The organism is Ensifer sp. Root1252, from assembly GCF_001425885.1.
Classification (GTDB): Bacteria; Pseudomonadota; Alphaproteobacteria; order Rhizobiales; family Rhizobiaceae; genus Ensifer; species Ensifer canadensis.
The window spans coordinates 56,341-113,157 of record NZ_LMDT01000003.1; the positions used below are offsets into that span (position 1 = coordinate 56,341).

At 60.9% G+C, this 56,817-nt stretch carries 52 protein-coding genes and 1 pseudogene (1 of these 53 only partly in view); 31 read left to right on the top strand and 22 right to left on the bottom strand.

Annotated elements, in window-relative coordinates; all coding sequences use genetic code 11:
• Both ASD02_RS05895 and ASD02_RS05900 read right to left on the bottom strand, forming a co-directional pair.
• Window positions 1-792 carry the 5' portion of a tripartite tricarboxylate transporter substrate binding protein gene (locus ASD02_RS05895; protein ID WP_057218902.1) on the bottom strand. Its footprint begins 195 nt before the window's first position, so 792 of the gene's 987 nt are visible here — the first part of the coding sequence; it begins with the start codon at window positions 790-792; its stop codon lies beyond the left edge, outside the window.
• A 74-nt stretch (window positions 793-866) separates the two neighbouring features.
• Window positions 867-1,910: a 4-hydroxythreonine-4-phosphate dehydrogenase PdxA gene (locus ASD02_RS05900; protein ID WP_057218905.1), complete on the bottom strand. Its 1,044-nt coding sequence runs from the start codon at window positions 1,908-1,910 to the stop codon at window positions 867-869.
• Window positions 1,911-2,114: 204 nt separating this feature from the next.
• On the opposite strand from ASD02_RS05900, the gene ASD02_RS05905 reads away from it, so the two are divergent.
• From ASD02_RS05905 to ASD02_RS05925, 6 genes are all read left to right on the top strand, one after another.
• Entirely contained in the window at window positions 2,115-2,801 is a 687-nt protein-coding gene (locus ASD02_RS05905) for a GntR family transcriptional regulator (RefSeq protein ID WP_057219261.1), read from the top strand.
• A gap of 212 nt (window positions 2,802-3,013) precedes the next feature.
• Window positions 3,014-3,337, top strand: a complete 324-nt coding sequence (locus tag ASD02_RS05910; RefSeq protein WP_225906417.1) for a hypothetical protein — start codon at window positions 3,014-3,016, stop codon at window positions 3,335-3,337.
• Window positions 3,337-4,146, top strand: coding sequence for a hypothetical protein (locus ASD02_RS05915; RefSeq protein WP_057218911.1), 810 nt, complete (start codon window positions 3,337-3,339; stop codon window positions 4,144-4,146). Before ASD02_RS05910 ends, ASD02_RS05915 begins: the two co-directional genes overlap by 1 nt.
• On the top strand, window positions 4,130-4,396 hold the full coding sequence (locus ASD02_RS37975; RefSeq protein WP_156408143.1) for a hypothetical protein: 267 nt from the start codon (window positions 4,130-4,132) through the stop codon (window positions 4,394-4,396). Before ASD02_RS05915 ends, ASD02_RS37975 begins: the two co-directional genes overlap by 17 nt.
• 167 nt (window positions 4,397-4,563) lie before the next feature.
• Window positions 4,564-8,190, top strand: a complete 3,627-nt coding sequence (locus ASD02_RS05920; RefSeq protein ID WP_234907810.1) for a FecR domain-containing protein — start codon at window positions 4,564-4,566, stop codon at window positions 8,188-8,190.
• 53 nt (window positions 8,191-8,243) lie between these two features.
• Window positions 8,244-10,196, top strand: coding sequence for a CHASE2 domain-containing protein (locus ASD02_RS05925; protein ID WP_057218916.1), 1,953 nt, complete (start codon window positions 8,244-8,246; stop codon window positions 10,194-10,196).
• A gap of 22 nt (window positions 10,197-10,218) precedes the next feature.
• Here the strand turns inward: ASD02_RS05925 and ASD02_RS05930 are convergent, their stop codons facing one another.
• The 5 genes from ASD02_RS05930 to ASD02_RS05950 form a co-directional block, all read right to left on the bottom strand.
• Window positions 10,219-10,935 (bottom strand): ABC transporter ATP-binding protein, encoded by a 717-nt coding sequence (locus tag ASD02_RS05930; protein ID WP_057220321.1) that lies wholly within the window; start codon window positions 10,933-10,935, stop codon window positions 10,219-10,221.
• Window positions 10,916-11,680 carry an ABC transporter ATP-binding protein gene (locus tag ASD02_RS05935; RefSeq protein ID WP_057219263.1) on the bottom strand — a complete coding sequence of 255 codons (765 nt, stop codon included), beginning with the start codon at window positions 11,678-11,680 and terminating at the stop codon, window positions 10,916-10,918. Before ASD02_RS05935 ends, ASD02_RS05930 begins: the two co-directional genes overlap by 20 nt.
• Entirely contained in the window at window positions 11,680-12,684 is a 1,005-nt protein-coding gene (locus ASD02_RS05940) for a branched-chain amino acid ABC transporter permease (protein ID WP_113568333.1), read from the bottom strand. Before ASD02_RS05940 ends, ASD02_RS05935 begins: the two co-directional genes overlap by 1 nt.
• Window positions 12,681-13,547: a branched-chain amino acid ABC transporter permease gene (locus tag ASD02_RS05945; protein WP_057218920.1), complete on the bottom strand. Its 867-nt coding sequence runs from the start codon at window positions 13,545-13,547 to the stop codon at window positions 12,681-12,683. The genes ASD02_RS05940 and ASD02_RS05945 overlap by 4 nt, the downstream gene beginning before the upstream one ends.
• A gap of 334 nt (window positions 13,548-13,881) precedes the next feature.
• Window positions 13,882-15,054: an ABC transporter substrate-binding protein gene (locus tag ASD02_RS05950; RefSeq protein WP_057220322.1), complete on the bottom strand. Its 1,173-nt coding sequence runs from the start codon at window positions 15,052-15,054 to the stop codon at window positions 13,882-13,884.
• A gap of 803 nt (window positions 15,055-15,857) precedes the next feature.
• Between ASD02_RS05950 and ASD02_RS05955 the strand changes: the two genes are divergently transcribed.
• The 5 genes from ASD02_RS05955 to ASD02_RS05975 all read left to right on the top strand — a co-directional run bounded on the left by ASD02_RS05955 (window position 15,858) and on the right by ASD02_RS05975 (window position 21,126).
• The gene (locus tag ASD02_RS05955) at window positions 15,858-17,162 is read left to right on the top strand and encodes an extracellular solute-binding protein (protein WP_244494181.1); all 1,305 of its coding nucleotides are present in this window, start codon (window positions 15,858-15,860) and stop codon (window positions 17,160-17,162) included.
• 74 nt (window positions 17,163-17,236) lie between these two features.
• Window positions 17,237-18,127: a sugar ABC transporter permease gene (locus ASD02_RS05960; protein ID WP_057218926.1), complete on the top strand. Its 891-nt coding sequence runs from the start codon at window positions 17,237-17,239 to the stop codon at window positions 18,125-18,127.
• Between the two features lie 7 nt (window positions 18,128-18,134).
• Window positions 18,135-19,022 (top strand): ABC transporter permease subunit, encoded by an 888-nt coding sequence (locus tag ASD02_RS05965; RefSeq protein ID WP_057218928.1) that lies wholly within the window; start codon window positions 18,135-18,137, stop codon window positions 19,020-19,022.
• Window positions 19,023-19,063: 41 nt separating this feature from the next.
• Window positions 19,064-20,185: a sn-glycerol-3-phosphate import ATP-binding protein UgpC gene (locus tag ASD02_RS05970; RefSeq protein WP_057218930.1), complete on the top strand. Its 1,122-nt coding sequence runs from the start codon at window positions 19,064-19,066 to the stop codon at window positions 20,183-20,185.
• A 26-nt stretch (window positions 20,186-20,211) separates the two neighbouring features.
• Window positions 20,212-21,126, top strand: a complete 915-nt coding sequence (locus tag ASD02_RS05975) for a TIM barrel protein (protein WP_057204686.1) — start codon at window positions 20,212-20,214, stop codon at window positions 21,124-21,126.
• Window positions 21,127-21,351: 225 nt separating this feature from the next.
• On the opposite strand, the gene ASD02_RS05980 is transcribed toward ASD02_RS05975, so the two are convergent.
• On the bottom strand, window positions 21,352-22,182 hold the full coding sequence (locus tag ASD02_RS05980; protein WP_057218932.1) for an alpha/beta hydrolase: 831 nt from the start codon (window positions 22,180-22,182) through the stop codon (window positions 21,352-21,354).
• Between the two features lie 325 nt (window positions 22,183-22,507).
• On the opposite strand from ASD02_RS05980, the gene ASD02_RS05985 reads away from it, so the two are divergent.
• The 7 genes from ASD02_RS05985 (at window position 22,508) to ASD02_RS06015 (ending at window position 29,565) form a co-directional block, all read left to right on the top strand.
• Window positions 22,508-24,127, top strand: coding sequence for a benzoate-CoA ligase family protein (locus ASD02_RS05985; RefSeq protein WP_057220324.1), 1,620 nt, complete (start codon window positions 22,508-22,510; stop codon window positions 24,125-24,127).
• Window position 24,128: 1 nt separating this feature from the next.
• Window positions 24,129-24,965: a tryptophan 2,3-dioxygenase gene (kynA, locus tag ASD02_RS05990; protein WP_057204692.1), complete on the top strand. Its 837-nt coding sequence runs from the start codon at window positions 24,129-24,131 to the stop codon at window positions 24,963-24,965.
• A 42-nt stretch (window positions 24,966-25,007) separates the two neighbouring features.
• Complete coding sequence (locus ASD02_RS05995) at window positions 25,008-26,147, top strand: ABC transporter substrate-binding protein (protein ID WP_057220325.1); 1,140 nt, start codon at window positions 25,008-25,010, stop codon at window positions 26,145-26,147.
• A gap of 93 nt (window positions 26,148-26,240) precedes the next feature.
• Window positions 26,241-27,161 (top strand): branched-chain amino acid ABC transporter permease, encoded by a 921-nt coding sequence (locus tag ASD02_RS06000; RefSeq protein ID WP_156408144.1) that lies wholly within the window; start codon window positions 26,241-26,243, stop codon window positions 27,159-27,161.
• 7 nt (window positions 27,162-27,168) lie between these two features.
• Complete coding sequence (locus ASD02_RS06005; RefSeq protein WP_057218938.1) at window positions 27,169-28,140, top strand: branched-chain amino acid ABC transporter permease; 972 nt, start codon at window positions 27,169-27,171, stop codon at window positions 28,138-28,140.
• Window positions 28,133-28,882, top strand: a complete 750-nt coding sequence (locus tag ASD02_RS06010) for an ABC transporter ATP-binding protein (protein WP_025429106.1) — start codon at window positions 28,133-28,135, stop codon at window positions 28,880-28,882. The genes ASD02_RS06005 and ASD02_RS06010 overlap by 8 nt, the downstream gene beginning before the upstream one ends.
• A complete protein-coding gene (locus tag ASD02_RS06015) occupies window positions 28,879-29,565 on the top strand; it encodes an ABC transporter ATP-binding protein (RefSeq protein WP_057220326.1) in 687 nt (228 codons plus the stop codon). The genes ASD02_RS06010 and ASD02_RS06015 overlap by 4 nt, the downstream gene beginning before the upstream one ends.
• A gap of 8 nt (window positions 29,566-29,573) precedes the next feature.
• On the opposite strand, the gene ASD02_RS06020 is transcribed toward ASD02_RS06015, so the two are convergent.
• The 5 genes from ASD02_RS06020 to ASD02_RS06040 form a co-directional block, all read right to left on the bottom strand.
• On the bottom strand, window positions 29,574-30,545 hold the full coding sequence (locus tag ASD02_RS06020; RefSeq protein WP_057220327.1) for a pyridoxal-phosphate dependent enzyme: 972 nt from the start codon (window positions 30,543-30,545) through the stop codon (window positions 29,574-29,576).
• A gap of 92 nt (window positions 30,546-30,637) precedes the next feature.
• Window positions 30,638-31,885 (bottom strand): kynureninase, encoded by a 1,248-nt coding sequence (gene kynU / locus ASD02_RS06025; protein WP_057220328.1) that lies wholly within the window; start codon window positions 31,883-31,885, stop codon window positions 30,638-30,640.
• A 15-nt stretch (window positions 31,886-31,900) separates the two neighbouring features.
• Window positions 31,901-32,824 (bottom strand): ABC transporter permease, encoded by a 924-nt coding sequence (locus tag ASD02_RS06030; RefSeq protein ID WP_025429110.1) that lies wholly within the window; start codon window positions 32,822-32,824, stop codon window positions 31,901-31,903.
• Window positions 32,825-32,829: 5 nt separating this feature from the next.
• A complete protein-coding gene (locus ASD02_RS06035; RefSeq protein WP_025429111.1) occupies window positions 32,830-33,609 on the bottom strand; it encodes an ABC transporter ATP-binding protein in 780 nt (259 codons plus the stop codon).
• A 64-nt stretch (window positions 33,610-33,673) separates the two neighbouring features.
• Window positions 33,674-34,654: an ABC transporter substrate-binding protein gene (locus ASD02_RS06040; protein ID WP_057220329.1), complete on the bottom strand. Its 981-nt coding sequence runs from the start codon at window positions 34,652-34,654 to the stop codon at window positions 33,674-33,676.
• Window positions 34,655-34,815: 161 nt separating this feature from the next.
• Between ASD02_RS06040 and ASD02_RS06045 the strand changes: the two genes are divergently transcribed.
• The 9 genes from ASD02_RS06045 (at window position 34,816) to pcaF (ending at window position 45,245) form a co-directional block, all read left to right on the top strand.
• Window positions 34,816-35,589 (top strand): GntR family transcriptional regulator, encoded by a 774-nt coding sequence (locus ASD02_RS06045; protein ID WP_057220330.1) that lies wholly within the window; start codon window positions 34,816-34,818, stop codon window positions 35,587-35,589.
• A gap of 94 nt (window positions 35,590-35,683) precedes the next feature.
• Complete coding sequence (locus tag ASD02_RS06050) at window positions 35,684-36,208, top strand: MarR family transcriptional regulator (RefSeq protein ID WP_225906420.1); 525 nt, start codon at window positions 35,684-35,686, stop codon at window positions 36,206-36,208.
• Window positions 36,209-36,428: 220 nt separating this feature from the next.
• Window positions 36,429-38,750, top strand: coding sequence for a bifunctional salicylyl-CoA 5-hydroxylase/oxidoreductase (locus ASD02_RS06055; RefSeq protein ID WP_057220378.1), 2,322 nt, complete (start codon window positions 36,429-36,431; stop codon window positions 38,748-38,750).
• The gene (locus ASD02_RS06060) at window positions 38,747-39,523 is read left to right on the top strand and encodes an SDR family NAD(P)-dependent oxidoreductase (RefSeq protein WP_057220331.1); all 777 of its coding nucleotides are present in this window, start codon (window positions 38,747-38,749) and stop codon (window positions 39,521-39,523) included. The genes ASD02_RS06055 and ASD02_RS06060 overlap by 4 nt, the downstream gene beginning before the upstream one ends.
• A gap of 2 nt (window positions 39,524-39,525) precedes the next feature.
• Window positions 39,526-40,368: an enoyl-CoA hydratase family protein gene (locus tag ASD02_RS06065; protein ID WP_057220332.1), complete on the top strand. Its 843-nt coding sequence runs from the start codon at window positions 39,526-39,528 to the stop codon at window positions 40,366-40,368.
• Between the two features lie 2 nt (window positions 40,369-40,370).
• Window positions 40,371-41,567, top strand: coding sequence for an acyl-CoA dehydrogenase family protein (locus tag ASD02_RS06070; protein ID WP_057220333.1), 1,197 nt, complete (start codon window positions 40,371-40,373; stop codon window positions 41,565-41,567).
• Window positions 41,568-41,659: 92 nt separating this feature from the next.
• On the top strand, window positions 41,660-42,055 hold the full coding sequence (locus ASD02_RS06075; RefSeq protein ID WP_025429118.1) for a RidA family protein: 396 nt from the start codon (window positions 41,660-41,662) through the stop codon (window positions 42,053-42,055).
• 11 nt (window positions 42,056-42,066) lie between these two features.
• Window positions 42,067-44,046: a 3-hydroxyacyl-CoA dehydrogenase NAD-binding domain-containing protein gene (locus ASD02_RS06080; RefSeq protein WP_057220334.1), complete on the top strand. Its 1,980-nt coding sequence runs from the start codon at window positions 42,067-42,069 to the stop codon at window positions 44,044-44,046.
• Entirely contained in the window at window positions 44,043-45,245 is a 1,203-nt protein-coding gene (gene pcaF / locus ASD02_RS06085; protein WP_057220335.1) for a 3-oxoadipyl-CoA thiolase, read from the top strand. The genes ASD02_RS06080 and pcaF overlap by 4 nt, the downstream gene beginning before the upstream one ends.
• 344 nt (window positions 45,246-45,589) lie before the next feature.
• On the opposite strand, the gene ASD02_RS06090 is transcribed toward pcaF, so the two are convergent.
• The 6 genes from ASD02_RS06090 to queC all read right to left on the bottom strand — a co-directional run bounded on the left by ASD02_RS06090 (window position 45,590) and on the right by queC (window position 51,453).
• Window positions 45,590-46,903, bottom strand: coding sequence for an alkyl/aryl-sulfatase (locus ASD02_RS06090; protein WP_057220336.1), 1,314 nt, complete (start codon window positions 46,901-46,903; stop codon window positions 45,590-45,592).
• A gap of 578 nt (window positions 46,904-47,481) precedes the next feature.
• Window positions 47,482-48,330, bottom strand: coding sequence for a glycosyltransferase family 2 protein (locus ASD02_RS06095; RefSeq protein WP_057220337.1), 849 nt, complete (start codon window positions 48,328-48,330; stop codon window positions 47,482-47,484).
• Between the two features lie 32 nt (window positions 48,331-48,362).
• Entirely contained in the window at window positions 48,363-49,427 is a 1,065-nt protein-coding gene (locus ASD02_RS06100) for a glycosyltransferase family 2 protein (RefSeq protein WP_156408362.1), read from the bottom strand.
• A gap of 234 nt (window positions 49,428-49,661) precedes the next feature.
• The gene (gene queE, locus ASD02_RS06105) at window positions 49,662-50,390 is read right to left on the bottom strand and encodes a 7-carboxy-7-deazaguanine synthase QueE (RefSeq protein ID WP_057220338.1); all 729 of its coding nucleotides are present in this window, start codon (window positions 50,388-50,390) and stop codon (window positions 49,662-49,664) included.
• Window positions 50,387-50,743, bottom strand: a complete 357-nt coding sequence (gene queD / locus ASD02_RS06110; protein ID WP_057220339.1) for a 6-carboxytetrahydropterin synthase QueD — start codon at window positions 50,741-50,743, stop codon at window positions 50,387-50,389. The genes queE and queD overlap by 4 nt, the downstream gene beginning before the upstream one ends.
• On the bottom strand, window positions 50,743-51,453 hold the full coding sequence (gene queC / locus ASD02_RS06115) for a 7-cyano-7-deazaguanine synthase QueC (RefSeq protein ID WP_057220340.1): 711 nt from the start codon (window positions 51,451-51,453) through the stop codon (window positions 50,743-50,745). Before queC ends, queD begins: the two co-directional genes overlap by 1 nt.
• Before the next feature lie 320 nt (window positions 51,454-51,773).
• On the opposite strand from queC, the gene ASD02_RS06120 reads away from it, so the two are divergent.
• Complete coding sequence (locus ASD02_RS06120) at window positions 51,774-52,541, top strand: SDR family NAD(P)-dependent oxidoreductase (RefSeq protein ID WP_057220341.1); 768 nt, start codon at window positions 51,774-51,776, stop codon at window positions 52,539-52,541.
• Window positions 52,542-52,672: 131 nt separating this feature from the next.
• On the opposite strand, the gene ASD02_RS06125 is transcribed toward ASD02_RS06120, so the two are convergent.
• Window positions 52,673-53,371: a metalloregulator ArsR/SmtB family transcription factor gene (locus ASD02_RS06125; RefSeq protein WP_057220342.1), complete on the bottom strand. Its 699-nt coding sequence runs from the start codon at window positions 53,369-53,371 to the stop codon at window positions 52,673-52,675.
• Window positions 53,372-53,476: 105 nt separating this feature from the next.
• Between ASD02_RS06125 and ASD02_RS06130 the strand changes: the two genes are divergently transcribed.
• From ASD02_RS06130 to ASD02_RS06140, 3 genes are all read left to right on the top strand, one after another.
• Complete coding sequence (locus tag ASD02_RS06130; RefSeq protein ID WP_057220343.1) at window positions 53,477-54,085, top strand: superoxide dismutase; 609 nt, start codon at window positions 53,477-53,479, stop codon at window positions 54,083-54,085.
• Window positions 54,086-54,146: 61 nt separating this feature from the next.
• Entirely contained in the window at window positions 54,147-54,737 is a 591-nt protein-coding gene (locus ASD02_RS06135) for a flavin reductase family protein (RefSeq protein WP_057220344.1), read from the top strand.
• 33 nt (window positions 54,738-54,770) lie between these two features.
• Complete coding sequence (locus ASD02_RS06140; protein ID WP_057220345.1) at window positions 54,771-55,106, top strand: hypothetical protein; 336 nt, start codon at window positions 54,771-54,773, stop codon at window positions 55,104-55,106.
• A 196-nt stretch (window positions 55,107-55,302) separates the two neighbouring features.
• Here ASD02_RS06140 and ASD02_RS06145 read toward each other — a convergent pair whose 3' ends face one another.
• Window positions 55,303-56,520: an IS701 family transposase gene (locus ASD02_RS06145; RefSeq protein ID WP_082555459.1), complete on the bottom strand. Its 1,218-nt coding sequence runs from the start codon at window positions 56,518-56,520 to the stop codon at window positions 55,303-55,305.
• Window positions 56,521-56,608: 88 nt separating this feature from the next.
• Window positions 56,609-56,762 (bottom strand): annotated as a pseudogene (locus tag ASD02_RS39525) (IS5/IS1182 family transposase); the annotation flags it as partial.
• Window positions 56,763-56,817: the final 55 nt, after the last annotated feature.

Sequence of the window (56,817 nt, forward strand, 5' to 3'; positions counted from 1 at the left end):
GCCAGCCGGCAGCCAGACGGTGCGCGGCATGGAGTAGTTGTCGATGGCAATGCCCGTCTCCTTGCAGGTCGGGATGTCGCTCCAGCCCTTGTCGCCAGCAACCTTGGCGTCGTTCGTCAGCTTGACGCTCTTGAAGACGCACAGCGGCTTGACCATGCCGGCCTGCCACTGGCCGAGGTTTTCACTCGGGTTGTTGACGTTGGCGTCGAGGTGTTCGCCGGCGAGCTGAACAGCGGCTTCACCGCCGCTCTTGAACGGGATGTAGTTGATGGTCGCGCCGGTCGCGTCGTTGATCATCGAGGTGAGGATCTGGTCGACGTCCTTCGACTGGCTTCCGCCGATCTTCAGTCCACCTTCCTTGGCCTTGGCGGCGAAGTCGGCAGCCGTTGCGTAAGACGCCTTGCCATTGACCCAGAGAATGAATTCGTCGGAAGCAAGCGCTGCAACAGGCGTCAGGTCCTCAGCCTTGTAAGGCACCTTGGCGCGGACCGGCAGCAGGTAGGCATTGTTGGTGCCGAATGCCAGCTTGTACGCGTCGCCCTTGTTGGTCGCCGTGTAGACGAAACCTTCGGCGCCGCCGGCGCTGCCCTTGTTGGTGACGACAACAGGCGCCTTCATCAGTTCGTACTTGCCGATGATCGCCTGGATCGTGCGCGCGAAGATGTCCGTGCCGCCGCCCGGGCCAGCCGTGACGACGAATTCAACCGGACGGTCGGGCTCGAAAGCCAACGCCGGAGCGGCAACGCCGAATGCGGCTGCCATAACGCATGCGATAGAAACGGATTTCTTCATATCTAGTCCTCCCGTTGAGTGAGATGCGGCGCAAGACCTCCTCCTGCGCCGGTAGTGGTTGAAAACGTGCGAATTCAGGCAGCAGCCGAAAGGGCAGCCTTTTTCTTCGCCATGCGAACGGCGAGCAGAAGCGCCTCGCGGCTTGCGCCGACATCGGCAATGCCCTTGCCGGCAATGTCATAGGCCGTGCCGTGGGCTGGGGTGCAGAGCGGGAACGGCAGGCCGCCCATCATCGTCACACCCTTGTCGAAGCCCATGAGCTTCATCGCGATCTGACCCTGATCGTGATACATCGTCAGGACGGCATTGAAGCCTTCCTTGAGTGCACGCACGAAAACGGTGTCGGCCGGGAACGGGCCATCGACGTTGTAGCCGAGCGCCCTGGCCTTCTCGACCGCCGGCTCGATGATGTCGATCTCTTCCATGCCGAAGCTGCCGCCGTCGCCGGCATGCGGGTTGAGGCCTGCAATCGCGATCTTCGCCGCTTCGTAACCGGCCTCCTTGAGGCAGACCTGGGTCAGCTCGACCTCGGCGAGAATGCCTTCGACCGAAAGGTTGTCCGCCACGTCCTTGAGCGGAATGTGCGAGGTGACACGCGCATTCCAGACCTTCTCGAGGACGTTGAATTCGCGAACCTTGCCAGTGAAGCCGAGCACGTCGGCAACGAAACGGATCTCGTCGTCATAGCCGGGATAGGCAAAGCGCATGGCCTTCTTGTTGAAGGGCGTGAAGCACACGGCCTCGGCCTTGCCGGCGTGGGCAAGCTCCAGCGCCGTGCGGAAGTTGCGCGTTGCAAACGTGCCGCCGGCGAGCGTCGCCTCGCCGCGATCGACGTCTGCCGGATCAAGATGACCGAGGTCGACGAATACGTGACGGGCGGTACCGGCCTTGTCGAGATCCTCAAGCGTCGAGGGCTCGAGATCGAGCGTCAGACCGGCAGCCTTGGCGCCTTCGTCCAGAATGCGGCGATCGCCGATCGTGATGATGTGTGCGGCCTCGCGAATATCGGGAAGGGCCAGCAGCCGCGCTGTCAGCTCGGGGCTGATGCCGGCGGGATCGCCCATGGCAAGCGCGATGACAGGACGCGCGCCGTTACCGGCAGCACCATTGGTCGTCATGTGAGATGTCCTCCACTTCATGCTTTTCGCAGGCTGTCATACGTTATTCAAAATTCTGCATCAAGTCTTTTGTATTCTGTATGCAGCATTTTCTGTTGACGATGACGAGCCCTGTCTCCATGCTTCAATCAGACAGTGCTGATTCAATCGGCACGCACGGGGAACGGATGGCCAGCACGCGGCCACAAGCGCAGAAGCAAAATGATGAACGAAATCATACCACTGGAGAGACGCGCCGACGGTGGCCCCGGCCCGATCAAGCGAACGGCTCTGCATGACACGCTTGTCAGTCATCTGCGCGACATGATCATCGAAGGTGATTTGTCACCCGGCACGCGCCTGCATGAGGGCCAGCTCGGCGAGCAGCTCGGTGTCTCGCGCACGCCCTTGCGCGAAGCCATCAAGTATCTGGCGAGCGAGGGGCTGGTCGAGCTCGTACCGAGCCGCGGCGCCGTCGTGAAACGCTTCAGCGCCAAGGACGTGCACGACATGCTGACCGTCTTGCAGACGCTGGAGGAACTTGCGGGCAAGCTCGCCTGTGAAGCGGCAAGCGACGCCGGCATTGCCGAAGTCCGCGCCCTACATGACGAAATGGTCCGTCGCTACAAGGTCGGCGACCGGCTGCAATACTACAAGCTCAACCAGCAGATTCATTCGGCGATCGTCCAGCTCGCCGAAAATGCGGCGCTCGCCGACATGCACAGCGTCTTGCAGACACGGCTGAAGCGCATCCGCTTCATCGGCCACGAAGGCCCGGAAAAATGGGCGGCCGCGGTTGCCGAGCACGATGAGATGATCGTCGCGCTCGAAGCCCGCGACAAAGCCAAGCTATCCGAAGTGCTCGGCCGCCACCTGATGAACGCCTGGGAGCGCGTACGCGCTTCGGTTTGAAGAAGCGTCGCAGTCGCGTTCTAAGCGAGCGGGCTCTTTCTTGCCCGGGGTCCTATTCTCAGGATCGACCCCAATATATTGAGCGGCCCCACGCTATTCGTCGCCCCATGTAAGCGGCGCCGGGATGACATGTTCGCGATCCAACTTGATGCGTATCCCGGATACGCATATATTGGCGAGAAAGGGGATCGGCGATGGCGTCTCGAGACAGAATGAAAAGGTACCGTGAGCGTGGTGGTGCAGCTGACCTCGTTCGAGTAGAAGTGCTGGTGCCGCGCGATAGACGCAATGATATTGTCAGCGCCGCCGCAGGCATGCGCGAAGATCACAGAAACCGTAAGGATCGTTTAGCGGAATATCTCAGTCTGGCGGCCGAGCGTTATGGCTTGCGAATATTCGACAATATCGACATCGAGAGGCTCGATGATGTCCCAAGTCGGTCACGGGTCGTAGCGAATGCGCTCATCGAAAGAGGCGACGCCCGAGCCTTTGCGATGGGAAGGAAGATGTTGTCCATACTTGACGGTGGTCACTAATGGCTCTGACCGTGCTTCAACGCAACATCATGGCGTCCATCGCCAGAAACCGCTCCGAGAGCAGCTATATGGCGGGCGGTGTGGTTCTCAACATGAACTGGCCGCGTGTGTCGGATGACATTGATATTTTCCATGATAGCGACTCGGAGATCGGTTCCGCGGCGCAGAGAGATATCGAAACGCTCAAGAACGATGGGTTTCTCGTTACTATCGACGTCAACGTATACGGCTGCGTTGAAGCGCAGGTGTTTCGCGATGGCGACAGCACGCTAATCCAATGGATGAGCGAGACCAAGTCTCGCTTCTTTCCTCTCATCCGAGATCAAGAGTGGGGCGCGCGGCTCAACCCAGCGGATCTTGCTGTCAACAAGGTCATCGCAGCCTCCACCCGAACCAAAGCCCGCGACTATATCGACCTTCTGACGATTGATTCAAATCTCTGCCCGCTTGGAGCAATCGTAATGGCGGCGTCAGGCAAGCCGCCCAACTATTCACCGGTGCGCAGCATCGATGAAATCCGCAGAAAGGGACTTTCCATTCGCGGAGAGGATTATTCGTCGATACGTGGTCTGCCCGCTGGCTGGACCGCCGCCAGCATAAGGGAGAACCTCGTCGCGATGCTAGACCGTGCAGAAAGTTACGTGCGTAACGCACCCTTGGATCTGGTCGGTATCCTCGTTGTCGATGAAAACGGCATTCCCGCAGAAACGTATCGTCTCGATGTAAGCGGCCTCGTCTACAGAAGGGCGACCTCCGAGTCTGAAGTGGTGCCGGATCTGCCAGAAGTGTCGCTTGGATGGGACAGATAGGCGCAGTGATCGTCAGCCTGAGTGCCGCAAGGACTCGAAGCTCGCAATCGCGCTGCTGGAAGCAAGCATTGCATGTGCCACCAAAGCAGTCGGCATGATTACCTCCGTCCTCGCCTCTTATGTGCTTCTCAAACCTTATGAGAAGCCAACAGGACCACAGCGTTTTACGCTTTCTCTCCACGGCAGAGACAGCTCGGTCGCGCTCAAACCTTCAGGCTGCAAAAACAGTGCTCAATCGAAGCAGTTCTGAAGTTAGCAACCAGTTTCGAACAAGAACCCTGTCGCTTTGATACTACACCGCCATCGGAAAACATCGCGTAACATTAGAATCGCATTGACTTTTAACATGGACGAAATTCACTAGTTTCGAGGCAATCGGGACAGGGAATTGGAATGGGGCGGCCAAATTCTCAAATAATGCTTGTGGCAGCAGCTGTGCTTGCTTCAAGCAACGTATTGGCTGAGCCCGTTCCTCGTCCGACCCCCGTCGCAGGCTCCGTCATCGCGCGCAGATCCGGCGAGGAAGTACGCTTCGTCGACGTTTCCAACTGGCGTTTTGTCGATCTCGCTCAAGATCTTCTTTCCGGCGACGTATTGCGCACCAACGCGACCGGTGCGCTTGCCGTTCTTTTTTCCGACCGAACCCAGATACGGCTCGGACGAAACACAGCGCTGCGCGTCAAGAAGATGGCAACCGCCGGCGACACACAACTGGAGCTTCAGACCGGTACGATTTGGGCCCGCGCCGAACGCGGCGGTCAGGGGCTTGCTGTCGATACCCCGGCAGCGACAGCCGCTGTGCGGGGAACCGACTGGACACTGACCGTTGGCGCCGACGGCAAGACGTCTCTGATCGTACTTGAGGGCATGGTCGAACTTAGTAATGCGCTTGGCAGCGTGACCGTCAGCCAAGGCGAAGGTGCGGTGGCCGCAATCGGCCAGGCTCCATCCAAGATCGTGATCGTCACGCCGAGGGATCGCGAGCAAATGCTGTTCCATCTCTCTTTGCGTGATTCGTTCATCTGGATGCCGGCATCTCCCTTACGTGTACCGGACATGCGCAATGAGCGAGAACGGATAGAGGCGGAGCCCCCGCCGTCAAGATCTGCCGAAGACTGGCTCGCGCTGTCAGAGATCTACATGTCTCTGAACGGTCGTCAGAAAGCGAAGGTCGCATTGACCGAGGCGCGTGGACGTCGGCTTGGCCGAACGCAGCAAGCACGTGCCGACCTCGTCGAGGCGTTGATCGCGGGTGCTGAGAACCGCTATAACGACGCGGCAAAGCTCTTTTCGCGTGCGGCACGCGGTCTGGACACCAAGCGGCGCGCGATAGCTGCCTATGGCGGCTACTTCGCTCGTGCGCTTGCCAACCCCGACCACGCTGAAGCACCGCCGCGCGATGCAGCGGGTGCCTATGGAGCGCTTGCCCGGGCCTGGACCAACGGGTTTCGCAACGACATCCGTTCTGCGATCGATACCCTCAAGCAAGCAGAGCGCCAGTTTCCTGACGACCCGACATTGCCCGCCGCCCGGGCGCAGTTCGCCCTGCTGCTGGATGACCGCGAGGAAGTCCGTGATGGTATCGAAAGGGCGCTGGCGATCGACCCGGAGGACCCGACCGCGCTGCAAGCCCGCTCCGATTACCGCTTTCACATCGAGAACGATCTCGATGGAGCTTTGGCAGACCTCGAGCAAGGCCTCAAGACAGCGCCCGGCTCATCGTCCATCTGGAACTCCCTCGGGCTAGTCCAGGGCGAGCGCGGCGACAATCGCGCTGCAGAGAATGCCTTCAAGCGTGCAATCGCGCTCGATCCGCAGGACCCGGTCTCACATGCCAATCTCGCTATCCTCTACCTTGTCGAAAACCGCATGGTTGAGGCGAAGAGCGAAATCGATACCGCGCTTGCCGCCGACCCGTCCTTCGATGTGACACTGGTGGCGCGCGGGCGTTATCACATGCAAACCGGCGAATTGGACAGGGCCGTCGAAGACCTGCTCGCAGGGTCTACCGCCAATCCCGCCTACTCCGGCGCCCAATTGCTGCTGGCTGGTGCTTACTACGAGAAGGGTGATCGCATCCCCGCCGCCCAGGCGCTCGATAACGCCGAGCGGCTAGACCCCAACGATCCTGTTGTCATGCAGATGCGCACCGCGATCGCCATCGACGACTATGATTCAGACGCCGCAATTCGTTATGCCCAGGAGCTGATGCGCCTCACCCGGGCGCGCGGTGGCGAGACAGCCGCGCTTGGCGCCAATCAGGATGCCGGCTCCACGCTCAACGACGCGTTTCGCCTGCAGGGACTCAATGCCTGGGGACAATACTACGGCGACGCCGTTTTTGATCCCTTTACCGGTTCGAGCTATGTCGACCAGGCTGTGCGCGGCAGCGTCAATCCGCTCTTCAACACCTATGATTTCGATGGCAGCCCTGTCGTCAACACCGCCAATCCACAAAGTTTCTCGGCCTTCTTTCAGGGCCTGCTGATAGAGCCGCACATGCTGGCGAGCCGTGAACGCACAGCCAACATCCTGCAACGGCCATTCTTCGAGGCCGCGCTCGGCGGTGGCATGATCGCTGACAAGGACGATCAAGGCTGGATCGGCGAGGCGGAACTGCGGGGTCTTACGTTTTCGCCTTTCCCGATCAGCGTCTACGGCAATGTCCAGTGGGAAGAGCCGCGAGATACAATCGATCTCGAACAGGATCTGCAACTCGATCGAGAAATGCGCCTGCTCGGCGGCAACGGTTATCTGACGGCGACGCCGACGCCAGACGACAGAATCATTGCCTATGCCAACTACGGCAAGTTCGATGACAGCCGTAGCATATTTGATATACCGGATCCTCGCGCAGCGCCGTTCAATCTGGACACAATAAACGACGACACGTCATCACGCCTGCTTTCCGGTATAGCGTGGAGCCACACCTTCGGTTACCGCAATGTCGCGAACGTTGCGTTTTTCTTCAGCGATCAGAAAACTGTCGAAAGCGAGAGGTTGGCGCTTTCCAGTACGAACCTGCCACCACCGGTCACGGCCCGCAACGAGCAACAGCAAACAACCTATGTCGCTGCAGTAAATCATCTTATTGGCGATGGCGCGATGACCTGGCGCTATGGTGTCGAGGCGGGAAAGGTCCGATCCAAGAATGCTGCCGACCTTCTGCTAACGGACCCTACAGGTCTGACACCCCCGGTATCGTTTTCGAGTTCGATTTCCGCGACCCAATCGGTGGCAAAGGCCTACATCGATGGCATCTACGAGATCACGCCGGACCTGAAAGTCGAGGGCGCACTCTTTGCGCGCTACATCGAAGACGTCAACGACGACGATATTCGCTTGGAGCCGAAGCTTGGCATCGCCTGGGCGCCGGCGGAGGGCCATTGGCTGAGGGCGGCAGCGATGCGTGACGGCTTGAACTTCGACGTGGCCACGCTCGCCCCTATCGGCGTCGTCGCCCTGCAGCCCAATCAACTGCGTTTCGGTGCCGAGGGGTATACAGACACGCTGGCGTTTCGTTGGGACGCGGAATGGCAGGACTGGCTGTTCACTGCCCTCGATTACCAACACCAGGAGGTGCGCGAGCTATCGCTCGACCTACCGCTCTCCACGTTGAGCCTCGACTACGCCAAGGTCGGGCTTGACCGCGTGGCTGCAACCGCGAACTTTGCGCTCGGTCACGGCTTTGGCCTTTCGACGACGGCCGCTCATACGAATGCCGATGTTAGAGACGACCCAGGCAATCCCACCGACGATTTGCTTTTCGTCCCGGAAAACACCGGTCAAGTGGCGCTGACCTGGGTAAGCACCGCTAATGTGAAGGCAACGATCGCCGCCAACTATGTCGGCACGCGCCCGGCCGACGGTAAGACGCTCGACGATTTCTGGACGCTCGACGCAACACTGGAATGGGAACCTTTCGACAAGCAGGTCGAGGTCAATCTGGCAGCGTTCAATCTGCTTGACGAAGAGTTCGAACTGAGCAACGGCCTACCCGGTTGGGGGCCGACGTTCAAGGGCACGGTCAAAGTGCGGTTCTGATGGCGGATCGCGACTCATCTCACCTATCGGCAGGCGTCACTGGTCAACAAGAGATGCGCCGCCCACTTGAACGCCGCATCAAGCTTCTGGCGCTTGCCGCCTTCGTCACCGCTGCGCTCGGCCTTGCCTCGGGCACCGGCGCCTGGGCGCTCAACGAGCTGCGAAGTTTCGACTATCTCTCGACCATCGGCCGTATGCCACTTCCACCAAACGGGCCGGTGATCGTGGCCATCGACGAACCGTCGATGGCCGAGATCGGTCGGCAATGGCCATGGCCACGCTCGCTGCATGCCACGCTGGTCGAGGCGCTGCGCAAGGCTGGCGCCAAGGCAATTGGTATCGACGTCATCTTTGCCGAACCTTCGTCCGACGAGGCGAACGATCACCGTCTTGCAACTGCTATGGGGCCGGATGTGGTTCTCGCCGGCGATCAGTCGCTGCTCGAAAGTCCACAAGCCGACCAGTTCATCCGTACCGAACCTCTCGCGGTCTTCACGGGAAAAGGCGCCCGAACCGGCATAGCCTCAGTCGACCTCGGCGGCGACGGCACTCTGCGCGAGATCCCGTCCTATCACGACGGTTTCGCTGCCGTGCTGGCTGAAGTTGCTGGAACGCGCTTAACGCCGCCGCCCCAGTCGGCGCTGATCCAGACCTTCGGTCCAGCACGCACCTACCCCACAGTCTCCTACTACCAGGCGCTCGCTCCTGAAAGCTTCCTGCCGGAAGGCACGTTTCGTGACCGCGTTGTCGTTGTCGGCTTGAGCTTGCAGAACGCGCCCTCGATCAACGATGGCGGAGCGGACGCCTTCGCCTCCTCCGACACCGTTCATTCGAACAGACTGGTGTCAGGGGTGGAGATGCAGGCGACGATCTACGACAACCTCGCAAACGATCTCTTCATCGACCGGGCACCTCGGTCCGCCGTCATCGCGGCAATCGCGGCGGCGGCTGTCCTCGCCGCATTATCGGTTCTGCGCATGACCGGGTGGCGCACGCTTGCATACACCGTCGCCGCGCTTACGTCGATCGTGGTATTGAGCTATGCCCTCATGCGTTTCGGCCAAGTTTTCCTGTCACCGATTGGGCCGGGCCTCGCCTTTGCCTTTGTGGCTGCTGGTCAGACGGGGCTGGACTATGCAGAAGAGCGGCGGCGGCGGCGCGAAATCACGCGCGCCTTCTCGCAATATCTGTCACCCGCACTGGTCGAACGTTTGGCGCGCGATCCGTCACATCTGAAGCTCGGTGGCGAGCGGCGTATGCTGTCTATCCTCTTTTGCGATATCCGGGGCTTTACCACTATCGCTGAGCAGATGAAGGACGACCCTGAGGGCCTGACAACGCTCGTCAACCGGCTGCTGACGCCACTGTCGGAGGCCGTGCTGAAACAGGGCGGCACCATTGATAAATATATTGGCGACTGCCTGATGGCGTTCTGGAATGCGCCACTTGACGATCCGGATCACGCTGCGCACGCCGTGCAGGCAGCGCTCGACATGCTTGCCGCGCTAGATGAAGTCAATGAGGAACTCAAGGCGGAGGCCAAGAAAGAGCAAAGTCCGCTTCAAACCCTGAGGATCGGCATCGGCATCAACACCGGCGAATGCATCGTCGGCAATATGGGCTCAGTCCGACGCTTCGACTATTCAGCACTCGGAGACGCGGTCAATCTCGCCTCACGTCTCGAAACCACGTCCAAGGACTATGGTATTTCCCTGCTTCTCGGAGAAAGCACGGCGGCACTCGTCGAAAACATCTTCCCGATCGCCGAGCTTGACCGGATCAGCGTCAAGGGACGGACGGCGGTGTCGCCTGTATTCACGGTCGCAGTCGGCGTCCATAAAGATGCACTCATACGGCATCGCGCATTCCTTGAAGCCAAGTATGACGGCAAGCTGAAGGCGCGCGACGTGATCTTCGATAAACTAAAAAGTGCCTTGCCGCCTCTCGCGCGCTACTACGAGCGCGAAAGAAGCAAACTCAATATGTCACGGTCGAAGAAAACGTGAAGCCAGCATGGGGGCTACCGGTTCAATGAAGACCGCCGACGCCAAGCAATCGCTCGACGGCGTCGTGATCGCTTGAAAGCGCCTGCGGCGTGCCCGTCCAGGCAATGCGTCCGCGCTCCAGCACGATGACCTGATCGGCGAAATCGAGCGCGCTCTGGATGCGCTGCTCGACCAGTACGATGGTCATGTCGCCGGTCTTGGCGAGTTCGGCAAAGGCCCTCATCAGTTCCTCGCAGATCACCGGGGCAAGCCCCTCGAGGGGCTCATCCAGCAGCAGGACCGACGGACGACCGAGGATCGAGCGCGCCGTTGACAGCATCTGCTGCTCGCCGCCGGAAAGCTGGCTGCCGAGGTTCCGCCGCCGCTCGTGAAGCCGCGGGAACATGTCGTAAGCCTCCTGCAGTGCGGTCTTCGGCCGGTCCTTGAGACCGACGAACAGGTTTTCCTCGACGGTCAGGGTCGGAAACACGCAACGCGCCTGTGGCACGAAGCCTAAGCCCTTGCGAGCGCGTGACGCGCTTGGCAGTGCTGTCACGTCAGCATCACCCATGCGAATGCGCCCGTCATAGCGTTTCGTCTGGCCGGCAAGCGTCGCCAGCAGCGTGGTCTTGCCCATGCCGTTGCGGCCGAGAACGGCCAGGCGCGCGCCCGCTGGAACCGAGAACGAAATACCTTCGAGCACCCGCGTCGGCCCATAACCGGCGGACAGGTTTTCCACCTCAAGCGGCGTGGCTGGCATTGGCATAGCTCCCCAGATAGGCTTCTCGCACCCGCGGATCCTGGGTGACATCAGACGGCGAACCGTCAAAGATAATGGCGCCAGCCGCGAGGACAACGACGCGCTTGGCAAAGCGGAAGACCAGATCCATGTCATGCTCGATCATCAGCACGGCGAGATCCGCCGGTAGATCGGCGAGCGCCTGCTCGATGCGACCGGTGTCGCTCTGCGGCACGCCGGCTGCCGGCTCGTCGAGCAGAAGAACCTTCGGCTTCAAGGCAAGCGCCACGGCGATTTCAAGCAGGCGCTGCTGGCCATAGGCGATCTCACTGACCTTGCGATGCATCAGTTCGCGAAGCCCGAGCTTGCCAAGCAGTTGCCCGACTTCATCCATCACATCAGGCATCGAGAGAAAATTGCCGAACAGACGACCGGAGCGGCCGTCGCGCTGCAGGACGGCGAGCGCCACATGCTCGGCCGGCGTCATGTCGAGAAACAGGCGCGTGACCTGGAAGGAGCGCACCAGCCCTCTCCTCACCCGGCCGATGGCATCGATACGGGTGACCGTCTCGCCGCCGAGGCGAACCTCGCCAGAATCAGGAACAAGGTTGCCCGTGACCAGATTGACGAACGTCGTCTTGCCGGCGCCGTTCGGGCCGATCAGCGCCACGCGGTCGCCCGGCGCCATACTGAGACTTACGTCATTGGTCACTGCCAGGCCGCCAAAGGCACGCTTGAGGTTTCGAACTTCAAAGATTGGCTGCATCATTTTGCCTCCCGGCGGCGGGCAACGAAGGCGGCTGCCGTTCCGTAGAGCCCCTTCGGCGCGAAGAGGACGACGGCGATCAGCAGGGCGCCGACCATCGTCAGCCAGTGGAACGGATTGGCGGCGGAAACGACGTCTTCGAAGAACATGAAGACAATGGTGCCCGTGAGCGCGCCGAAGAGCGAACCAGTTCCACCGAGAACAAGCATCACCAGGCTTTCGGCCGACATGGTGAAGGAGAGGCTGTCGAGACCGACCACCTGCGTCGAGATGGCGTTGAGCGCACCGCCGACACCGGCGACGGCCCCGGAGATGACATACATCTTCATCAGCGCGCCCTTCGGCGATGCCCCCATGGAGCGGATGCGGATCGGGTCTTCCTTGATGGCGCGACACAGCATGCCGAACGGCGAGCGCACGATCAGCCGCAGGACGGCGAAGACAAGCACTAGCAGCACGACGCCGAAGACGTAAGCCGTGCGTCCCCACAGGTCAAACTCGTAAAGACCGAGCAAAGCGCTCGGCGCGATGCCGGACAGGCCATCACTGCCGCCGGTCCAGGACGACGCCTTGTTGGCGAACTCATGGAAGAGGTGGATGAGGGCGATCGACAGCACCAGTTGCGGAAGACCGTGTGCACGCAGGATCACCGCTCCGCAGATGAGGCCGGCAACGGCGCCGGCGGCAATGCCGAAGGCGAGCATCGCGAAGGGATCATTGATGCCGTAATGCGCTGAGACAATCCCCGCGGCATAGGCACCGGCGCCGAACAGCGCCGCGTGTCCGAGCGTCGCCACCCCGCAATAGCCGGTGACGAGGTCAAGCGAGAGCACCAACAGCGCGATGGCGATGATGCGCGTCAGCAGCGCCAGATTGTTGGGAAACAGGAAGTAGCCGACAATAGCGAGCGCCAGAATGACGCCGAGACCGATCAGGTCGCCGCCGCCGAAGCGGCGCTTGCCCGCTGTCCGTGCAATCAGGTCGTTGGTGGTGGTCATGGTCATCCCTTGGCTCTCCCGGCAAGTCCGCGCGGGAAGACGCAGATGATCGCGATGACGGCCAGATAGAAGAAGAATTCGCCGAACTCGGGCATCAGGTAACGGCCGGTCGTGTCGATGCCGCCGAGCAGCAAACAGGCGACAAGCGCGCCGGGGATCGAGCCCGCACCGCCGACCGACACGACGACCAGGAAGGTCACCATGTAGCGCAGCGCATAATAGGGTTCGACCGGCAGAAGTTCGGCACCGACAACACCGCCGAAGGCGGCAAGACCAACGGCAACCGCGAAACTCACGGCATAGACGATCTCGGTGCGCACGCCGAGTGCAGCGGCCATGGCGGCATTGTCGACCGAGGCCCGCAGCTTGACGCCGAACGCCGTCCTTTCAATCGCGTACCAGAGGGCGATGGCTACGGCGAGGCCGCAAAGGATCGCAAAGAGCCGATGCGTGGCGATCGCGCGGAAACCGAGATCGAAAGAGCCCTGCAGTTGCCCCGGCAGCGGCACGGTCTTCAGCGTCGGCCCGAAGACATAGTTGGCGATACCGATGATGCAGAAGGTGATGCCGATCGTCATCAGCACCTGGGTCAGTTCCGGCGCCCCATAGATGCGACGATAGAGCAGACGCTCGATCGGGATGGCGATCACGATCGTGCCGAAGACGGCAAGCACGATGGCAAATCCATAGGCAAGGCCGAGGTCGCGCGCCGCATAGGAGGCGATGTAACCGCCGATCATGGCAAATGCGCCATGCGCAAGGTTGACGACGCGCATCAGCCCCATGGTGACGGAAAGCCCGATGGAGATGACGAAGAGCACCATGCCATAAGCAAGGGCATCGATCGCGATGCTGAAGACTGTTTGCATGGGGCTATCCGATGCCTTTCGTTATCACTGACGGCTGAGGGGCGGGACGAGACGAACCCATCCCCGGCAAACAGCCGCACGCGCGTGGTTCGTTTCCGCCTTCAACGGAGGCACCGAAACGCTCCATCTTTCCATTTCAGGTATTCCCGGATGGAAAAACGCATCGCGCCTTTCCTGGAAATGCGTCCCTATCTTATGCATTCCCTTTACGGAAAGCCGCTTCGCACTTTTCCTGGAAATGCTTTGGAACGCCCGGCTCGCTCAATTCGCCGGACGCCGGTATTTTGCGGCCAATGCGGGCGGGGCTCAATCAGCACGCACATTGCCCAAAAGCCTATTTCAGGGCCGCGAGACCGGGATCGCCCTGCTTCTCGAAGGTCTGAACTTCCTTGTTGTAGTAGGTGCCGTCGTCAGCCTTGGTTACCTCGCGCAAATAGATGTTCTGCGTGATGTGGCGCGATTCGGGATCGATGGAAACCGGCCCCCTCGGGCTCGTCCAGGAAAGACCCTTGACTGCATCGACGGCCTTCTGCGCGTCCTGCTCGCCGCCGGTCGCCTCGATCATCTTGTAGATCACATGCATGCCATCATAGGCGCCGACCGAGGGGAAGGAGAGTTCGGCCGGATTGCCGATGGCCTTTGCGGCCGCCTCGACAAAAGTCTTGTTTTCCGGACTGTCGTGCGAGACGGCGTAGTGGAACGTCGTCTGGATGCCGAGCGCCGCTTCGCCAAGCGCCGGCAGATCGGATTCCTGCGTCAGATCGCCTGGAGCAAAGAACTTGATGCCGCCGCTCTTCAGGCCGTTTTCGTTATAGGCTTTGACGAAACCAAGCGTGGTCGGGCCCGACGGCAGGAAGGCGAAGACGCCTTCGGCACCAGAGTCCTTGATGCGCTGCATGATCGGCGAGAAGTCGTTGGTGGCAAGCGGCATGCGAATGGCTTCGACGACCTGTCCACCGGCCGCCTCAAAACCGGCCTTGAAGGCATTTTCAGCATCGACACCCGGGCCGTAGTCGCTGACCACGGAGATGACCTTGGAAACGCCCGCATCCTTCGCCACCTTGGCGATCGGTGTCGAGGTCTGCCAAGTGGTAAACGAGGTACGCACCACCAGCGGGCTTTTGGTCACGATCGCCGACGTCGCCGCGTTCATGATCACCAGCGGCACGTTCGCCTGTTCCAGAAGCGGCGTGACGGCCATTGCATCGGGGGTGAAGTAGAAGCCGGCCAGATACTGCACGCCTTCCTTGACAACCAGTTCCTGGGCAAGCGCCTTCGATTGCGCCGGATCGGCCTGCGGCACGTCGCGATAGATGATCTCGATATCATCGTCGCCGACCTTGCTGCCGTTCATCGCCATATAGGCGTCGATGCCAGCCTTGAAGTTCTTGCCCTGCAGCGCGAAGGGACCGGAAAAGGGTCCAACGACGCCGATCTTGATCGTGTCCGCATAGGCAGCACCACTCAAGGCCAAGGCCGCAAGCGCGGCCAGAATTGTCCGTTTCATATTTCCTCCCTGTGGCACCGTCCACTCCCGCTGCGGCACCGTCATCACAAAGCAATCCGATTTTGATGTCCGTCAGTTTGCCATGCGAAACGGTGATGCAAAAATGAAATATGGGGTGGAAATCATAATTCAACAGTTATGTTTTGTCTTGGTTTTCGGTGAGCGTTTATTTAACTAGGCACTAGCACCGGAGACCTGGGTCCAAAGCGTGTTGAACAAAGCGCTGCCCGGCGAAGACAGCGATTTAGCGTTTAACCAAGGTGCGTACCGATTCCTCCCGGCACCGGCAGAATCTCGCCGCGTGACCAACCCTTGAATTCGCGATCTTCGGTGCGGAATACTTCTCAGGGAGCGCACTTCCACGCATGAATTCACGCAGGAAATCCGTGCTGCGGCGAAGCGAGCGCAGCTTCTACGCGATCCTGCAATAGCAGCAGTGACTTCCAGCTCCACGAGGAGAGCGATGGTCGATAGCGCACCATCTGGCGCAGCGATCAACTGGTTCGCGTTCGCAGATCGGTTCAATAAAAAAAATTGAACACTTCATTCGTTCGCACAAACTTTGGTTTGGCGGCAGTCGTTCCGACCACCTGGGAAGAAGCCTAACGCCAATGCGCGCTCGGCCCTTCATAATACCGTAATCGAACTTTCATCGTTTCATCATTCGATTTGGCAGGGAATGTCACACTCAACTGTTAGCAAGCGCTCCGGCTCATTCGTGTCGCCGATTTTGGTGACCGCCATTCTGCAAGGAGCGTTTTGCAATGAGAGACTCCGCCACCACGTTCGCACTTATCAGCCTGATGGCAACCGCCGCGTTTGGCCCTTCACCAGCAGCAGCTGAAACGACGAAATTCGAATTCTGGTACGGCCTTTCGGGTGATCTTGGAGAGCGGGTCCAGGAAGCGTGCAAGAAGTTCAACGATAGCCAGTCCGAATTCGAAATCGTCTGCACCTCGCAAAACGGATACGACACGACCCTGCAAAACACCATTGCGGCATACCGCGCCAAAAAACAGCCCGCGATCACGCAGATCTATGATGCCGGCACCCTGGACATGATGCTGTCCGGCGCGTTCGTGCCGGCCAAGAAGCTGATGGCCGACAACGGCTATACAATCGATTGGAACAATTACTTCGGCGGCATCGCCAACTATTATGCGACCGCTGGGGGCGAACTGAATTCCTTCCCCTTCAATTCCTCGACTGCAATGTTCTATTACAACGTCGATGCGTTCCAGAAGGCCGGCGTGGACTTCAAGCCCGACACCTGGGAACAGGTCGAGGAAGCGGCCCGCAAGCTGAAGGCCGCCGGCTTCGAATGCCCGCTCGCTTTCAACTTCGACACATGGCCGCTCATGGAGCAGTTTTCGGCCATTCATAACCAGCCGATCGCCACCAAGGCGAATGGTTACCAGGGGCTGGATGCCGAACTCGTCGTCAACAAGACCAAGTTCGTCGATCACGTGAAGTTCTTCAAGAAAATGGCAGACGAGAGGCTCTTCGTCGTCAAGACCAAGCAGCTTGGCATGGATACCGTCCCTGCCTTCACGTCCCAGACCTGCCAGATGATACAGACCTCGATCGCCGACCATGGCACCATCGGCAAATCCCTTCCCGAGGGCGTGAAGTGGGATGTCGCCATGTTGCCGGTATGGAAAGGCACAGAGCGTCAGAATTCGCTGGTCGGCGGCGCATCCCTTTGGGTGCTGGCTGGCCGTCCGGAAGCGGAATACAAGGGTGCAGCCGCCTTCCTCAACTACATCGCGACACCGGAAATGGCCGAGTGGTGGTCAACGGTGACGGGATACATTCCGGTAACGAAGACCGGTTTCGACGCGATGAAGTCCAACGGCTTCTACGACAAGGCGCCCTACAAGGGGCGTGAATTTGCGATCCAGAGCCTCTCGTTCACGCCGACGTCGGAAAATACCCGTGGCATTCGCCTGGGCGGCTTCACTCAGATCCGCAAGGAATTCGCAACGGCCCTCGAAGCGATCTTCATGCAGAATGCAGACGTGCAAGCCGAGCTCGACAAGAGGGTCGAACGTGGCAACGCAGTGCTGCGTCGCTTCGAGAAAACCTACGCCGGTCAGACGCTGAACTAAAATCTGATCCGTCGGGACCCTGCCTGAGCAATGGCAGGCTCCCATACCTGTTCTTACGCACGGAATTTGCACACATGGACAAGCGCGCGGCCTTTCGTAGCTGGTGGCTGCCCAGCCTATTCGCCCTGCCGCAGATCATCCTGATCCTGCTCTTTTTCTACTGGCCGGCGGTCGCGGTGTTGCGCTGGGCATTCACGCTCGAACCGCCCTTCGGTGGAACTGCGGAATTCGTCGGACTTGCCAATTTCAAGGAAGTGTTCGCCGACCCGCTCTACTGGAATTCCGTTGGGGTCAGCCTGGCGTTCGCCCTTTGCGGCACCTTGGCTACGATCTTTATCGGCCTTGTTCTTGCCCTGGCGGTTGACCGCCAGCTACCGGGTTCCGCGCCCTTCAGGTTCCTCTACATCCTGCCTTACGCGATTGCGGGACCTGCTGCCGGCATGGCCTTCCGTTTCATCCTGTCGCCAGAGCGCGGGCTGATGGCATCGGTCAACGCCGCCTTTCCGGACTTCTGGAACCCAGCCAAGTATGGCAGCCATGCCCTTATTCTCGTCATCGTCGTGTTTGCCTGGAAATGGGCGGGCTACACTTTCATCTTCCTTCTCGCAGGTCTGCAGTCTGTCCCGCGGTCGCTCATCGAGGCTGCAGCGATGGACGGCTGCGGCCCGATACGCCGCGCGGTCGACATCCAGATACCGATGCTTGCGCCCACGCTTTTCTTCCTGCTCGTGATCATGATGACCGAAGGTTTCGTCGGTGCGGACACTTACGGCATCGTCGCGCGTACGACGGATGGCGGCCCGAACCACGGCACGGATGTGATGGTCTACCGCATCGTCGAGGAGGCGTTCCGTGGACTGAACTACTCCGGCGCGTCGGCCCAGAGCCTCGTGCTCATCGGCCTCATCATGATCTTCACCTTTATCCAGTTCCGCTTCATCGAGCGCCAGGTCCATTACAAGTGAGGCAGTCATGATTCAGCGGACCCCTTTCGCAAACGCCCTCACCTATGGCGTGATGATCTTCGGCTTCCTCCTGCTGATAGGTCCCTTCATCGTCATCGTGTCGGGCGCGAGCCAAACGTTTCAGCAGGTCAACTCCATACCCTTCAGTTTCCTGCCGCAGGATCGCCTGTTTGAGAATATGAGCGCCGCCTGGACGCGGGCGAACCTCGGGACGGCGATGTTGAACAGCTTCGTGATGGCCAGCCTCGTGACTGTCGGGAAGGTCGCACTGTCAGCGTTGACTGCCTTTGCCATCGTATTCTTCCGAACCCCGCTGAAGGGCTTCTTTTTCTGGATGGTGTTCATCACGTTGATGCTGCCGCTTGAGGTGCGTGTCGTGCCCACCTACGCAGTCGCTGCCGATTTGTTTCAGCCCGTACGGCTTCTCATCTCCGCTGCGACTGGTTTCGAGGTGTCCCTCGACTGGAACCTTCTCAACTCCTACGCCGGTCTCACGCTGCCGCTAATCGCAACGGCCACCGGAACATTCCTTTACCGCCAATTCTACCTAACTCTGCCCGATGAACTGGCCGAGGCCGCGCGAATGGACGGGTCGGGCCCGGTCCGTTTTTTTATCGATATGCTCTTGCCGCTCTCGCGCACCAACATGCTCGCTCTGACCACGATCATGTTCGTCTACGGCTGGAACCAGTATCTCTGGCCGCTCCTGATGGTGACGGACCCTGCCTATAAGACCACGATGATGTCGCTGGTCGCACTCCTGCCGGCCGACAACGGCACGCCGGATTGGAACGTGACGCTCGCCGGATCGCTGATCATCATGCTGCCCCCATTGGTCGTCGTTGCCGTCTTGCAGCGCTGGTTCGTACGGGGCCTGGTGGCCACCGAAAAGTGAAACCGCTTCCCCCATCTGCAGAATAAAAGAGGTCCTCGTTCATGGCTGACATCGCAATTCGCGCCGTGCGTAAATCTTACGGCAAGACCCCCACCTTGCATGGCATCGACCTTGTTTTTGCGTCGGGAGAATTCGTGGTGATCCTCGGCCCATCAGGCTGTGGCAAATCCACGCTTCTCAGGATGATCGCGGGACTGGAGGAAATCACCGCGGGTGAGATCGCCATCAACGGACGGGTCGTTAACAGGCTTGAACCGCGCGAACGCGGTTGCGCCATGGTGTTTCAGAATTATGCCCTCTATCCACACATGACGGTCGCGGGAAACATCGGCTATGCCCTGAAAGTCGCTGGCGTACCAAAGGCAGAGCGCCTTCGCCGCATCGAGGAGACAGCCAAGATCGTCGGGCTCGCCGACTATCTCGATCGCAAACCTGCGGCCCTCTCCGGTGGCCAGCGGCAACGGGTTGCCATGGCGCGCGCGATCATCCGGGAACCGAACGTATTCCTTTTCGACGAACCGTTGTCGAATCTCGATGCCAAGCTTCGTGTCACCATGCGCGCCGAGATCCGCAAGCTCCATCAGCGCCTGTCGGCAACGTCCGTTTTCGTCACGCATGATCAGGTAGAAGCGATGACTCTCGCAGACAAGCTGGTCGTCATGAACAAGGGCGTCGTCGAACAGGTGGGCCAGCCGCTTGACATCTACCACCGCCCAGCAAGCATTTTCGTCGCCTCCTTCATCGGTTCGCCGGCGATGAACCTGTTTGACGCTCACATCAACGTCGATGACGCCTGCCTTGCGTTCAGCGGCACGAAGATGCCGATCGACAGGGCTCTTGCCACACGCTTGGGTGAAAGACGTGTGACCGTGGGCATTCGTCCGGAACAGTGTGTTGTTGCCACTGGGGCAAGAGGCATCTCGATGAAAGTGGACTTTGTAGAAGAGCTCGGAGCTGGCCGCGTCATCCACTCGGAATTGGATGGCCAGCCCTTTGCAGCCTGTGTCGATGAAGAGACGTACGTAAGGCCTGGCGACCGGATCGCGCTGGAACTGCCGCTTGCACATTTGCATGTGTTCGACCGAGAGACTGGTCGGCGTATCGAGCTTGAAGTCGAGCCTCGCAGTGGCCGCAATGCGCGGCAGGTGCTCGAAGCAGTCTGATCATCGCAACATCGAAGGAGATGGAAATGAACGAGTTCATATCCGCTATTGGCTTTTGCAACCGGACGGGCAAGGGAGATCTGTCGAGCCTTGACGCTTCTTTGCGCGAAATCGCCGATACGGGCGCGGATGCCTGCGAGATCGGGATCTATGGCGAGGAGATCATCAGCCGAGGTCGCCTCATCGAGGATCGGCTCCAGCGCGTCGCCGACATCACGCGCAAGTACCGTTTCAAGAAGCTTTCGCTGCACGGTCAGATCGTATCCAACTTCATGGATCGCCAGCATCACGATTTGCAGAAGAAGGTCGTGAGAGCGATGCTCGAGCTGTGCGATCGGCTCGGCGCGGGAATCCTTGTCCATCACTCCGGCGCGGCGCAGCTTGCCGCCGGAGAGAGCGCCGCTGATCTCGACAAGATGGAACGCGACGCACTCGCAGAGATGTCGGATATCGCAAAAGGATATGGGGTACGCATCGCGCTTGAAAACATTTTCACGACGGAAACCGGACAGTATCGGCAAACACCGAGCCAGGTCGCCGAAACAGTCCGTTCGATCGGCTCCGACAACGTCGTTGCGCTTATCGACTTCTCGCATGCCTACATCGAGGCCACGCATCGCGGGCTGGATTTTCGCGAGCAATTGCGGGCAATGGCACCGGTGGCAGGCCACCTGCATGTTCACGACAGTTTTGGGCTGCCCTACTCCATGAACCGCTTCTATCATCCAGCTGAGGCGACGGCACTAGGCATCGGAGATTTGCATCTGCCAATTGGTTGGGGCGATATTCCTTGGGATGACATCTTCGCCGAACTGATCTTCCTTCCAGACACGGCATTAATCATGGAAATAAACGCCGAGCGTTTTGCTGATCAGCAACCTGCGAGCCTGGAACGGGCAAGGCGTTTGGCTACCGTGGTGGGCCTTCGATCAGCTGCCTGACGAGTTCCGGATAGCGCGTTACCATCCATGTTGATTGGTTGTCCGGCCGCACATGTGCGGCGGGACAACTGCACCATCCCTAGAAGCGCGTTCGTCAGACGGCCCGTTTGATCGCTATTACGAACCGATACAGACCGACGCACGGCGGAACTCATTCCGGCACGCCGGCGCTTTCCGGGGCGCAGTTTCTGACTTGGCAGTGATCAGAAAGCGATACTGCTCCGCTCACTCCGAAAGCAGCACCCGCGTGAGGGCGTGTCCGACGTCGGCGAGGCCGTCGATAACGTTGAAATGATGTTTGTCCGGTTCCGCGGTCGCGGCCGTTGTTGCACCCAGTCCGGTCCAGATATTGGCGAGCAGAGCGCTCTGGCGCAAGAACTCGGCCCGTTCGCCGCCCCCGACCCAGCAGGTGATGCGGGCATTTGCCATGGGGCGCAGCAGAGCCGGGCTTTCCGAAAGCGCCTCGCTCTCGTCGATCGCAAGCCTCTCGTTCATCGTGGTTGCCATGATCGGACGCAGGTCATGAACGCCCGAGATCGAGACGACGTTTCGAATCCGCTGCTGTACATGCGGCGCCAGCGGCGCGGTCGTCGTGATCATCCGGCTGACGAGATGCCCTCCGGCCGAATGCCCGGTCAAATTCAGCGGCCCATCGACCAGCTTCGAGGCCTCGCCGATGGCCGCAGCTACCTCTTCGACGATCCCAGCGATGCGAATTTCGGGGCAAAGCGTGTACGAGGGGATGGCGACGGCGTAGCCGCTGGCAACAGCGCCGGCGGCCAAATGCGACCAAAAGCTCTTATCGAGTTGCAGCCAGTATCCACCATGCACGAAGACGACAAGGCCCTTGGCTGAGCCATCAGGGAAAAACAGGTCCATGCGGTTTCTCGTCCGCTCGCCATAGCTGAGGTCGAGTTTTGCACGCCCCGCTGCCCGAAGGGCACTGCGAAAGGCTTCGGCTGGCTTGACCCACGCTTCCGGCCATAGGTTGCCACGAGCGATATTCGAGCCATTCGCATAGGCGTCGTCCCAATCGGTAATGCGGCGTTCCAGCATCGATTTAATCCTCCTAGTTTTCTCCTCAGGCGTAGCAATCGCCTGCCAGACCGGTAAACACAATGCCATCATCCAAAAAAACTTTAGGCTTGAAATAGTTTTTGAGCGGTGCGATGCTGCCCCATGTTCAGCCGAGAAGTGGAGGTCTCGCTGTGCCTATCACGATCATTGGAGTCGTCTCAGCGACGACGCGCTTCATCGGCAACGATCCGGCGACGCCCGCAACCGGTTTGCACGGCCGGGCTCCGCACGAACGCAAGAATTATAGCCGGCTTTAAAAATGCCTGAGCAACAGGCAGGAACGGAACAGGGGATTAGCCGCCACATGCTTGGACCGACTTCACACGTCGATACGTTTACCCGTGACCATCTGCCTCCGCCGGAAGAATGGCCAGACTTCCTTCTCGAAGGCTTCAACTATCCGGACCACCTCAACGCCGCCGTCGAACTGACCGACGCCATGGTCGCCAAGGGCTTTGGCGACCACACCGCCCTGATCGGCAACGGTCGTCGGCGAACGTACAAGGAACTTTCCGACTGGACGAACAGGCTGGCCCATGCGCTTGTCGAGAATTACGGCGTCAGACCCGGCAATCGCGTGCTCATACGCTCGGCCAACAACCCCGCCATGGTCGCCTGTTGGTTGGCAGCCACCAAGGCCGGCGCCGTCGTCGTCAACACGATGCCGATGCTCAGAGCCGGAGAGCTGACCAAGATCATCGACAAGGCCGAGATCAGCCTGGCGCTCTGTGACACACGTCTGATGGACGAGATGGTCGCCTGCGCAAAGGATAGCCGCTACCTGAAACAGGTCGTCAGCTTCGACGGGACTGCAAACCACGACGCTGAACTTGACCGGATTGCACTCGACAAATCCGTCCTCTTCGAGGCGGTGCACACCGGTCGGGACGACGTGGCGCTTCTCGGTTTCACCTCGGGCACGACCGGGATCCCGAAGGCAACCATGCACTTCCATCGCGATCTGATGATGATCGCAGACGGCTACGCCAGCGAAGTCCTAGGGGTCACACCCGACGATATCTTTGTCGGCTCGCCTCCACTTGCATTCACCTTCGGCCTCGGTGGCCTTGCGATCTTTCCCTTACGCTTCGGGGCGGCAGCAACGCTTCTTGAGCACGCGACGCCCGCGAACATGGTGGAGATTATCGAGAAATACAAAGCAACGATCTCGTTCACCGCCCCTACCGCCTATCGGGCGATGATGAAGGCGATGGACAACGGCGCGGACCTTTCGTCTCTGCGGGTTGCAATTTCGGCCGGCGAGACACTGCCGGGCCCCGTCTTCGAGGAATGGACGAACAAGACTGGCAAGCCGATCCTCGACGGGATCGGCGCGACAGAGATGCTGCACATCTTCATTTCCAACCGGTTCGAGGACCGCAAGGCCGCCTCGACCGGGAAGCCCGTCGGTGGCTACGAAGCACGGATCGTCAACGACGAGATCCAGGAAGTTCCTCGCGGCACGATCGGCAAGCTTGCAGTGCGCGGCCCGACCGGCTGCCGCTACATGGCCGATCCGCGCCAGCGTGACTATGTCCGCGATGGCTGGAATCTCACGGGTGACGCCTTCTATCAGGATGAGGACGACTTCTTCCATTTCGCCGCCCGATCCGACGACATGATCATAACCGCGGGCTACAACATCGCCGGCCCAGAAGTCGAAGCGGCCTTGATCTCGCATCCGGAAGTCGTTGAGTGTGCCGTCGTCGGTGCACCCGACGCCGAGCGCGGCGAGATCGTCGAGGCCTACGTCGTGCTGTCGGCCGGCGTGTCGGCAGACGAGGCGACGATCAAGCGCTTGCAGGATCACGTGAAGGCGACGATCGCGCCCTACAAATATCCACGGTCGGTAAAATTCCTGGACAGCCTGCCGAAGACAGCCACGGGCAAGATCCAGCGGTTCCGATTGCGGTTGGAGAACTGAAATGAGCGAACCATACGATCCTTCCAAGGAAGGCGCCCAGATGTCGTTTAAGGGGCGCATGTCCTACAGCGACTACCTCATGCTGGAGAAAGTGCTGGACGCACAGGAGCCGCTCTCAAAGGCTCATGACGAGATGCTGTTCATCATTCAGCATCAGACGTCTGAACTCTGGATGAAACTCGCGCTGCACGAGATCAACGCGGCTGTCCGGTCGATCCGTGAAGACCGGCTGGAACCCGCCTTCAAGATGCTGACGCGCGTGGCGCGCATCTTCGAACAGTTGAACAGCGCCTGGGACGTGCTTCGCACGATGACGCCCAGCGAATACACGCAGTTCCGCGAGTCTCTGGGGCAGTCATCCGGCTTCCAGTCGTGGCAATACCGGGCGATCGAGTTCCTCGCCGGCAATCGCAACGTCGCCATGCTCGGACCACACACGCATCGTCCCGAGATCCTTAAAAAGCTGGAAGCGATCTTAGCCGCACCGTCGCTCTATGACGAGGCGATCCGGCTCCTGTCTCGCAAAGGGTTCGATGTCGGCGAGGAAGCAGACAGGACGGATTGGCGCGAAACGCGCACGGAAAGCGACAAGGTCTTTGCGGCCTGGCAGACGGTCTACCGCGATCCCGAGCGCTACTGGATGCTCTATGAGCTCGCCGAGAAGCTGGTCGATTTCGAGGATTACTTCCGTCGATGGCGCTTCAACCACGTCACGACGGTGGAGCGCATCATCGGCATGAAACGCGGAACCGGGGGAACATCCGGCGCGTCCTACCTCAAGAAGATGCTCGAGGTGGAACTCTTCCCAGAGCTCTGGCATGTGCGCACAGGTCTCTGATAGAACACAACTCAAAAGGGAACCTACTAGGAGGAGAACAGCATGAACCGCATTCTGGCAGCGAGCGTTTTTGGCCTCGTGCTTGCGACGTCGAGCCTTGCCTACGCCGAGCCGGTGAAAATCGGCGTCATCACCACGCTTTCGGGCGGCGGCGCCGGTCTCGGCATCGACATGCGCGACGCATTCACGCTTGCGATCAAGCAATCGGGCAACAAGGACGTCGAGCTGGTGATCGAAGACGATGCCCAGAAGCCGGAACTTGCGGTGCAGATCGCCGAGAAGATGATCCAGGGCGACAAGGTCGACCTGATGACAGGGATCATCTGGTCGAACCTCGCCATGGCCGTCGTTCCGAACGCGGTAGCACAGGACGTGATCTATCTCTCGCCCAATGCCGGCCCTTCGGCGCTTGCCGGTGCGAACTGCAACCCGAACTATTTCAACGTCGCCTATCAGAACGACAACTTCCATGAGGCGATGGGACAATTCGCCAACAAAGACTACAAGAACGCCTTTGTCCTGGCGCCCAACTATCCGGCCGGGAAGGACGCGCTGACCGGCTTCAAGCGCTACTACAAGGGCGACCTTGCCGGCGAGATCTATACCCAGGTCGGCCAGACGGACTATGCCGCGGAGATCGCCCAGATCCGCGCCTCCGGTGCCGATAGCGTCTATTTCTTCCTGCCCGGCGGCATGGGCATCGCTTTCATGAAGCAATATGCCCAGTCGGGCGTCGGCATCCCGGTTATGGGGCCCGGGTTCTCCTTTAGCCAGGACGTTCTGCCGGCGATCGGCGACGCGGCCCTTGGCGTCAAGAATTCGGCGACCTGGTCCAAGGATCTCGACAACGAAGCCAACAAGAAATTCGTCGAAGCCTTCAAGGCCGAGTACAAGCGCCTGCCCTCGATCTACGCGGCGCAGAGCTGGGATACGGCGAACCTGATCCTCGCAGCGCTTTCAAAGGCGAGCGTCAAGGACAAGGACGCCTTCCGTGCGGCGCTCAAGGCAGCGGATTTCAAGTCCGTGCGCGGCGAGTTCGCCTTCAACAACAACAACCACCCGATCCAGAACATCTACGTTCGCGAGGTGGTGAAGGAAGATGACGGCGTCCTGACCAACAAGATCATCGCGACTGCCTTCGAGCATCACAAGGATGCCTACGCCGAGAAGTGCGGGATGTAAGACTTGCACCCGTCGTCGCCCGGGTGCTCGGCTTTCGTGCTGACATCCGGTCGATGATCCATGCGCCCCTCACACCAAGCTTGGACCGGTCTCTTGTTCACCGCACTCCTGATCGAACAACTGCTCAACGGGCTCCAGCTCGGCGTGATGCTGTTTCTGATGGCCGCCGGCCTGACGCTGATTTTCGGCGTCATGGGTCTGATCAATCTCGCCCATGGCTCGCTCTACATGATCGGCGCCTTCGCCTGCGCCACCGTCGCAGCCGCGACCGGCTCCTTCTGGCTGGGGCTGATCGCCAGCCTCACGGCCGCCGCCGGCGTCGGTGCGATCATCGAGGTCGCCGTCATCCGCAGGCTCTACGACCGTGATCATCTCGATCAGGTGCTTGCCACCTTCGCGCTGATCCTGATCCTGTCCGAAGGTGCGCGCTGGATTTTCGGCTCGTTCCCGCTCTATCTCGATATACCGCCCCTGCTTCAGGGCGCTGTGCCGCTCCCTGGCGGCGGTCAGTATCAGCTCTATCGCCTGGCGATCATCGGCGTCGGCATCGCGGTTGCCGTCAGCCTTTATCTGCTGATCTCCAGGACCCGGCTCGGCATGCGCATCAGGGCGGGCGAGTCGGACCGCGAGATGATCGCAGCGCTCGGCGTCGATATAGGCACGCTTTACACAGTCGTCTTTGCGCTCGGCGCAGCCCTTGCGGGTCTTGCCGGCGCATTGGTCGGGGCGCTCCAGTCGGTGCAGGTCGGAATGGGCGAACCGGTGCTTATCCTCGCCTTCGTCGTCATCGTCATCGGCGGCATCGGCTCCATCAAGGGTGCGCTCGTCGGCGCTGTGATCGTCGGGGTCGTCGATACCATGGGCCGCTTCCTGCTGCCCTCGCTGCTGGCATTGACCATGCCCGCATCGCAGGCAACCACGATCGGGGCGGCGCTGGCCTCGATGCTGATCTATGTCGTCATGGCCCTCATCCTCGCCTTCAGGCCGAGCGGCCTGTTTGCCGCGCAGTCGTGAGGTCCCGATGAACCGCGAAACGACAGTCAATCTGCTTCTGGCGCTCCTCCTACTCGGCGCACCGCTTGTCGCCGTCGGCATGGGCGAGCCCTTCTATGTGACGCTTGCAACCCGCGTCGCCGTGCTGGCACTTGCCGCCGTCGGCCTCAACCTGGCGCTCGGGCTCGGCGGGCTGCTTTCCTTCGGCCATGCAGCCTTCTTCGGCCTCGGCGGCTATGTCGCGGGTATCCTTGCGACGCACGCCTTCAATGGCGAACCGCTGTTCGCCGACATTCCGGCAACCACATCGATGCCACTCATCTGGATAACGGCGGTGGTGGTCGCAGGGCTCGTTGCGTTGCCCATCGGTGCGATCAGCCTGCGCACGACAGGCGTCTATTTCATCATGATCACCCTCGCCTTCGCGCAGATGATCTACTATTTCGCGATCTCCTGGCCGGCCTATGGTGGCGAAGACGGCTTGTCGATGTCGGTGCGCAACGCCTTTCCCGGCGTCAATACCGCCAAGCCCCTGCCCTATTTCCTGGTCTGCTACGCCGCTCTGATGGCAACGCTTCTCCTGTTCCGCATCGTCGAGGGCTCGCGGTTCGGCAGCGCACTGCAGGCAGCGCGACAGAACGGAACGCGCCTTGCCGCCGTCGGCATCGCGCCCTTCAACATCCGGCTCGTCGCCTTCGCAGCCTCCGCGATGATCACCGGATTTGCCGGTGCGCTCTATGCCGATCTCAATCGCTTCGTCGGCCCTTCGATGCTGTCGTGGCACATGTCGGGCGAACTGATCGTTCTCATCATTCTCGGCGGCAAGGGCCGGCTGTTCGGGCCCGTCGCCGGCGCCATGATCTTCGTGTTCTTCGAATATGTGCTCGGCGGCATCACCGAGCGCTGGCAGTTCTTCCTCGGCCTCATCCTGCTCGGCATCGTGCTTTTTGCACGCGGAGGGCTGCTGGGCCTGCTCTCGGGAAAGCCGCGCCATGTCTGAGCCAATTCTTGAAATCCGCGACCTCAGAAAATCCTTCGGCGCGCTCAAGGCCACCGACGGGGTGAGCCTTAAGCTTCACCCGGGACAAATCCATGCGCTGATCGGTCCGAACGGCGCCGGAAAAAGCACGCTGATCCACCAGATCGCCGGCTCGCTCAAGGCCGATAGCGGCACGATCCGCTTTCTCGGCCACGACATCAGTGGGCTCGACATGGCCGCCCGTGCGAGGCTTGGACTTGCGCGCAGCTTCCAGATCTCCTCGCTCGCGCAGGAGTTCTCGGCCCTTCGCAACGTCATGCTAGCGGTGCAGGCAAGCCGTGGCAGCAGCTTTCGTTTCTTTCGCCAGGTGGTCGATGACAAGGACCTGACCGAACCGGCAATGGCGATGCTGGAGCGCGTCGACCTCGCCGCGCGCGCCCATGTACCCGCAGCCGAACTCTCGCACGGAGAACGCCGGCAGCTTGAAATCGCCATTGCGCTGGCGCTTTCGCCGAAGGCCTTCCTCTTCGACGAGCCGATGGCCGGCATGGGGCCGGAGGGATCCAAACGGCTGACGTCTTTCCTCGATGGGTTGCGCCAGCAGGCACCGATGCTGCTTGTGGAACACGACATGGACGCGGTCTTTGCGCTGGCGGATCGGATATCCGTGCTTGTCTATGGCCGCATCATCGCGACGGGCACGGTCGAGGAAATACGCAGCGACCCGGAAGTGCGCCGCGCCTACCTGGGAGAAGCCGCGTGAGCCTGCTGGAACTGAAAGGTCTCGAAACCTTCTATGGCGCTTCCCAGGCGCTCTTCGGCGTCGATCTCGATGTGCGGGAGGGCGAAGTGGTTGCGCTCATGGGCCGCAACGGCATGGGCAAGACGACGACGATCAACTCCATCCTCGGCCTCGTGCGCCCGCGCTCAGGTGTGATCAGCTTCGCGGGCAAGGCGATCTTCGGCATGCGGCCGCACCGGATCGCCAGACTCGGCCTTGGCCTCGTGCCCGAAGGACGGCGCTGCTTCCCGAACCTCACCGTCATGGAAAACCTCGTTGCCACCGCTCGTGGCAGCGAGTGGACCTTGGAGAAGGTGGTCGCGCTCTTTCCCCGCCTCGGCGAACGGCGCGACCAATATGCCAATACGCTTTCCGGTGGCGAGCAGCAGATGCTTGCCATCGGCCGGGCGCTGATGACCAATCCCAGCCTGCTCATTCTGGACGAGGCGACCGAGGGCCTGGCGCCGGTGATCCGGCAGGACATCTGGTCGGCGATCCGTACGCTGAAGACGGCCGGTCAGTCGATCCTCGTCGTCGACAAGACGCTTTCGGAATTGCTACCCCTCGCCGACCGCTGCTTCGTGCTGGAGAAGGGCGCGACGGTATTCACGGGATCGCCGGCAGCGCTGACGCCGGCGCTTCAGGATCGTTATCTCGGCGTCTAAGCTTTCAGTCAGGCAGCGGGAATGCCGCCACCAAGCACGACGGAATAGGCCACAGCGTCGATATTGCCGCCGGAAATCACGCAGACGATGTTTCCCTTAAGGTCCGGTCGGGCGATCGCGGCGGCAAGTGAGGCTGCTCCTGCGCCTTCTGCCACGATCTTGGCCTTCCTGAACAAAAGCCGCATCGCGTCTGTCACCTCAGCGGGACTGACGGCAATGGCCCCGTCGATCAGTTCGCGTGCGACCGGCCAAAGCTGCGGGACCAGCGACGGAGCGCCGATGCTCTTGATGAAGGACGGGCGGGTTTCGATCGCCACGATCCGCCCCGCCTCAAGTGCGGCGCAAACCGGGGCGGCGCTGTCGTCTTCGACCGCAAAGACGCGTGCCGGCCGGGAACCGGTCTTGATGGCACTGGCGACCCCGGTCGTCATGCTGCCGCCGCCATAGGGGGTGAGCACCACGTCGACATCGGGCAGGTCCTCGATGATTTCCATGCCGATCGAGCCGTTGCCGGAAAGCACCGCCTGATCGGTCACCGGATTGATCAGCAGTTCCGGCGCATCCGGGCTGTCCGCGCAGACAATGTAGTCCCACCAGGTCTCCGCGCTCACGAAGCGCACCTCCCCGCCAAGGTCGCGCACGCCCTCGATCTTGGTCTGTGGCGCTCCGCGGTACATATAGGCGACCATCGGAACACCGATGAGGCGCGCGGCCCAGGCCATGCCGTAGGCCATATTGCCGGAACTCGTGACCGCCACGCCGCCCCGCAGAGCAGCAGGGTCGCGCGACAGCACTGCATTCAGCGCTGGGCGGAGCTTGAAGGCGCCAATCGGAGAAAGCGTCTCCAGTTTCAGGAAGATTTGCCGGTCCGAAAGTCCGAGGTCGAGCCTGACCAGCGGCGTGCGCGCGACGTGGGGAGCGATGCGGCCACGCGCCTCGGCGATTTCGTCCAATGTCGGCCGGTGTGGTGCAGCGGTCATTGCGAAAGTCCCCTGGGCGGCGCGATCTTTATCGGCGTCTCAGTGTGACGCTGCGGGCGGTATGCCGCCCGCAGCTTGTCGATGCTATCAGATCAGGTCACGGCCGCACGAACGGCAAAGCGCGCATCCTGCCATGTACCGGTGCGCAGGATCTCTTCCAGAATTTCGACCGCCTGCCAAACGTCGGCGTAGCTTACATAGAGCGGGGTGAAACCGAAACGAATCGTCGACGGCGCGCGGAAGTCGCCGATGACGTCGCGGGCGATAAGCGCCTGCATAATCTCGTAGCTGTTGGGATGGCTGAACGAAACCTGGCTTCCGCGCCTCGCGCCGTCACGTGGGCTCTCGAGCTCGAGGCCGTAGGCGCCGCATTTCGCCTCAACCAGCGTGATGAAGAGGTCGGTGAGCCGGATGCTCTTCTCACGCAACTTGGTCATGTCGACCTCGTCCCAGACGTCGAGTGCGCCCTTGAGCGCCCGAAGCGACAGGATCGGTTGCGTTCCGCAAAGGAAGCGGCGGATCCCCTCGCCGGCCGCGTAGTGCTTCTCGAAGGCAAAGGGGCGCGCATGCCCCCACCAGCCACTGAGCGGCTGGCGGATATCGCCATGGTGACGCGTCGCGGCATAGATGAATGCTGGTGCTCCGGGACCGCCGTTCAGGTACTTGTAGGTGCAGCCGACGGCAAAATCGACATCAGCGCCGTCAAGATCGATCGGCAGCGCGCCTGCCGTATGGCAGAGATCCCAGATGATCAGCGCGCCATGCTCATGCGCCTTGCGCGTCAGCGCCGCCATGTCGCGCAGTTCGCCGGACTTGTAGTTCACGTGGTTGACCAGAACCACGGCAACGTCACTGTTGATCAGGTCTTCGATCTCGGGCGCATCGACCCCTTCGAGACGCAGCGCCGCACCCGGACGCGTCGAGACCACGCCCTCGGCCATGTAGAGGTCGGTCGGGAAACTGCTGCCTTCGCTGACGATCACCGAGCGCTCCGGCCGCAGCGCCATCGCCCCATGCAGGGCCTTGTAGATGTTGATCGATGTGGTGTCGCAAACGACCGTCTGGCCGGCCGCCGCGCCAATCAGTCTGCCAACCCGGTCCCCGAGCGCAAGCGGCATCTCGAACCATCCGGCCGTGTTCCAGCTTCGGATGAGATCCTGGCCCCATTCCTCCGTCGCCGCCTTGCGGAGCTCGTCGAAGGCAGCGGTCGAAGCAACGCCGAGCGAGTTGCCGTCGAGATAGATGAGGCCCGGTGGCAGGATGAAACGATCGCGCATCGGGCGTAGCACGTCGGCCGCATCCATGGCCTCGATCGCTGCAAAATCAGGAACTGCACTCATGAAGATGGTCCTTGGTTATTCACGAACGGTTTCGCGGGCGGGTGCCGGCCCGCGGCTTCGCTTGAGGCTCGGAAGAGCCAGCATGGCGAGAACGAAGAGGCCAGTCGCAAGTTTCAGATCCGGTGGTGGCATGCCGGCGGCCAGGCAGAAGGAGACGAGCTGATAGTAGACGACCGCGCCGACAAACGGGGCGGCGAGTTGGCGCAACACGCTTTGCTTTCCGACGATCGCTTCGCCGATCATCAGCGCCGCGAGCCCATTGATAAGGATGCCGAGGCCCATGTTGACGTCGGCAAAGCCCTGCGACTGCACCATCAGCGCTCCGCCTGCCGCCGAAAACGCGCCGGCAAGCCCGACGCCGCCGATCGTCGCCAGCCAGACGTTGATGCCCTGCGCTTCCGCCATGTCGGGATTGGCGCCGACGGCCCGGATCGCCGTTCCCTTCTCGGTCCTGAAGAAATGATAGAGCAGGAAGAAGACGATGAGTGCGATGAGCCCGGCGACAACGATCTTGCTTGCCGGGAAGCCCGGCTGCAGCCCTGGCACCCAGTCGAACATCGTCGGCGCCCCGAAAACCGATAGGTTCGACCGGCCCATGATGCGCAGATTGATCGAATAGAGCATCGTCATCATTAGGATGCCGGCAAGCAACGTGTGAATGCGGAATCTCAGATGGATGAACGCCGTGCAGCAGCCGGCGACAAAACCGGCGAGGAGTGCGATGGCGATCGCGGCGAGCGGCGACATGCCGGCCGCCATCAGTACACCGCAGACGCAACCGCCAAGCGGGAACGCGCCCTCGCTGGTCAGATCCGGGAAGCTCAGCATGCGAAACGGGATCATGATCCCCAGCACGACGAAGGCAAGGATCAGGCTCTGGGCCAGCGTGACGGGAACGAGCGAGACGAAACTCGCGATTGTGTTTTGAATAATATCCATGATCGTCAGCTCGCCAGGAACATGCGGTCGGTTTTGACGGAGAAATGGCCGATCAGGTCCGGCACCGTCGTCTGGGCCTTGTCCTTGCCATCGATTTCGAGGCGGACGCGCCCGGCATCGAGCATGACGACCTTGTGGCCGAAATCCACGGCATGCTGCATGTTGTGCGTCACCATCAGCGTCGTCAGCTTCAAGGCTTCGACGGCGCGGATCGTTGCTTGCATGACGATGTCGGCAGTGCGCGGGTCGAGCGCCGCGGTGTGTTCGTCGAGCAGCAGCAGCTCCGGCGAACCGCCGACCGCCATGATCAACGACAACGATTGCCGTTGGCCACCCGACAGTAGCTCCACGCGCGTGTCGAGACGCTTTTCGAGGCCGAGGCCCAGAAGCGACAGGCGCTCCTTGTAGGCGGTGAGCCTTGCCGCGTTCAGCCCGCGGCGCAGGGTGCGCTTGTTGCTTCGAAGCTCGGCGAGCAGCATGTTTTCGGCCACCGTCATGCTGGCGGCGGTACCGCGCATCGGGTCCTGGAACACGCGCGCAAGCCGCATGGCGCGTTTGTGCACGGGCGTCGCCGTCACGTCGTCGCCATTGATGACGATCTGGCCGCTATCGAGCGCGAGCGCCCCGGAGATGGCGTTGAGCATGCTGCTCTTGCCGGCGCCGTTCGAGCCGATGACGACGCCGAACTCGCCTGTTGCAAGGCTGAGGCTGAGGCCGTCGAGTGCGACCTTTTCGTCTGCCTGCCCCTTGTAGAAGACCTTGCGGGCCGATCTGATTTCCAGCATTGGCTCCCCCTCATAACCCATGAAGTGACGGCGCTCCCGACGCCGTCACTTAATTCGCCCAAAATCAGTCGACCAGGCAGCCGCAATCGGCGAGCGATGCCGGTATTGCGATGCCGAAGGCCGCCGCCGCTTTCTTCGAGATCAGCGGTGCATGGTCCTCATAGCTCGGACGCGACGGCGCGATCGTCTTCGGGTCCTTGCCCCCAAGGATCTCCGCGGCAATCTTGCCGGCATTCATGCCGACCTGCTCGTAGTTGACGGCAAAGCTTGCCGGCACGACGCCGTCGCGCACAGCACCATCGTCGGAGTTGACGATCGGGATCTGCGCCTGGCGTGCAGCCGCCGAGACGGCGCCGATTGCCGGCTGGAGCAGGTTGGATGCGGGCGTATAGATCACGTCGGCCTTGCCGGCGAAGGAGGCAATGCGCTGCTGGATGTCGTTGACGTTGTCGACGCCAACGGCCACGACCTCAAAGCCGGCGGCCGGTGCAGCCGCCTTGATCTTCTCGAGCAGCGCCGTGTCGTTCGCCTCGCCAGGGTTGTACGGCACGCCGAAGCGCTTGGCCTCCGGAAGGAGCTTGCGGGTAAAGGCCATCACGGCAGCCACATCCTGAAGGTCCGTCGCGCCAGTCATGCCGTCGTCACCCGCCCCCCAGGACGGAACCAGCTTCGCGGCGACCGGATCGGTGACGGCGGAAAAGACAACCGGAATACCGGATCCGGCGAGCGCCTTTTTGGCGATCTGCGAGACCGGCGTTGTGATCGTGTAGATCAGTTTCGGTTGCTCGGCCTGCAGCTTGGCAATCATCTGCGGAACAAGCGAGGCGTCGAAGTTGGTGTGGCTTTCAGTGTAAACGACATCGGTGCCCTCGACGAAGCCGTTTTCAGCGAGCGCCTTCTTGAAGCCGGCGATCGATGCGCTCAATTGCGGATGTTCGCCGAAATTGGCGATGCCAATACGGATCGGATCGGCAGCGGCCGTTCCCGCTCCCCACGCCAGCGCGCCGGCGACAACCAATCCCGAAAGCCAAGTCCTCTTGCTCATACATCCCTCCCAGAATTTGACGAGCGTTACCGCCCTCCTCGGCGGCGTGGGTGGATGATGGAGACGGTCAGACTTCTTGTCAAATAAATATATATATTTTCATCAGAGTCGCAGAACTATATATATTTGTATCGATCCGATGCGGGCGTTAAGGGAACTTGATGCAAGACCACGAACAGTCGACCAAAACCGAATTGGCCTACCGGCTGCTGCGACGCGATATCCTGGCGACGCGTCTCAAGCCTGGCGCGCCGATGAAGCTGAGTGTGCTGCGCGAAAGCTACGGAATCGGCTGGACACCTCTGCGCGAAGCACTGTCGCGTCTGGAGGCGGAAGGCCTGGTCACGGCGATCAGCAACCGCGGCTTTGCCGTTGCTCCGGTTTCACGCGAAGAACTGGACGATCTCACACGCGCGCGCCTGGCCGTCGAAATGCCGCTGCTTCTCGAGTCGATCGAGAACGGCGACAGCGCATGGGAATCCACCGTCGTCACCGCGCATTACCGGCTGTCCCGCTGCAAAGTCTCGGTCGAGCATTTCTCCGAAAGCGAGATCGACGAGTGGGACGAAAAGCACGCCGCCTTCCACGCAGCACTGATCGGTGCGGCACGATCGAACTGGTTGACCCGCTTCCAGTCAACGATTTCCGATCAGCTTCGTCGCCACCACCGTTTCCTCAGCCTGGCCCCGACATTGAGGGCTGCCGCAGGGATGAGCAAGGGATACGAGGAAGCGGTCGCCGCCTTGCAAGACGCCATGGCGATCGAGCATCACACTGAGCTGATGGAGGCGGCACTTGATCGAGATTTCGAGCGCGCCAAGACGCTGATGGCCGACCACATCGGCTTTACCGTCAATGTCTATGTCCAATCCGAGGACGGTGGCCGTTCTCAATCTTCCGGGCACCCGTCGTTGCCGGGGGTTGCGTCCAAATGACGGCCCAACGCAGCCTGTCCAAGAGCCGGAAACATCTCTAATAAGGGCAAGGCGGCAGTATACGCCTGCAGCTTTGCGAAAGTGGACGTTTGGTATGATGGGTGAAGACAAGTTCGACATCTCGCCGGAATGGGTGGATGGCGAGACCAAGGCCCTCGAGGCTCCCGGCGATCACCGTGTCGAGCTCAGGCTCTGGCTGCGTCTGCTGACGTGCTCGACACTGGTCGAGAGCGAAGTCCGCCGGCGGCTCCGGGAAGAATTCGACTCCACGCTGCCACGTTTCGACCTGATGGCCCAGCTCGAGCGAGCGCCTGATGGCATGGTGCTGGGGGAAGTCTCTAAGCGCATGATGGTCTCACCCGGCAACATAACGGTTCTTGTGGAACGGCTGACCGAGAGCGGTCACATCAGCCGTACGACACTGCCGACAGATCGACGTGTACAGATCATCGCGCTGACGCCCTTCGGCCGCGCCGAATTCGAGAAGATGGCGGCAAGGCATTCCGACTGGATCTCCGACCTGTTCGCTGGACTTTCAGCGAAGGAGGGCGGTGTGTTGATGGACGAGCTTGCCAAGCTCAAGCGATCCATCGTTGCTGCGTTGGCCCGGAACACTTAAGGCACTGCGCCTTTCTTTCCGCCGTCTCCCGAGATTCTCCGAAACGGTTCGCCACTCGCGCACCGCACTCCGGACGCATGTAGCGTCGTCACATTTGCCGAAACAATTTTAAGCTTGAAATTTCTCTGGAACGAGTCCACCCTGCTCCTCGCAGTCCGGGATGACGGTCGACGACATCTGGACGGTGACACACGCAGCCGGAGCTCGGGAGGAGAACGACATGCGGATCGTCTGTATCGGTGGCGGGCCAGCCGGCCTCTATTTTGCGCTGCTGATGAAGCGCCAGCACCCGGAACACCGCATAACGGTCGTCGAGCGGAACCGCGCCTTCGACACCTTCGGGTGGGGGGTGGTCTTCTCGGATGCGACGATGCAGTCGATGCGCCAATGGGATCCGGAGACTGCCGAGGCGATCGAGGTCGCCTTCAACCACTGGGACGACATCGAACTGGTTTTCAAGGGCCGTAAGATCAGGACGACGGGCCACGGCTTCGTCGGCATCGGCCGCAAGAAGATGCTCAATATCCTCCAGAATCGCTGCCTCGAACTCGGTGTCGAACTCGCGTTCGAGCACGACGTCGAAAGCGACGAGGAATTCGCCGATGCGGACCTCATCATCGCCTCGGATGGCGTCAACTCGAGGATCCGCAATAGATACGCCGACGTTTTCCAACCCGACATGGTCGTTCGGCCAAACCGTTATGTCTGGCTCGGCACGGACAAGCGCTTCGACGCCTTCACCTTCGACTTCCAACGCACCGAACACGGCTGGTTCCAGGCGCATATCTACCGTTTCGATGAGAACACCTCGACCTTCATCGTCGAAACCACGGATGACGTCTTTCAGGCCCATGGTCTCGACCAGATGGACCAGCAGCAGTCGATTGAGTTCTGCGAAAAACTCTTTTCCGAGACGCTCGACGGCCACAGGCTGATGACCAATGCGCGCCATATGCGCGGTTCGGCCTGGCTGAACTTCGGCCGGTTGATTTGCGAGAAGTGGAGCCATTTCAACGGCAATAGCCACGTCGTCCTGATGGGGGACAGCGCCCACACGGCGCATTTCGCCATCGGCTCGGGCACCAAGCTTGCGATCGACGACGCCATCGAGCTTACCCGACAATTCGATATCCTCGGCCACAACGAAGCCACCATCCCGGACGTGCTCGCGGCTTACGAGGAGGTGCGCCGGGTTGACGTCGCCCGCATCCAAAATGCGGCGCGCAATGCGATGGAGTGGTTCGAAGTCGCCGGCACGCGCTATGCCGATACGCTGGAGCCGGAGCAATTCATGTATTCGATGCTGACCCGCTCACAGCGCATCAGCCACGAGAATCTTCGCCTTCGCGACAAGGACTGGCTCGAAGGTTTCGAACGCTGGTTCGCCGAACGTGCCGGCGCCGAGCCGGCGTCGAATGGCACGGTTCCGCCGCCGATGTTCACGCCTTTCAAGCTTCGCGGCCTGACGCTCAGGAATCGCATCGTCGTTTCGCCAATGGCGATGTATTCGGCGACCGACGGCGTGCCGAACGACTTTCACCTGGTGCATCTCGGTGCGCGCGCCATGGGCGGCGCAGCCCTCGTTTTTCCTGAAATGACGTGCGTGTCGCCTGACGCCCGCATCACGCCCGGATGCTTGGGACTCTGGAACGACGAACAGACGTTGGCCTTCAAGCGCATCGTCGATTTCGTGCACCAGCAGACGCCTGCCAAGATCGGCATCCAGCTCGGGCATGCCGGAAGAAAAGGTGCGACCAAATTGGCCTGGGAGGGGATCGACCAGCCCTTGAATGAGGGCGCCTGGCCGCTCATTTCCGCGTCGGCCCTGCCTTACCTCGCGCATTCGGATACGCCGCGCGAAATGACCCGAGCCGACATGGACCTCGTCGTCGCCGACTTCGTGCAGGCGACCGGACGCGCCCGTGACCTCGGTTTCGACATCCTCGAACTGCACGTGGCGCACGGCTACCTGCTGTCGAGCTTCCTGTCGCCGCTCACCAACCTCCGCACGGACGACTATGGCGGCGACCATGCGTCCCGCGCCCGCTTTCCGCTCGAAGTGTTCCACGCGATCCGCAAGGCGTGGCCCGAGGACCGACCGATGTCGGTGCGCCTTTCGACGCACGACTGGCACGAAGGCGGCAACACTCCTGACGATGCGGCGATTTTCGCCCGCCTGTTCAAGGAAGCCGGCGCCGATATGATCGACTGCTCCTCCGGTCAGGTGGTGAAGGAAGAAAAACCGGTTTACGGCCGGCTGTTCCAGACACCATTTTCCGACAAGATCCGCAACGAGATCCAGGTTCCGACCATCGCCGTCGGAGCGATTTCCGAAGCCGACCACGCCAATTCCATCATTGCGGCCGGCCGTGCCGACCTCTGCGCAATTGCGCGTCCGCATCTGGCCGACCCGTCCTTCGTCATGCACGAGGCGGCGAAGATCGGCTATGACGGGCAGCCCTGGCCAAAGCAATACCACTCCGCCCGTGCGCAATATGTGAACAATCTGGCGCGCGCCGCAACGACGGTAGGCAAGCCATGAACCGCAGACACGCGCTCGTCACGGGCGCCGGAAGCGGCATCGGCAAGGCGATCGCGCTTGCACTCGCAGCCGATGGCCATATCGTCAGCCTTGTGGGGCGCCGCGCCGCGCCGCTCGAAGCCGTGAAAGAGGAAATCCACTCATCAGGCGGCGAAGCCCACGTCCACCATGAGTTCGATGTGACCGACCCGGCAGCGGTCGAGCAAGGCATTTCGGCTGCGATTGCGAAGAGCGGAGAGATTGCGGTTCTCGTCAACTGCGCCGGCGAGGCTCCTTCGGCGCCGTTCGAGAAAACCGATCTTTCACTCTGGCAACGGGTGCTCACGGTCAACCTGACCGGGGTGTTTCTCGTGACGCAGGCAGCCCTTGCCTCCGTGCGCCGGGCCGGCAACGGCCGGATCGTCAATGTCGCAAGCACCGCAGGCCTGACCGGCTATTCCTACGTTTCCGCCTATTGCGCATCAAAGCACGGCGTTGTCGGTCTGACGCGGGCGCTGGCACTCGAACTTGCGCGCACCGACGTCACGGTCAATGCCGTCTGCCCGGGTTTCACCGACACGCCGCTGATCGATGGGGCGCTTGAGACAATTAGCGAAAAGACTGGCCGTTCGCGCGAGGAAGCGCGCGCCAGCCTTGCCCGTTCCAATCCGCAAGGGCGCCTGGTGACGCCCGACGAGGTCGCACACACGGTCTCCTGGCTCGTGTCGGAGAAGGCAACCGCGATCACCGGCCAGGCCATCCCAGTGGCGGGCGGCGAAGTTCTCGGAGGATAGACATGACAAACCCGATGCAGGCCAAGAAACGCGCCTTCAAAGACCATAAGGCCAAGCACTTCCTGTTCGAAACGGACGCCGACGGCCGGGTCGCCACGATCACGCTCGACCGTCCGGAAAAGAAGAATCCACTGACCTTCGAAAGCTACGAGGAGCTTTGCGATCTCTTCCGGGCGCTTGGTCGCGCCAGCGATGTGCGCGCCGTGGTGCTGACCGGCGCCAGCGACAACTTCTCCTCCGGCGGCGACGTCTTCGAGATCATCGAGCCGCTGACGCGCATGTCGATGCCTGATCTGCTTGATTTCACCCGTATGACCGGCGAACTGGTGCGCCAGATCCGCGCCTGCCCGCAGCCCGTCATATCAGCCGTCGACGGCATCTGCGCCGGTGCCGGCGCGATCCTGGCGATGGCTTCCGACTTCCGCGTGGCAACGCCGGAGGCGAAGACGGCGTTTCTCTTCACCCGCGTCGGGCTGGCCGGCGCCGACATGGGCGCCTGCGGCATCCTTCCCCGCATTATCGGCCAGGGCCGTGCCGCCGAACTGCTTTTCACCGGCCGGGTCATGACCGCGACCGAAGGCCACACCTGGGGCTTCTACAACGCCCTCCACGAGCGTCCGTCGCTGCTTGCCGAGGCACAGAAATTCGCAGGCAGCATCGCCGACGGCCCGTGGTTCGCTCACGCAATGACGAAGAAGATGCTCGACCAGGAATGGGCGATGGGCATCGATCAGCTGATCGAAGCGGAAGCGCAGGCCCAAGCGATCTGCATGGCGACCGGCGACTTCCGCCGCGCCTTCGAGGCCTTTGCCGCCAAGGCGAAGCCGGAATTCAAAGGGAATTGAGCATGAGCTCCCATGAGACGGCTTTGCGCCCACCAACCCGCGACCATCTCGACTGGCCATTCTACGAGGATAGGCATCGCGCGCTTGCCGCCGAATTGGACGGCTTCGTTGCCGGCGGCGGTCTTGGCGAAGTCGATCACCGGGATGTGGATGCCGCCTGCAAACATCTGGTCGCAGCGCTCGGCGCTGCAGGCGTACTTCGCCATTGCGTGCCGAAGGCGTTCGGCGGTACGAGCGAAGACATCGACAGCCGATCGCTTTGCCTCATCCGCGAAACGCTCGCCTATACCGACGGGCTTGCCGACTTCGCCTTCGCCATGCAGGGGCTGGGGACTGGCGCGATCAGCCTTTCCGGCTCCGAGGCGCTGAAGCATGCCATCCTGCCCAAGGTCGCCCGCGGCGAGTGCATCTCCGCCTTTGCGCTTTCCGAACCCGATGCGGGCTCGGATGTTGCGGCGATGGCCTGTGCGGCGCGCCGCGACGGCGACCATTTCGTGCTCGACGGCGAGAAGACCTGGATCTCGAACGGAGGCATTGCCGACGTCTACACTGTCTTTGCCCGCACCGGCGAGGCGCCCGGCACGCGTGGCATATCCGCCTTCGTGGTCTTTGCCGACACGCCGGGCTTCACGATCGCCGAGCGCATCGAGACGATTGCGCCGCATCCGCTCGCCCGGCTTCGTTTCGACAATTGCCGTATTCCGTCGTCACAGCTTCTCGGCAGCCCGGGCGAAGGCTTCAAGATCGCCATGCGCACGCTCGACATCTTCCGCCCATCCGTCGCTGCCGCCGCGATCGGCTTTGCCCGTCGCGCGCTCGACGAGGCGGTGGCACATGCGAAGAACCGCAAGATGTTTGGCGCAACGCTTGCCGACCTGCCGACCGCGCAAAGCACACTCGGTGACATGGCAACGGCGATCGACTCCGCAGCCCTTCTGACCTGCCGCACGGCGTGGCAACGCGACGTGCAAAAGCGGCCGACGACTCGCGAGGCGGCAATGGCCAAGATGACGGCGACGGAGAATGCGCAGTGGGTCATCGACCAGGCGCTGCAGCTCTTCGGCGGTCGGGGGGTACGCGTCGGCGAGATCACAGAGCGGCTCTATCGTGAGATCCGTGCGCTGCGCATCTACGAGGGCGCGACCGAAGTTCAAAAGCTCATCATCGGCCGCGAGCTGATGAAGGGCACGGCACGATAACGGTGGCGTCACCACCTCGCTCGCCAACCACGCTTCCCTGGCATGGCCGGACGATATCCGAGCCGCACTGACGCAACATCTGGAGACAACCAATGCACACCATCCTGCAACCTGAAGGTTGGGCAAAGCCCATCGGCTATGCCAACGGCGTCGCTGCGAAGGGCCGCACTCTCTTCGTCGGCGGTCAGATCGGCTGGAACGAGCGCTCCGAGTTCGAAACCGATGATTTCGTCGAGCAGGTCCGCCAGACTCTGAAAAATGTGGTCGCGGTGCTCGCCGCCGGGGGGGCGGAGCCGCACCACATCACGACGATGACCTGGTACTTCACCGACAAGCAGGAATATATCGGTAACCTCCGCGGTATCGGCCAAGCCTACCGCGACATCATCGGCAGGAACTTCCCTGCAATGGCGGCAATGCAGGTGGTCGCGCTGGTCGAAGACCGGGCCAAGATCGAAATCCAGGCCACGGCCGTCATCCCCGATTGAGGATTGCCGACATGCCAGAGATCAGATTTTCGCAGAGCGTTTCCGCCCGTCGGGAACAAGGTGCTCTCGTCGTCACCATCGACAACCCGCCCGTCAACGCGCTGTCGGCGCATGTCAGGTCCGGCCTGATGGCTGCTTTGGATCATGCTACTGACCTTCCGACGATTACCGGTCTCGTGATCACCGGTGCGGGCAGCACGTTTATCGGCGGTGCTGATATCAAGGAGTTTGGCAAACCTCCCATGGAGCCGATGCTTCCCGAGGTGATCGATCGCATCGAGACTTTCGAAAAGCCGGTCGTCTGCTCGGTGAATGGCTCCGCCCTTGGCGGAGGCTGCGAGGTGGCGCTCGCCTGCCACGGCCGCATAGCTGGAGAAAAGGCCGCGTTCGGACTGCCCGAAGTGAAGCTCGGCATCGTTCCGGGTGCTGGCGGGACACAACGCCTGCCACGGCTGATCGGCACGATCGCGGCCATCGATCTCATCGGAACGGGGCGCACCGTCAACGTGAGCGAAGCTGTCGCACTCGGCCTTGCCGATGGCACCACCGCGGACCCTGTAGCCGCCGCCCTTACGCTCCTGCGCGAACTGGGTGCAAAGCCGCTCCGTCGCACCGGCTTGATGGCGGTCCCGACGGTGGACGCAGCAGCCGTCAGCGCGGCGGAGGCGAAGGTCCTGGCGCGAGCCCGCGGCCAATCCGCTCCGGTCGAGGCGGTACGTCTCGTCAAGGCGGCCGGTCAAGTCGATCTGAAACAGGGATTGGCGGAAGAACGCCGCACATTCCTGCGTTTACGCGACTCCGTCGAGTCCGCTGCCCTGCGGCACGTATTCTTTGCCGAACGCGCCGCCGGCAAGGTCGAAGGCTTAGAGACAGTCTCGCCACGCAGAATCGAGACAATTGCGGTGGTCGGCGCGGGGCTGATGGGGGCAGGCATTGCGGTCTCGGCCCTGACCAGCGGCTGTCGCGTCATCGCTTTGGAGCAGACAAAGGAAGCAGCCGCCGACGCGCGCACCCGCATTGCCGAGACACTCGACAAAACCGTCCGCTCCGGACGGATGGACGCGGATGGACGCGACGACTGCATCGCCCGATTACAGACCACCGCTGAAGCGGCAGACCTCGTCACCGCTGATCTCGTCATCGAAGCGGTGTTCGACGACCTCCAGGTCAAGATGGACTTGTTTTGCCGGCTCGACGGCATCCTTGCGCCAGGCACCATTTTGGCAACCAACACCAGCTACCTCGATCCCGACGTGATCGCCGCGGCGACGACCTATCCGACGCGGGTGGTCGGATTGCACTTCTTCTCACCCGCCAATGTCATGCGGCTTGTCGAAGTCGTCGATTGCGCCAAGACCGCACCCGATGTGCTGGCGAGCGCAGTCGCCTTCGTGAAACGCCTGGGCAAGTTACCCATTGTCTGCGGCGTTACCGAAGGTTTTATCGGCAACCGCATCTTCTCCGCCTATCGTCGCGAGGCAGAGTTCATGCTCGAGGATGGCGCCGTGCCCGACGAGATCGACGCCGCCTTCGAAGCTTACGGTTTTCCGATGGGCATCTTCGCCGTCAATGACATGGCCGGGTTGGAGATCGCCTGGGCGCGCCGGAAGCGGCAGGCCGCGACGCGGGATCCTGTCGCACGTTATGTCGAGATCGCCGATAGGCTTTGCGAGGCGGGCCGTCTTGGCCGCAAGAGTGGCCGCGGCTGGTACGCCTACCCCAACGGCGAGCGCACCGTCGATCCGGAAGTGACGGCGATGATCAAGGCGGCGCGCGCCGCCAAGAACATCACGCCGCGAGCCATCACTGCCGAAGAGATCATGGGCCGGCTTTTGAAGGCGATGGTCGATGAAGGAACGGCGCTGCTGGCCGAAGGCATCGCCGCGCGCCCCGGCGACATCGATCTGGTGATGATCAACGGTTACGGCTTTCCGGCCCACAAGGGCGGGCCGATGTTTACCGCGCAGCAAGGCAAGGACCTGAAATCATGAGCGAGGCCTATATCATTGATGGCGTCCGCACGCCCATCGGCCGATACGGCGGCGCTTTGTCGGTCGCCCGTGCCGACGACCTCGCCGCGCACGTAATCCGCGAGGCGCTGGCGCGCGTCGCGTCCGTACCGGCCGAAGCGATCGATGAGGTCGTCTTCGGTTGTGCCAACCAGGCGGGCGAAGACAACCGCAACGTGGCCCGCATGGCCGCCTTGCTTGCCGGATTGCCGGACGCGGTTCCTGGCACGACGATCAACCGGCTTTGCGGCTCGGGGCTGGATGCCGTCGGTTACGCCGCACGCGCGATCCGGCTCGGCGAGGCGGAAGTCGTGATTGCCGGTGGCGTCGAAAGCATGTCGCGCGCGCCTTTCGTCATGCCGAAGGCCCAAAACGCCTTCCAACGCAGCACCGAGGTGTACGACACGACGATCGGCTGGCGGTTCGTCAATCCGGTCATGCAAGAACGGTACGGCATCGAGTCCATGCAGGAGACCGCCGAAAACGTTGCAGCCGAGTTTGCTATCTCACGCGCGGACCAGGACGGCTTTGCGCTCCGCAGCCAGGCCCGCGCTGCGGCTGCGCAAAAGAGCGGCCGCTTCGCGCGCGAAATCGCCCCCTATCCGATCAAAGGGCGCAAGGGCGAGACGACGCACGTCTTAGAGGATGAGCATCCGCGCGAGACAACGTTCGAGAAGCTCGCCAACCTGCCGACGCCGTTCCGCACCAATGGCACCGTGACAGCCGGCAATGCATCCGGTGTCAACGACGGCGCGGCCGCACTTCTGCTTGCCTCAGGCCGCGCGGTCGAACACTACGGCCTCACGCCGCTTGCTCGCGTCGAAGGGATGGCAACGGCGGGTGTTCCTCCACGCATCATGGGTATGGGCCCTGTCTATTCCACCAGAAAGCTCCTGGACCGTCTCGGCGTTGGCATCGGCGATATCGATGTCCTCGAGCTCAATGAAGCCTTCGCAGCCCAGGCTCTCGCCTGCATGCGGCAGCTAGGCCTTGCGGATGATGCCGCCCACGTAAATCCCAACGGCGGCGCCATTGCCTTGGGACATCCTCTCGGCATGTCCGGTGCGCGCCTTGCGCTGACCGCAGCACTGGAACTTGAACTTCGAGGAGCAAGGCGAGCTGTCGCCACCATGTGTATTGGCGTTGGACAAGGCATCTCGATGTTACTGACGCGGCCGTGATGCCGACGGATGCTCCTGCATTACGGCCTAGCGTGTCTCACGGTTTGCGCAGATCGTCAGTCCATGTTGTAGAAATAAAATCGAGAACGCCCCATTCAGGCAGTTGATACCCGTGCGGCCTGGCGGCACCCTTTTTGGGTAAGCGACGTAGCCGATCTTTGTGAAAGAACGCGGTTATCGGTCGCCGCCTTTCGCGTCCGAGCGAGCACGGGTTTGAGAGGGACCTAGGGCTCGGAAACTGGTTATCGTGTGGTGTTCGAAGCCATGATGGGAGCTCTTTCATTACCGTTGCGCAAGACGCCGGCATCGGACGCCGTCTAGTGACGGCCACTCCGTTGTGAAGACTAGTTCTGTTCCTTTCCCTTCGACAGGTATTGAGCTGTGGTGAGGTAATAGTTACGGGCGGTGGCATTGATCTGGCGCTCGCCCAACTCGGTTAGTGCCCGGGCCTTGATCTCGTTGGCTGCCATATTCGCAGGGTCAATGGCCAGTACATAATCGATCATCTCGGCCGCCCATTGAAACTCCTTTGCTTCGACTGCTTCCCTGGCACGAGCAATCATCTGCTCTGCCCCTCCTGTCATTTCGAGCATTTTGCGGGCACGCTCCGCAGGTGGCAGAGGGTTCAGATTGGTGGCGTTCCCATCGAACCATCCGACATAATCGGCGTAAATGCCGCGTACGGTCCAAGCGACACTGCCGTAGTACTCTTGCAGATATGGGCTCTTTGCCAGCTCAGGAGAAAGTTTCACCTCTTGCACAAGCTCGTCCGGCGTCTTTCCCTGCTTGATGCCGGCAAGGGTCTGGTCGAGGACGGTCTTGATCCCGTCCCTATAGTCGGCGAGAGCCTTGCGCACCTCGTCCTTCCCGAGGATCGGACGCATGTGACCCTGGACCAGGTAGGTGGCGTTCAAGGCGAGCATCCTGTCGAGGCTGGCGATCCACTTCTCCGGGGGGCGCAGCTTAAGGCCACGAATCGGCGAAAGGTTTGGGTACGATTTGAGAAAATCGTCTCCGGGGATTAGCACGCCCTTGTCGGCGATCCAGATGGCCGTGTTCTCGGGAGATTCTCCTGGCGTATGGATGAGCTGCATCCGGACCCCCGCCACCTCGATGGTCTCACTGTCACCACTGAAGGTGCGGGTCGGCGGCAGGTAGCCCTCCCGCGTATGCGGTGTCACACGGCCGTATTCGAGCTGCGTGCCTGCGTTGATGAACAGGTTGTCGGGTAGCTTCGTGCCGAAGGCGTCGCCGCCGTCGCGCGGTCCCCTTCCGAACTCTGGACCGGATTCCACCAGCGTCTGGTGGCTGTAGATTTCGGGTTTGTCAGTCCCGGCAAACACCTTCGCGCCGCCAGAATGGTCCGGGTGATTGTGGGTGTAGATGATCGCCCGGACAGGACGGACCAAGCGATCCCCAAAGGCGCCCACGATTGCCTCAGCGTCGACAGGGTTCGCGGATGTGTCGACGATAATCGAGCCCTTGTGTCCCTGGATCAGCGTGACGTTGCTTGCCGAGTAGCCAACGGCGGCGAAGACGCCGTCCGTGATTTTAATGACCTCCTTCCGGAATTCGGAGGAACTCTCTCGTAGTTGCTCACGTCCGGCAAACTCATCTGCAAAAGCGTGCGCCGACAGGCCAAGAATTGAAACGACCATCAAAGCTACTCCTACCCCCCGGCTCGATACCACATTGGAATGGTACCTTTCATTTTGAGAATCCTCGTGTTGGTGCGCTCGCCGAAGGTGGCATAGCCGGTCTGTTCGGCAAGGTTGCCATCGGCACCGGTGACCAGGCGGACCGACGCCAGGCGGTTGCGATACAAGCCTTCGTGACGGCTCCTGTCTGGGCGTTGGCGATGACCTTCAGATCGGGATGCGGATAGCGGGTGGCAGTCAGCAGATCCGCAGCATTGTAGAGATAAGGTTGCGAAGCAGTGCAGAGGTATACGCTCGACTGGCCGCCTGTGACGCGCGGCATACCAATTGAAAAAGCCTATGGGATCCCGATGCAATGTGAGGCGGGTTGTGCCTTTCAGCTCGTTGCAAGATGCGCGGATCTTCGTGTACTTGGAGTACCGGCCGGAAGGTGCGACGCAGCGATAGGATCTCGACATGCTTTCAGGATCGAAATGGTCTCAGTATAGACTAGACAGACACTTGTCGTACCCGCGCACGCAGGACCGTCCTTCAATCATTTTCCTCGGCGTGCAAAAAGCGGTTCCTGTCCGCGAGCGCTAGAAAATCCAAAACAGTTTGTATCGCGTCTTCCGCCGGGCGTCATTCCAGCACATTCGAAGGAACTTGAACCGAGCGAGAACGCTTGAGGGAGGAAGCTTCTCGATCAGCTTGTAGCAACCGAACGTATAGATCATGCGCTGGCTGAAGCGATCTCTAAATGTCTTAGCGCCATACTTTTTTTCGGAACCCGACCCCTCGTAGAAATGGTAGGACGCATCGTCCATATAGGCTACCAAGTCTCGCACGACGAATTCGGACACAACATACGAGGCAAAGCACCAGGGATTCCCCAGTTCATACCAGCGGGCGTTGAGGATTTCTTCTGCGCCATCTGATCGAAACAATCCGTATATCCACTCAGCAGGGAAGGTCAGATTTCGAGGCACAATACCCTTGGTAAATCTACCTCCGAAATCAAATATATCTGGGCTTGGCCGCTTTATCCTGGACGTTCCGCCCAGGGAGATAAGGGTCGTTGAACCTGCAGCCAGAAGCTTAGAACGGTCGTTCTCCAGCGCGCCCATAAGGGACGACAGGTAGTTTTCAGACGACATGTCATCGCATGCCCGCAGGCAAAAGAACTCGGCCGCAGCCGAACCTATCTTGACGGCCTTTGCAAAATTATCCAGTGCGCTCAGATGCACATCATTGCTGATCAGAGAGAAGCGGGGATCGGTCGAGCAAAAGCGCTTGGCGATTTCAACGGTCTCATCCGTCGACCCATTCTCTAGGATGAATGCGCGAAAATCTGGATAGTCCTGCGCAGCTATGCACTGAAGACTACGCTCGAGCGTTTTGGCGCCATTGTAAACCGGGAAAACGATTGCAACTCTGCTCTTATTCATTCCAAACCCCAGGTTTCCTAACCGGAAACAGCCTATTTCCATTCCCGATAAGGTGCGCGAGGCTGATCGTCCAGATCGTAGCAAATGCTGGGCATAAAACCGAGTTCGACCAATTGCGCCGGATTGGTGAAACGGCCAGAGTTCTTAGCCATGAAATCGATACCGCCTTTCTCATCCAGTTCTTCCTTCATCGTTTGGTAATGCTGCGAGCCATTGTAATGCTGGCGGCCATCAACAGCCTCAGCTATCTTCTCTCGGTAATTCGTGAAGAACTTGAAGTGGAGGAGAACGCCCCAGATGGGCGCGAAATTGCGGTTGTACGGCAAGGGCCGGTGAATGCTGCTACCGAAGTAGCAATGCTTGTCCCAATAGATCAGGGGATACTTGATTAGCTCGTTTTCTTCATTGAAAAGTCGTTTACGCGGACCGCCTTTGACGCTGATACCTCGCTTGAGATAGGAAATCTCATAGCCATCAGCATCAAATCGATTGACTGAGAACCATGGCAGATCTCCGTCGACGGCATTATCGGTTTCCACGCCGGGGTAGATATCCAGCATCGGTGCCGGCAGCCGTTTAATCCCATTGTCTTCAAGAACTTGTATTAGCGCAGGTATCGTTTCTTCGGGGCACTGATCGTAGATGAGGAACTCATCGGAATCGACGTTAATATACCAACGTCCATAACCATACCTGCCAAAGAGCGCCTCGCGCCAACGTCTGCCGCGGCGTGCCTTCTCAAATCTAATGTTTGACGTCCACACGTCGATATCTGGCTGTTCGAGCAGATACTCCTTCGTGCCGTCATTCGAAACATCGTCGACGCATATGAAGCGCGTTACCCCGATCTTGCGATAGTGTTTCAGGAACGAAGGCAGCAGAGCCATATCGTTGTGCGTGATGAACACGAGCGGCACATCAATGCTGTTCAAGGGGACTATTGGCTTGGCGGACCATAGCTCAACGTTTTGCTTGCTTCGCCTCTCCCTGATAGACACCCGCGCATTGTCGTATAGTGTCTTTGCACGGTCGATTATGCTGCGTTTCGGAAATAGAAATTGGCGGTCGAATGGATATTTCATACTGCCGCGTTTCATCGATCACAACGTCCTCAGTTTGTCTCCAGAGACAGCCTCTTGCATAAATGCGAATGGAATGAAAGGCCGAACGCCGCCGGGGACGTCGGCGCAAGCGATCGCAGTTGTTTTTTAACATATTCCAATCTGAGTGGTGATTGGTCGGCGCCACGCGTTGACTAGCGGAGCGGGCAGACTGAGCAGGCCGAAAGCCGCAAGGCCCCAGCCCGAATTATGGACGTTGCTTTCCGCGCTCTAAACGCCCCGTCGATTGCCCCACAGCAAGACGTGCAACTGCGGCAGCACCCGTGCATCGAACCATTTGTCGCCGGTCACCTTGTCGACCAGCCAGAGCATGCGGTTCATGACGCCATCGATGTCCACCGTCGCGCTGTCGTCGTCCGGCGGGGGTGGGGTGTGGTTTCCCGGCTGCAGGTAGACCGGCAGCGCTGGATAGCGCTGCGCCACGTCCTTGGCATAGGCATAGTCGCCGTCATCAAAAACGACGATCTTGAGCACGGTCATCGGCCGCCCCGCCGCCGACGCAAGACACTCGTCGAGCTTTGCGAAATCGGTTTCCATGCCACTCGACGGCGGCTTCGGGCTGAGGACCAGAACGTCCAGGTTGGCGAACCAGTCCCTGGCGACGCTGCCCTGCGTCTCAAGCGCAAAGCGATAGCCCTCGCCATGGCCGCGAGCGATCAAGGGTCCGAGCGGCTGGATGGCCGGGTTTCCGCCGGAAAGCGAGACGGTCAGCGGCACGCCGCCCGAGAGCCGCCTGACTTCCTCCCAGATCTCTTCGACCGACATCGGCTGCCACTGGTCGCGGTACTCGCTGTCGACGGCGTGCAGCGTATCGCACCAGGAACAGCGGTAGTCGCAGCCGCCGGTGCGCACGAACACCGTCGGCTGGCCGATCAACACGCCTTCACCCTGGATGGTCGGCCCGAAGATCTCGCTGACGCGGATCGTCGCGCCCGTCATGGCCGGTATTCCGCCCATGTCTTTGGCGTTTCGCTCACACGAACGGCCGACGTTTCCGGCAGCCGCTCCTTGCACCAGTCGTAGAAATGCCTGGCCAGGCACTCCGACGTCACCCGATCATGACCGAGCACGTCATTGAGATGGCGATGGTCGAAGCTGCCGTCGATGTAGCGCTTCAGCGGGGCGAGGTCGTGATAATCCCGCACGAAGCCGTTGTCGTCGAGATCCGCGGCGGCAAGCTCAACCTCAACGATGTAGTTATGACCATGCAGCCGCGCGCACTGGTGATCGGCGGGCAGATGGCTCAACTGATGCGAGGCGGCGAAGTGGAACTCCTTGGTGATGCGGTACATCAGCGAACCTCCTCTGCCGAGAAGCGGCTGGTGGCAGCGCGCCAGAACTCCGGATCGGCATATTCGGTCGGTTCCTCGACGCCGGCGAGATGGAAGGCCTCGCGCCGCTCGACGCAGGTGCCGCAGCGACCGCAATGGCGTGCGCCGCCCTTATAGCAGGACCACGTCTCACCAAAAGGCGTGCCGTGCTTGGCGCCGTCCGTAACGATGGCGGCCTTCGGGACCTTGACATAGGGTGCAAGGAGCTGAACGGTGCCATAGCCCTCCAACGCCTCGTCCTGCATTTTCTGGAACGCATCGATGAAGCCCGGCCGGCAATCCGGGTAGATGAAATGGTCTCCGCCATGGACGGCAACGGCGACGGCGTCGGCCTTTTGCGCCGAGGCGAGGCCGAAGGCGATCGCCAGCATGATGGCGTTGCGGTTCGGCACCACCGTAGCCTTCATCGTCTCTTCGGCATAATGGCCATCGGGCACGTCGACGTCATCGGTCAGCGCCGATCCGGTCAAATGCCGGCCAACGCCGGTGATGTCGATGATCTGGTGTGGAACGCCAAGCCGGTGGGCACAGGCCGCGGCGAAGTCGAGTTCCTTGCGATGGCGCTGGCCGTAATCGAAGGAAAGAAGGCCGACGAGTTCGTGCTCGGCCGCGATCCTGTGCGCGAGCGAAACGGAGTCCAATCCGCCGGAGCAGATGACGATAGTTCTCATAATTATGGGTCCCTTGTTTTGACCGGGTGGGCTGCGACCGGATGCGGGCCGCTTCTAAGCCATTGCTGCGGTTTTGACCAGCCCTTAGCGGCGAGCCTTGCTTGCGGCGGCGGCGGCGGCGGCGCCATTCCAATCGGTCGAAACGACAGACGAGCAATTTTATCCTCTGCGCAAAATCAAAAATCACTTCGGCCGATTTCCGCCGCGTTTCAAAGAGGCTAACGTCTCGCCATCACCGCCTGATGGCGGTGAGCTCCGGCCCCCGTCGTTGGCGACAAGTGCCAAATGGTGGCGGAGTTCGGTATTGGAGGAGTTCTGGAATGCTGATCGACGGAAAAGTGTTCATTGTGACCGGCGGCGGATCGGGTCTTGGCGCCGGCGTTGCCCGCCTGCTGCACGGCAAGGGCGCTCGTGTTGTGCTTGCGGATATCAACGAAGACGCCGGGCGGGCCATGGCCGAGGCGCTTGGGAGCAACGCCCTTTTCGTCAAGACGGATGTCACCAGCGAGGCCGATGGCGCAGCCGCAGTCACCGCCGCCGTTGATACCTTCGGCCAACTCAATGGGCTGGTGAATTGCGCCGGCATTGCGCCGGGCGAAAAGGTGCTTGGGCGCGACGGCCCTCATCGGCTCGACAGCTTTGCGCGTGCGGTCGGCATCAATCTGATCGGCACATTCAACATGATCCGCCTGGCGGCGGCTGCGATGGAAAAGGAAGCGCCCGGCGACGACGGCGAGCGTGGCGTCATCATCAACACCGCCTCTGTCGCTGCCTTCGACGGTCAGGTCGGCCAGGCTGCCTATTCCGCCTCGAAGGGCGGTGTCGTCGCCATGACGCTGCCGATTGCCCGCGAACTGGCACGGCACGGCATCCGTGTCGTGGCGATCGCGCCAGGCATCTTCGAAACACCGATGATGGCCGGCATGCCCCAGGAAGTACAGGACTCGCTCGGCAAGAGCGTTCCCTTCCCCCAGCGCCTCGGCAAGCCGGAGGAATTTGCGGCCCTTGTCCAGCATATCTGCGAAAACCGGATGCTGAACGGCGAAGTCATCCGCCTCGACGGCGCGCTTCGCATGGGCGCACGCTGAGACTGATATCTGAAGGGCCGGGCGCGCGTTGCGTCCGGCCAAATGCGCTACCGTCTGAACAGGCAGCGTTTTTCGAGGGACGCCGTGTTTGTCTCGCGGCGCCACAAGCATTTCCGTACAGCATCTGAAAATCAGGCGCCGGAACGCTCCCCGTGCACCGCCCGCGATTGAGCCGGGGCAATGACATAGGCGCAACGGCGCGCGCCGGCGAGAATATGTTCGGTGCGCTCGACCGCGACGTCGCGACCGAGAATGTCGCGGAAGATATTGATCTCCGCACGGCAAAAGCCCTGGCAACTGGCAGCGGCGGCACAGATCGGACAATGGTTCTCGACGAAGAGAAAAGTGCCGTCGTCCGCCTCCTCATATCCGGCCATGTAACCTTCGGCGGTTCGCAGGCGCACGAGCATCTCAACCCGATCACGCAGACTCCTGGCGCCGTCGAGCGCTGCGCGATAGCCGGTTCGTGTCTCCTCCTCGCGTGCCGCGATGACCCGATCGATGGCAGCGTCGCCGAGCGTCTGGCGGATCGTGCGCAGCAGCTGGACGGTCAACTCCGCATGGGTATCGGGAAATTCCGCATGGCCCGACGCGGTCAGCCCCCAGAACTGCGAGGGTCGGCCGACGCCCCGCGCCTCCGACCAGGAATTTACAAGCCCTTCCTCGGCAAGGCGCACGAGCTGCTGGCGTGCCGCCTCGCCTGATATCGACAGGCGCTTGCCAAGTGCTGCCGCCGTCTGCGGCCCACGCAGCTTCAGCGCCAGCAGGATGCGTTCGGCCGGCGAACGTCCCTGGCTTTGATCCGGATTTAACAAGTGATCGCTTGACATATTATCGCCCGGAGATTTACAAAGATTTATCTTGTTAAATACACGCCGGATGGATCTCGCACAAGACATTCGCTGCGTTCCATCCAACTGAAGAGGATTTCAACCATGGCTTTCGAACTCCCCTCCCTCCCCTTTTCCATCGGCGCTCTGGCCGAAGCCGGAATGAGCGCCGAGACGCTGGAATTCCACCACGGCAAGCACCACCAGGCCTATGTCACCGCCCTCAACGGCTTCGTTGAAAAGGATCAGGCTCTCGCCGGCCTTTCGCTGGAAGACATCATTCGCCATGCAAACGGGAGGGCCGAACTGGCGCCGGTCTTCAACAATGCCGGGCAACACTGGAACCATATCCTGTTCTGGAACAATCTCTCGCCCAAGGGCGGGCGCATTCCGGACAGTCTCGAGAGGAAGATCGTGGAAGACTTCGGCAGCGTCGCCGCCTTCAAGGACGCGTTCAAGACCGCGGCGACCAGCCAGTTCGGTTCCGGCTGGGCCTGGCTCGTGCTCGACGCCAGCGGCAAGCTCAAGGTGACGAAGACTGCCAATGGCTCGAACCCGATCGCCACCAATGAGGGCAAGGCCCTGCTCGGTCTGGATGTGTGGGAACACAGCTATTACATCGATTACCGCAATCGCCGCCCCGACTATGTCAGCAATTTCCTCGATCGGTTGGCGAACTACGAGTTCGCCGAGGCTGAGCTTAAGTCCGCCTGATCACGCCTTCCGTGGTGCCGCACCGGCGGCGCCACGCCCATGCCTCAGCCGGATTGCGCCCATGACCCAGACCACCTCTGTCGATATCGACGCTCACGCCGAACTTGCCGTCACCAGACCTCAGTTCGCCGACACGATGGCGCGGCTGGCGTCAACCGTCTGCGTCGTCAGCTCCGGCAGCGGCTCCGAGTGCCAGGGCCGGACGGCGACCGCCGTCTTCTCGCTTTCCGCAAACCCTCCGTCCATAGTCGTCTCGATCAAGGCGGGTAGCGCGCTTGCCGACGCCATATCGAAACAGGATGGATTTTCGCTGGCGATGCTCGCCCAGGGGCAGGAACTGGTTGCCGATGCCTTCGCCGGCAGGGTCGCGGCAGCCAGCCGCTATCTCGTCGGCATCTGGGCGGACTGGCCTTCCGGCAGGCCGCGTCTTCTCGGCGCCGCCGCAGGGCTCGACTGCGTGCTCAGCGCTTCCATCCTCGTGGGCGACCATCGGCTCTTTGTCGGAACGATCATCGCCACGGAAACCGCCGCCTACGCCGACCCGCTGCTCTGGAGCGAGCGGCAATACCAGGCACTTGAGCGATCGGCGCCCTTTGCGGCCACATCCGGCGGGCGCCCATTGCCATCGGCCAGCTCGTGCCCAACAATCTGAGCGGCGCGAACGGACCCCCATTTGGGAGCGACCATGCGACAGGTGCTTGAGAAACTCTTGGACCAAGGACGTGACGACGCGCTCTTGCGCTTCACCCTCGGCAGCATTTGTCTGCAGGAGGCGGATGCCGAGACCGCCCTTGTCCACCTCAGGCGTGCAATCGAATTCGATCCCAGCTATTCGGCCGCCTGGAAGCTCATCGGCGCGGCGATGTTGAAGCTCAATCGCATCGAGGAGGCGCGGTGCATCTGGACCGAAGGACGGTCCGTAGCCGAGAAAAAGGGCGACCTGCAGGTGGCGCGCGAGATCAACGTCTTCCTCAAGCGGCTGGACAAGCAGTGTGCGGCCGCGAACAAAGGCTCGCCGTAACGGCTCAAGGCTTGTCGCGCAAAAGTGTTCAGCGGTTTTGCGATACCGAACATGCGCGGATACAAGGGCTTAGCACTACTTTGGCAGAATGTATTTTGGCGATCTGAAGCGGATTCTGCAGTGCGGACATCGTTCTGGGGCTGACGCTGATAGGAGGGTGTTTATGACCGCGCGTCGGATGGCTGGCAGTGTCGGTTTAGGCGGGCCGTGCCTCTTCCTTTTTTTCCCGCTTTGCCTTGTGTAGGCGCTGATGTTGCAAGAAGGCGTAAGCGATCATTGTCATCAGCGCGTGTCGATGCAGACCTTGCCATGATCGGCCTTCAAAGTGATCAAGGCCGAGCTCTTCTTTCATTTGTTGATGCGCTTGCTCGCAGACCCATCGGGCTTTGATGGCAGCTGCCAGCTGCTTTAACGTTGCTTCGGCCGGCAGATTGGAGAGATAGTATTTGCGTTCGTCGTTCGAGCGCCATTCGCCCACCAGCCACGCCTCTTCGCCCGGCATATGCTGCTGTCCCTTGTCGAGGATACGTTGCGGACTACCATCAGCGATCCGAATGCGGAGCGCAGCAAAGCGCGCTGTCAGGCGGCCTTTCGTGCCGCGACGCCAACTGACCTTCTTCCAGGAAGATGCTTCCAGGATCGTTTCGGCAGCCATCGATACGGTGTCGGGGATCGAATGCTTGCGCGGCCTGCCATGACCGGAAACCGGAAAAATCAGGGCGACATCATGGGGGTAGACCTTTTGATGTTTGGGAATACCGACAGCCCATGTGAGGCCGCGTGCACTCAGCCCTTGGCGAAACGCGGCCGATAAACCATAGCCGGCATCGGCGAGCACGGTGCCAAACCGCACCCCCGCCGCAATCAGCCTGTCGATCTCGTCGAGCGCGATCGTCGGCTTGGTGCGGGATATGCGCATCTCTTCGGGAACACCAGCCTTCACCATCCGATCCTGGTTACTGGTCCAGCTTTCCGGCAAGAACAGTCGCAAGCCCACCGGAACGGGAACCTCATCGCGTGCCAGCGTCAGCGATACCAGCGTCTGGCAATTGGCGCGTTTGCCCAGCATCGAAGCATATTGCGGAGCGACCCCGACCGAATGATCGCCCTTCTTCGGCAGGCCCGTATCGTCGATCACCAGAAAGGCATCTGAAGCTCCGACTATTCTGTCAGCTTGCACAGCCAGTTCCGTCTCAAGCGGACCGGCATCCCAAACACCATCCGAGATGAAATGATGCAGACGGTCGTAGTGATCGGGCGCAAGGCGTTCCGCCATCGGCTCGATACTCTTGCGATCACCTGGTCCGATCAGGCCCGAAATATATACCGGGCACATCTGCCGCCGCTTCTTGTGACCAAGCTTCTCAACGAACGGCTTCAGCCAATCCGTCAGTGCAATATCCTGCTCCACCATCCACGGCACCCCTTTTGAGATGCCAAAGATGGCCGATCATCGTTAACTGTCGGTTAATCTGCCAAAGTAGTGTTAGGCTGTAGTGACGAATTATGATACTCGCGGGTTTTATGAAGCCGAGGAAATGGCGGCGAGTCATAGAGTGTTGCGACGCGTCGCCATTGTTTGAGTTTGGCAAAGAAGCTTTCGATGCCCTATCACTGTTTGTAGGCGATGCGATCGTAGCCATGTCGATGCTTGCGCTGAACCGCCCCGATACTCAAGATAGTCATCAATCGCAGAAGTCCTAACCCAAAT

Excerpts from the sequence above, each read along its gene's own strand:
- ASD02_RS06095 (WP_057220337.1), bottom strand. The coding sequence starts at position 48,330 with ATGAATAAGAGCAGAGTTGCAATCGTTTTCCCGGTTTACAATGGCGCC.
- ASD02_RS06030 (WP_025429110.1), bottom strand. The coding sequence starts at position 32,824 with ATGGATATTATTCAAAACACAATCGCGAGTTTCGTCTCGCTCGTTCCC.
- ASD02_RS05910 (WP_225906417.1), top strand. The coding sequence starts at position 3,014 with ATGAAAAGGTACCGTGAGCGTGGTGGTGCAGCTGACCTCGTTCGAGTA.
- ASD02_RS06060 (WP_057220331.1), top strand. The coding sequence starts at position 38,747 with ATGAACCGCAGACACGCGCTCGTCACGGGCGCCGGAAGCGGCATCGGC.
- ASD02_RS06100 (WP_156408362.1), bottom strand. The coding sequence starts at position 49,427 with ATGAAACGCGGCAGTATGAAATATCCATTCGACCGCCAATTTCTATTT.
- queD (WP_057220339.1), bottom strand. The coding sequence starts at position 50,743 with ATGTACCGCATCACCAAGGAGTTCCACTTCGCCGCCTCGCATCAGTTG.
- kynU (WP_057220328.1), bottom strand. The coding sequence starts at position 31,885 with ATGAGTGCAGTTCCTGATTTTGCAGCGATCGAGGCCATGGATGCGGCC.
- ASD02_RS05985 (WP_057220324.1), top strand. The coding sequence starts at position 22,508 with ATGCTTGGACCGACTTCACACGTCGATACGTTTACCCGTGACCATCTG.
- ASD02_RS06075 (WP_025429118.1), top strand. The coding sequence starts at position 41,660 with ATGCACACCATCCTGCAACCTGAAGGTTGGGCAAAGCCCATCGGCTAT.
- ASD02_RS05900 (WP_057218905.1), bottom strand. The coding sequence starts at position 1,910 with ATGACGACCAATGGTGCTGCCGGTAACGGCGCGCGTCCTGTCATCGCG.
- ASD02_RS06005 (WP_057218938.1), top strand. The coding sequence starts at position 27,169 with ATGAACCGCGAAACGACAGTCAATCTGCTTCTGGCGCTCCTCCTACTC.
- ASD02_RS05940 (WP_113568333.1), bottom strand. The coding sequence starts at position 12,684 with ATGACCATGACCACCACCAACGACCTGATTGCACGGACAGCGGGCAAG.
- kynA (WP_057204692.1), top strand. The coding sequence starts at position 24,129 with ATGAGCGAACCATACGATCCTTCCAAGGAAGGCGCCCAGATGTCGTTT.
- ASD02_RS05905 (WP_057219261.1), top strand. The coding sequence starts at position 2,115 with ATGAACGAAATCATACCACTGGAGAGACGCGCCGACGGTGGCCCCGGC.
- ASD02_RS05935 (WP_057219263.1), bottom strand. The coding sequence starts at position 11,680 with ATGCAGCCAATCTTTGAAGTTCGAAACCTCAAGCGTGCCTTTGGCGGC.
- ASD02_RS05945 (WP_057218920.1), bottom strand. The coding sequence starts at position 13,547 with ATGCAAACAGTCTTCAGCATCGCGATCGATGCCCTTGCTTATGGCATG.
- ASD02_RS06035 (WP_025429111.1), bottom strand. The coding sequence starts at position 33,609 with ATGCTGGAAATCAGATCGGCCCGCAAGGTCTTCTACAAGGGGCAGGCA.
- ASD02_RS06045 (WP_057220330.1), top strand. The coding sequence starts at position 34,816 with ATGCAAGACCACGAACAGTCGACCAAAACCGAATTGGCCTACCGGCTG.
- ASD02_RS06010 (WP_025429106.1), top strand. The coding sequence starts at position 28,133 with ATGTCTGAGCCAATTCTTGAAATCCGCGACCTCAGAAAATCCTTCGGC.
- ASD02_RS05930 (WP_057220321.1), bottom strand. The coding sequence starts at position 10,935 with ATGCCAGCCACGCCGCTTGAGGTGGAAAACCTGTCCGCCGGTTATGGG.
- ASD02_RS06125 (WP_057220342.1), bottom strand. The coding sequence starts at position 53,371 with ATGTCAAGCGATCACTTGTTAAATCCGGATCAAAGCCAGGGACGTTCG.
- ASD02_RS05970 (WP_057218930.1), top strand. The coding sequence starts at position 19,064 with ATGGCTGACATCGCAATTCGCGCCGTGCGTAAATCTTACGGCAAGACC.
- pcaF (WP_057220335.1), top strand. The coding sequence starts at position 44,043 with ATGAGCGAGGCCTATATCATTGATGGCGTCCGCACGCCCATCGGCCGA.
- ASD02_RS05955 (WP_244494181.1), top strand. The coding sequence starts at position 15,858 with ATGGCAACCGCCGCGTTTGGCCCTTCACCAGCAGCAGCTGAAACGACG.
- ASD02_RS05950 (WP_057220322.1), bottom strand. The coding sequence starts at position 15,054 with ATGAAACGGACAATTCTGGCCGCGCTTGCGGCCTTGGCCTTGAGTGGT.
- ASD02_RS06130 (WP_057220343.1), top strand. The coding sequence starts at position 53,477 with ATGGCTTTCGAACTCCCCTCCCTCCCCTTTTCCATCGGCGCTCTGGCC.
- ASD02_RS06050 (WP_225906420.1), top strand. The coding sequence starts at position 35,684 with ATGATGGGTGAAGACAAGTTCGACATCTCGCCGGAATGGGTGGATGGC.
- ASD02_RS06055 (WP_057220378.1), top strand. The coding sequence starts at position 36,429 with ATGCGGATCGTCTGTATCGGTGGCGGGCCAGCCGGCCTCTATTTTGCG.
- ASD02_RS06145 (WP_082555459.1), bottom strand. The coding sequence starts at position 56,520 with ATGGTGGAGCAGGATATTGCACTGACGGATTGGCTGAAGCCGTTCGTT.
- ASD02_RS06065 (WP_057220332.1), top strand. The coding sequence starts at position 39,526 with ATGACAAACCCGATGCAGGCCAAGAAACGCGCCTTCAAAGACCATAAG.
- ASD02_RS06080 (WP_057220334.1), top strand. The coding sequence starts at position 42,067 with ATGCCAGAGATCAGATTTTCGCAGAGCGTTTCCGCCCGTCGGGAACAA.
- ASD02_RS05925 (WP_057218916.1), top strand. The coding sequence starts at position 8,244 with ATGCGCCGCCCACTTGAACGCCGCATCAAGCTTCTGGCGCTTGCCGCC.
- queE (WP_057220338.1), bottom strand. The coding sequence starts at position 50,390 with ATGACGGGCGCGACGATCCGCGTCAGCGAGATCTTCGGGCCGACCATC.
- ASD02_RS05995 (WP_057220325.1), top strand. The coding sequence starts at position 25,008 with ATGAACCGCATTCTGGCAGCGAGCGTTTTTGGCCTCGTGCTTGCGACG.
- ASD02_RS06090 (WP_057220336.1), bottom strand. The coding sequence starts at position 46,903 with ATGGTCGTTTCAATTCTTGGCCTGTCGGCGCACGCTTTTGCAGATGAG.
- ASD02_RS06070 (WP_057220333.1), top strand. The coding sequence starts at position 40,371 with ATGAGCTCCCATGAGACGGCTTTGCGCCCACCAACCCGCGACCATCTC.
- ASD02_RS06120 (WP_057220341.1), top strand. The coding sequence starts at position 51,774 with ATGCTGATCGACGGAAAAGTGTTCATTGTGACCGGCGGCGGATCGGGT.
- ASD02_RS05980 (WP_057218932.1), bottom strand. The coding sequence starts at position 22,182 with ATGCTGGAACGCCGCATTACCGATTGGGACGACGCCTATGCGAATGGC.
- ASD02_RS06040 (WP_057220329.1), bottom strand. The coding sequence starts at position 34,654 with ATGAGCAAGAGGACTTGGCTTTCGGGATTGGTTGTCGCCGGCGCGCTG.
- ASD02_RS05965 (WP_057218928.1), top strand. The coding sequence starts at position 18,135 with ATGATTCAGCGGACCCCTTTCGCAAACGCCCTCACCTATGGCGTGATG.
- ASD02_RS06140 (WP_057220345.1), top strand. The coding sequence starts at position 54,771 with ATGCGACAGGTGCTTGAGAAACTCTTGGACCAAGGACGTGACGACGCG.
- ASD02_RS06020 (WP_057220327.1), bottom strand. The coding sequence starts at position 30,545 with ATGACCGCTGCACCACACCGGCCGACATTGGACGAAATCGCCGAGGCG.
- queC (WP_057220340.1), bottom strand. The coding sequence starts at position 51,453 with ATGAGAACTATCGTCATCTGCTCCGGCGGATTGGACTCCGTTTCGCTC.
- ASD02_RS05920 (WP_234907810.1), top strand. The coding sequence starts at position 4,564 with ATGCTTGTGGCAGCAGCTGTGCTTGCTTCAAGCAACGTATTGGCTGAG.
- ASD02_RS05975 (WP_057204686.1), top strand. The coding sequence starts at position 20,212 with ATGAACGAGTTCATATCCGCTATTGGCTTTTGCAACCGGACGGGCAAG.
- ASD02_RS05960 (WP_057218926.1), top strand. The coding sequence starts at position 17,237 with ATGGACAAGCGCGCGGCCTTTCGTAGCTGGTGGCTGCCCAGCCTATTC.
- ASD02_RS05915 (WP_057218911.1), top strand. The coding sequence starts at position 3,337 with ATGGCTCTGACCGTGCTTCAACGCAACATCATGGCGTCCATCGCCAGA.
- ASD02_RS06135 (WP_057220344.1), top strand. The coding sequence starts at position 54,147 with ATGACCCAGACCACCTCTGTCGATATCGACGCTCACGCCGAACTTGCC.